Source organism: Mycobacterium sp. NGS22, from assembly GCF_059813095.1.
The window spans coordinates 112366-167977 of sequence record NZ_JCALDY010000013.1 but is presented as its reverse complement, the minus strand read 5'-3'; the positions used below and the strand labels follow the sequence as shown (position 1 = coordinate 167977).

At 67.5% G+C, this 55612-nt stretch carries 60 protein-coding genes and 2 pseudogenes (2 of these 62 running past the window's edge); 22 read left to right on the top strand and 40 right to left on the bottom strand.

Features of this window, described 5'->3' with window-relative positions:
- The 6 genes and pseudogenes from mce1N to AC5Y47_RS14875 all read right to left on the bottom strand — a co-directional run.
- A protein-coding gene (gene mce1N, locus AC5Y47_RS14900; RefSeq protein ID WP_499944767.1) for a transport-regulating membrane protein Mce1N crosses the window boundary here: on the bottom strand, window positions 1–60 show its start. 495 nt of this gene lie to the left of the window's left edge; the window shows 60 of its 555 coding nt (coding positions 1–60); its start codon is at window positions 58–60; its stop codon lies beyond the left edge, outside the window.
- Between the two features lie 15 nt (window positions 61–75).
- Window positions 76–1047: a porphobilinogen synthase gene (gene hemB, locus AC5Y47_RS14895; protein ID WP_499944766.1), complete on the bottom strand. Its 972-nt coding sequence runs from the start codon at window positions 1045–1047 to the stop codon at window positions 76–78.
- A gap of 91 nt (window positions 1048–1138) precedes the next feature.
- Window positions 1139–2794, bottom strand: a complete 1656-nt coding sequence (locus tag AC5Y47_RS14890) for a bifunctional uroporphyrinogen-III C-methyltransferase/uroporphyrinogen-III synthase (protein WP_499944765.1) — start codon at window positions 2792–2794, stop codon at window positions 1139–1141.
- A gap of 23 nt (window positions 2795–2817) precedes the next feature.
- The gene (gene hemC / locus AC5Y47_RS14885; protein WP_499944764.1) at window positions 2818–3765 is read right to left on the bottom strand and encodes a hydroxymethylbilane synthase; all 948 of its coding nucleotides are present in this window, start codon (window positions 3763–3765) and stop codon (window positions 2818–2820) included.
- Between the two features lie 13 nt (window positions 3766–3778).
- Window positions 3779–5137 (bottom strand): glutamyl-tRNA reductase, encoded by a 1359-nt coding sequence (locus AC5Y47_RS14880; protein ID WP_499944763.1) that lies wholly within the window; start codon window positions 5135–5137, stop codon window positions 3779–3781.
- 51 nt (window positions 5138–5188) lie between these two features.
- Window positions 5189–5520 (bottom strand): annotated as a pseudogene (locus tag AC5Y47_RS14875) (glutaredoxin family protein).
- Window positions 5521–5652: 132 nt separating this feature from the next.
- On the opposite strand from AC5Y47_RS14875, the gene AC5Y47_RS14870 reads away from it, so the two are divergent.
- Genes AC5Y47_RS14870 through AC5Y47_RS14860 form a run of 3 tightly spaced genes read left to right on the top strand, consistent with a single transcriptional unit; the run spans window position 5653 to window position 8043 of the window.
- Entirely contained in the window at window positions 5653–6561 is a 909-nt protein-coding gene (locus AC5Y47_RS14870; protein WP_499944762.1) for an HAD family hydrolase, read from the top strand.
- Between the two features lie 40 nt (window positions 6562–6601).
- A complete protein-coding gene (locus AC5Y47_RS14865) occupies window positions 6602–7102 on the top strand; it encodes an FAS1-like dehydratase domain-containing protein (RefSeq protein ID WP_499944761.1) in 501 nt (166 codons plus the stop codon).
- Between the two features lie 23 nt (window positions 7103–7125).
- The gene (locus AC5Y47_RS14860) at window positions 7126–8043 is read left to right on the top strand and encodes a cyclopropane mycolic acid synthase family methyltransferase (protein ID WP_499944760.1); all 918 of its coding nucleotides are present in this window, start codon (window positions 7126–7128) and stop codon (window positions 8041–8043) included.
- An 85-nt stretch (window positions 8044–8128) separates the two neighbouring features.
- Here the strand turns inward: AC5Y47_RS14860 and AC5Y47_RS14855 are convergent, their stop codons facing one another.
- From AC5Y47_RS14855 to AC5Y47_RS14815, 9 genes are all read right to left on the bottom strand, one after another.
- Window positions 8129–9199, bottom strand: coding sequence for a lysophospholipid acyltransferase family protein (locus AC5Y47_RS14855; RefSeq protein ID WP_499944759.1), 1071 nt, complete (start codon window positions 9197–9199; stop codon window positions 8129–8131).
- 16 nt (window positions 9200–9215) lie between these two features.
- Window positions 9216–10337, bottom strand: a complete 1122-nt coding sequence (locus AC5Y47_RS14850) for an SDR family oxidoreductase (RefSeq protein ID WP_499944758.1) — start codon at window positions 10335–10337, stop codon at window positions 9216–9218.
- A gap of 67 nt (window positions 10338–10404) precedes the next feature.
- Window positions 10405–10506 (bottom strand): 30S ribosomal protein bS22, encoded by a 102-nt coding sequence (locus AC5Y47_RS14845; protein ID WP_003402602.1) that lies wholly within the window; start codon window positions 10504–10506, stop codon window positions 10405–10407.
- A 382-nt stretch (window positions 10507–10888) separates the two neighbouring features.
- On the bottom strand, window positions 10889–11149 hold the full coding sequence (locus AC5Y47_RS14840; RefSeq protein WP_499944757.1) for a cell division/environmental response transcriptional regulator: 261 nt from the start codon (window positions 11147–11149) through the stop codon (window positions 10889–10891).
- 140 nt (window positions 11150–11289) lie between these two features.
- Window positions 11290–12168, bottom strand: coding sequence for a pyrroline-5-carboxylate reductase (proC, locus tag AC5Y47_RS14835; protein WP_499944756.1), 879 nt, complete (start codon window positions 12166–12168; stop codon window positions 11290–11292).
- 31 nt (window positions 12169–12199) lie between these two features.
- Window positions 12200–13048, bottom strand: a complete 849-nt coding sequence (locus AC5Y47_RS14830; protein WP_499944755.1) for a thioesterase family protein — start codon at window positions 13046–13048, stop codon at window positions 12200–12202.
- On the bottom strand, window positions 13048–13890 hold the full coding sequence (locus AC5Y47_RS14825) for a sugar phosphate isomerase/epimerase family protein (protein ID WP_499944754.1): 843 nt from the start codon (window positions 13888–13890) through the stop codon (window positions 13048–13050). Before AC5Y47_RS14825 ends, AC5Y47_RS14830 begins: the two co-directional genes overlap by 1 nt.
- 15 nt (window positions 13891–13905) lie before the next feature.
- On the bottom strand, window positions 13906–14922 hold the full coding sequence (locus AC5Y47_RS14820; protein WP_499944753.1) for an Rv0497 family membrane protein: 1017 nt from the start codon (window positions 14920–14922) through the stop codon (window positions 13906–13908).
- Complete coding sequence (locus AC5Y47_RS14815; RefSeq protein WP_499944751.1) at window positions 14919–15953, bottom strand: Ppx/GppA family phosphatase; 1035 nt, start codon at window positions 15951–15953, stop codon at window positions 14919–14921. Before AC5Y47_RS14815 ends, AC5Y47_RS14820 begins: the two co-directional genes overlap by 4 nt.
- A 106-nt stretch (window positions 15954–16059) precedes the next feature.
- Here AC5Y47_RS14815 and AC5Y47_RS14810 point away from each other — a divergent pair, with 106 nt between their 5' ends.
- Window positions 16060–16839 (top strand): DUF3109 family protein, encoded by a 780-nt coding sequence (locus AC5Y47_RS14810; RefSeq protein WP_499944750.1) that lies wholly within the window; start codon window positions 16060–16062, stop codon window positions 16837–16839.
- Here the strand turns inward: AC5Y47_RS14810 and AC5Y47_RS14805 are convergent, their stop codons facing one another.
- Window positions 16840–17556, bottom strand: coding sequence for a FadR/GntR family transcriptional regulator (locus tag AC5Y47_RS14805; RefSeq protein ID WP_499944749.1), 717 nt, complete (start codon window positions 17554–17556; stop codon window positions 16840–16842).
- A gap of 35 nt (window positions 17557–17591) precedes the next feature.
- Between AC5Y47_RS14805 and AC5Y47_RS14800 the strand changes: the two genes are divergently transcribed.
- The 3 genes from AC5Y47_RS14800 to AC5Y47_RS14790 are packed head-to-tail and all read left to right on the top strand — an operon-like array spanning window position 17592 to window position 20724.
- Window positions 17592–18542 carry a tocopherol cyclase family protein gene (locus AC5Y47_RS14800; RefSeq protein ID WP_499944748.1) on the top strand — a complete coding sequence of 317 codons (951 nt, stop codon included), beginning with the start codon at window positions 17592–17594 and terminating at the stop codon, window positions 18540–18542.
- Window positions 18539–18868: a hypothetical protein gene (locus AC5Y47_RS14795; protein ID WP_499944747.1), complete on the top strand. Its 330-nt coding sequence runs from the start codon at window positions 18539–18541 to the stop codon at window positions 18866–18868. Before AC5Y47_RS14800 ends, AC5Y47_RS14795 begins: the two co-directional genes overlap by 4 nt.
- Window positions 18865–20724 (top strand): GMC family oxidoreductase N-terminal domain-containing protein, encoded by a 1860-nt coding sequence (locus AC5Y47_RS14790; protein WP_499944746.1) that lies wholly within the window; start codon window positions 18865–18867, stop codon window positions 20722–20724. Before AC5Y47_RS14795 ends, AC5Y47_RS14790 begins: the two co-directional genes overlap by 4 nt.
- 36 nt (window positions 20725–20760) lie before the next feature.
- On the opposite strand, the gene regX is transcribed toward AC5Y47_RS14790, so the two are convergent.
- From regX to AC5Y47_RS14760, 6 genes are all read right to left on the bottom strand, one after another.
- Entirely contained in the window at window positions 20761–21444 is a 684-nt protein-coding gene (gene regX / locus AC5Y47_RS14785; RefSeq protein ID WP_499944745.1) for a two-component sensory transduction protein RegX, read from the bottom strand.
- On the bottom strand, window positions 21441–22685 hold the full coding sequence (locus AC5Y47_RS14780; RefSeq protein WP_499944744.1) for a sensor histidine kinase: 1245 nt from the start codon (window positions 22683–22685) through the stop codon (window positions 21441–21443). The genes regX and AC5Y47_RS14780 overlap by 4 nt, the downstream gene beginning before the upstream one ends.
- Window positions 22686–22820: 135 nt before the next feature.
- The gene (locus AC5Y47_RS14775) at window positions 22821–23576 is read right to left on the bottom strand and encodes a phosphoglyceromutase (protein ID WP_499944743.1); all 756 of its coding nucleotides are present in this window, start codon (window positions 23574–23576) and stop codon (window positions 22821–22823) included.
- A gap of 22 nt (window positions 23577–23598) precedes the next feature.
- Window positions 23599–24111 (bottom strand): type III secretion system chaperone family protein, encoded by a 513-nt coding sequence (locus AC5Y47_RS14770; protein ID WP_499944742.1) that lies wholly within the window; start codon window positions 24109–24111, stop codon window positions 23599–23601.
- The gene (gene mshA, locus AC5Y47_RS14765) at window positions 24108–25442 is read right to left on the bottom strand and encodes a D-inositol-3-phosphate glycosyltransferase (protein ID WP_499944741.1); all 1335 of its coding nucleotides are present in this window, start codon (window positions 25440–25442) and stop codon (window positions 24108–24110) included. Before mshA ends, AC5Y47_RS14770 begins: the two co-directional genes overlap by 4 nt.
- Window positions 25443–25484: 42 nt before the next feature.
- Window positions 25485–26810, bottom strand: coding sequence for an ROK family protein (locus AC5Y47_RS14760; protein WP_499944740.1), 1326 nt, complete (start codon window positions 26808–26810; stop codon window positions 25485–25487).
- 182 nt (window positions 26811–26992) lie between these two features.
- Here AC5Y47_RS14760 and AC5Y47_RS14755 point away from each other — a divergent pair, with 182 nt between their 5' ends.
- Window positions 26993–27748, top strand: a complete 756-nt coding sequence (locus tag AC5Y47_RS14755) for an SDR family NAD(P)-dependent oxidoreductase (RefSeq protein ID WP_499944739.1) — start codon at window positions 26993–26995, stop codon at window positions 27746–27748.
- On the opposite strand, the gene AC5Y47_RS14750 is transcribed toward AC5Y47_RS14755, so the two are convergent.
- Both AC5Y47_RS14750 and AC5Y47_RS14745 read right to left on the bottom strand, forming a co-directional pair.
- A complete protein-coding gene (locus tag AC5Y47_RS14750) occupies window positions 27729–29006 on the bottom strand; it encodes a L,D-transpeptidase (RefSeq protein ID WP_499944784.1) in 1278 nt (425 codons plus the stop codon). The genes AC5Y47_RS14755 and AC5Y47_RS14750 overlap by 20 nt on opposite strands.
- Window positions 29007–29126: 120 nt before the next feature.
- Window positions 29127–30251, bottom strand: coding sequence for a UDP-N-acetylmuramate dehydrogenase (locus AC5Y47_RS14745; RefSeq protein WP_499944738.1), 1125 nt, complete (start codon window positions 30249–30251; stop codon window positions 29127–29129).
- Here AC5Y47_RS14745 and AC5Y47_RS14740 point away from each other — a divergent pair.
- The 3 genes from AC5Y47_RS14740 to AC5Y47_RS14730 are packed head-to-tail and all read left to right on the top strand — an operon-like array spanning window position 30239 to window position 32634.
- Window positions 30239–30754 carry a DUF2505 domain-containing protein gene (locus tag AC5Y47_RS14740; RefSeq protein WP_499944737.1) on the top strand — a complete coding sequence of 172 codons (516 nt, stop codon included), beginning with the start codon at window positions 30239–30241 and terminating at the stop codon, window positions 30752–30754. The genes AC5Y47_RS14745 and AC5Y47_RS14740 overlap by 13 nt on opposite strands.
- Window positions 30755–30778: 24 nt before the next feature.
- Complete coding sequence (locus tag AC5Y47_RS14735; RefSeq protein WP_499944736.1) at window positions 30779–31597, top strand: carbon-nitrogen hydrolase family protein; 819 nt, start codon at window positions 30779–30781, stop codon at window positions 31595–31597.
- Entirely contained in the window at window positions 31594–32634 is a 1041-nt protein-coding gene (locus tag AC5Y47_RS14730; protein WP_499944735.1) for an LmeA family phospholipid-binding protein, read from the top strand. The genes AC5Y47_RS14735 and AC5Y47_RS14730 overlap by 4 nt, the downstream gene beginning before the upstream one ends.
- Window position 32635: 1 nt before the next feature.
- On the opposite strand, the gene deoC is transcribed toward AC5Y47_RS14730, so the two are convergent.
- The 6 genes from deoC to AC5Y47_RS14700 form a co-directional block, all read right to left on the bottom strand.
- A complete protein-coding gene (deoC, locus tag AC5Y47_RS14725) occupies window positions 32636–33310 on the bottom strand; it encodes a deoxyribose-phosphate aldolase (protein WP_499944734.1) in 675 nt (224 codons plus the stop codon).
- Window positions 33310–33705 (bottom strand): DUF2599 domain-containing protein, encoded by a 396-nt coding sequence (locus tag AC5Y47_RS14720; protein ID WP_499944733.1) that lies wholly within the window; start codon window positions 33703–33705, stop codon window positions 33310–33312. Before AC5Y47_RS14720 ends, deoC begins: the two co-directional genes overlap by 1 nt.
- A 3-nt stretch (window positions 33706–33708) precedes the next feature.
- Window positions 33709–33993 carry a DUF2516 family protein gene (locus AC5Y47_RS14715; RefSeq protein WP_499944732.1) on the bottom strand — a complete coding sequence of 95 codons (285 nt, stop codon included), beginning with the start codon at window positions 33991–33993 and terminating at the stop codon, window positions 33709–33711.
- Window positions 33994–34075: 82 nt separating this feature from the next.
- The gene (locus AC5Y47_RS14710; RefSeq protein WP_499944731.1) at window positions 34076–34732 is read right to left on the bottom strand and encodes a heparin-binding hemagglutinin; all 657 of its coding nucleotides are present in this window, start codon (window positions 34730–34732) and stop codon (window positions 34076–34078) included.
- Between the two features lie 302 nt (window positions 34733–35034).
- Window positions 35035–35454, bottom strand: coding sequence for a helix-turn-helix domain-containing protein (locus AC5Y47_RS14705; RefSeq protein ID WP_499944783.1), 420 nt, complete (start codon window positions 35452–35454; stop codon window positions 35035–35037).
- Between the two features lie 87 nt (window positions 35455–35541).
- Window positions 35542–36897, bottom strand: coding sequence for a DUF445 domain-containing protein (locus tag AC5Y47_RS14700; protein ID WP_499944782.1), 1356 nt, complete (start codon window positions 36895–36897; stop codon window positions 35542–35544).
- A 137-nt stretch (window positions 36898–37034) separates the two neighbouring features.
- Here AC5Y47_RS14700 and AC5Y47_RS14695 point away from each other — a divergent pair, with 137 nt between their 5' ends.
- Together AC5Y47_RS14695 and pcaA are read left to right on the top strand one after the other, a co-directional pair.
- On the top strand, window positions 37035–37760 hold the full coding sequence (locus AC5Y47_RS14695; RefSeq protein ID WP_499944730.1) for a TetR/AcrR family transcriptional regulator: 726 nt from the start codon (window positions 37035–37037) through the stop codon (window positions 37758–37760).
- Window positions 37761–37910: 150 nt separating this feature from the next.
- Window positions 37911–38774, top strand: a complete 864-nt coding sequence (pcaA, locus tag AC5Y47_RS14690) for a cyclopropane mycolic acid synthase PcaA (protein ID WP_499944729.1) — start codon at window positions 37911–37913, stop codon at window positions 38772–38774.
- 13 nt (window positions 38775–38787) lie between these two features.
- On the opposite strand, the gene AC5Y47_RS14685 is transcribed toward pcaA, so the two are convergent.
- The 3 genes from AC5Y47_RS14685 to AC5Y47_RS14675 all read right to left on the bottom strand — a co-directional run bounded on the left by AC5Y47_RS14685 (window position 38788) and on the right by AC5Y47_RS14675 (window position 42088).
- Window positions 38788–39639: a 3-hydroxybutyryl-CoA dehydrogenase gene (locus AC5Y47_RS14685; protein WP_499944728.1), complete on the bottom strand. Its 852-nt coding sequence runs from the start codon at window positions 39637–39639 to the stop codon at window positions 38788–38790.
- A gap of 96 nt (window positions 39640–39735) precedes the next feature.
- Window positions 39736–41022 (bottom strand): isocitrate lyase, encoded by a 1287-nt coding sequence (gene aceA, locus AC5Y47_RS14680; protein WP_499944727.1) that lies wholly within the window; start codon window positions 41020–41022, stop codon window positions 39736–39738.
- A 271-nt stretch (window positions 41023–41293) separates the two neighbouring features.
- Entirely contained in the window at window positions 41294–42088 is a 795-nt protein-coding gene (locus AC5Y47_RS14675) for an acyl-ACP thioesterase domain-containing protein (protein ID WP_499944726.1), read from the bottom strand.
- A 140-nt stretch (window positions 42089–42228) separates the two neighbouring features.
- Here AC5Y47_RS14675 and ramB point away from each other — a divergent pair, with 140 nt between their 5' ends.
- A complete protein-coding gene (gene ramB / locus AC5Y47_RS14670; RefSeq protein ID WP_499944725.1) occupies window positions 42229–43656 on the top strand; it encodes an acetate metabolism transcriptional regulator RamB in 1428 nt (475 codons plus the stop codon).
- Window positions 43653–44240, top strand: a complete 588-nt coding sequence (locus AC5Y47_RS14665) for a carboxymuconolactone decarboxylase family protein (RefSeq protein ID WP_499944724.1) — start codon at window positions 43653–43655, stop codon at window positions 44238–44240. Before ramB ends, AC5Y47_RS14665 begins: the two co-directional genes overlap by 4 nt.
- On the opposite strand, the gene AC5Y47_RS14660 is transcribed toward AC5Y47_RS14665, so the two are convergent.
- From AC5Y47_RS14660 to exaC, 5 genes are all read right to left on the bottom strand, one after another.
- Window positions 44231–44512 (bottom strand): hypothetical protein, encoded by a 282-nt coding sequence (locus AC5Y47_RS14660; RefSeq protein ID WP_499944723.1) that lies wholly within the window; start codon window positions 44510–44512, stop codon window positions 44231–44233. The two genes, AC5Y47_RS14665 and AC5Y47_RS14660, sit on opposite strands and share 10 nt — an antisense overlap.
- A 4-nt stretch (window positions 44513–44516) precedes the next feature.
- Window positions 44517–45926, bottom strand: a complete 1410-nt coding sequence (lpdA, locus tag AC5Y47_RS14655; protein WP_499944722.1) for a dihydrolipoyl dehydrogenase — start codon at window positions 45924–45926, stop codon at window positions 44517–44519.
- A gap of 23 nt (window positions 45927–45949) precedes the next feature.
- Window positions 45950–46522, bottom strand: a complete 573-nt coding sequence (locus tag AC5Y47_RS14650) for a hypothetical protein (RefSeq protein WP_499944721.1) — start codon at window positions 46520–46522, stop codon at window positions 45950–45952.
- A complete protein-coding gene (locus AC5Y47_RS14645; protein ID WP_499944720.1) occupies window positions 46515–46793 on the bottom strand; it encodes a putative holin in 279 nt (92 codons plus the stop codon). The genes AC5Y47_RS14650 and AC5Y47_RS14645 overlap by 8 nt, the downstream gene beginning before the upstream one ends.
- 85 nt (window positions 46794–46878) lie before the next feature.
- The gene (gene exaC, locus AC5Y47_RS14640; RefSeq protein WP_499944719.1) at window positions 46879–48402 is read right to left on the bottom strand and encodes an acetaldehyde dehydrogenase ExaC; all 1524 of its coding nucleotides are present in this window, start codon (window positions 48400–48402) and stop codon (window positions 46879–46881) included.
- 57 nt (window positions 48403–48459) lie between these two features.
- Here exaC and AC5Y47_RS14635 point away from each other — a divergent pair.
- Window positions 48460–50481, top strand: a pseudogene (locus AC5Y47_RS14635) (prolyl oligopeptidase family serine peptidase); the annotation flags it as partial.
- Window positions 50482–50483: 2 nt separating this feature from the next.
- On the opposite strand, the gene AC5Y47_RS14630 reads toward AC5Y47_RS14635, so the two are convergent.
- The gene (locus AC5Y47_RS14630; protein ID WP_499944717.1) at window positions 50484–51839 is read right to left on the bottom strand and encodes a DUF2254 family protein; all 1356 of its coding nucleotides are present in this window, start codon (window positions 51837–51839) and stop codon (window positions 50484–50486) included.
- A gap of 125 nt (window positions 51840–51964) precedes the next feature.
- Between AC5Y47_RS14630 and AC5Y47_RS14625 the strand changes: the two genes are divergently transcribed.
- The 6 genes from AC5Y47_RS14625 (at window position 51965) to AC5Y47_RS14600 (ending at window position 55058) form a co-directional block, all read left to right on the top strand.
- Window positions 51965–52597, top strand: a complete 633-nt coding sequence (locus tag AC5Y47_RS14625; protein WP_499944716.1) for a DedA family protein — start codon at window positions 51965–51967, stop codon at window positions 52595–52597.
- Window positions 52598–52644: 47 nt separating this feature from the next.
- Window positions 52645–53553 (top strand): crotonase/enoyl-CoA hydratase family protein, encoded by a 909-nt coding sequence (locus tag AC5Y47_RS14620; RefSeq protein WP_499944715.1) that lies wholly within the window; start codon window positions 52645–52647, stop codon window positions 53551–53553.
- Between the two features lie 65 nt (window positions 53554–53618).
- Window positions 53619–54068, top strand: a complete 450-nt coding sequence (locus AC5Y47_RS14615) for a DUF5078 domain-containing protein (protein WP_499944714.1) — start codon at window positions 53619–53621, stop codon at window positions 54066–54068.
- Between the two features lie 2 nt (window positions 54069–54070).
- Entirely contained in the window at window positions 54071–54307 is a 237-nt protein-coding gene (locus tag AC5Y47_RS14610) for a hypothetical protein (protein WP_499944713.1), read from the top strand.
- A 230-nt stretch (window positions 54308–54537) separates the two neighbouring features.
- The gene (locus tag AC5Y47_RS14605; RefSeq protein ID WP_499944712.1) at window positions 54538–54861 is read left to right on the top strand and encodes a hypothetical protein; all 324 of its coding nucleotides are present in this window, start codon (window positions 54538–54540) and stop codon (window positions 54859–54861) included.
- A gap of 14 nt (window positions 54862–54875) precedes the next feature.
- Window positions 54876–55058 (top strand): hypothetical protein, encoded by a 183-nt coding sequence (locus tag AC5Y47_RS14600; protein ID WP_499944711.1) that lies wholly within the window; start codon window positions 54876–54878, stop codon window positions 55056–55058.
- A 64-nt stretch (window positions 55059–55122) separates the two neighbouring features.
- Here AC5Y47_RS14600 and AC5Y47_RS14595 read toward each other — a convergent pair whose 3' ends face one another.
- Window positions 55123–55612, bottom strand: the final stretch of a protein-coding gene (locus tag AC5Y47_RS14595) for an MMPL/RND family transporter (protein WP_499944710.1). Its footprint extends 2441 nt past the window's final position; the window shows 490 of its 2931 coding nt (coding positions 2442–2931); the start codon falls outside the window, past its right edge; the stop codon is at window positions 55123–55125.

The window sequence follows — 55612 nt, the reverse complement described above, 5'->3', positions numbered from 1 at the left end:
GCTGGCGCCCGGTTCGTAGAACAAGGGCTGGTCTTCCGTGGGATCCCCCGCTGCTGTCATGTGCGCCTCACCGGTTCAAGAAAGCCATCCCGCCGCGTCCGCGGCCCAATAGGTGAGCACGATATCGGCCCCCGCCCGCCGGATGCTGGTCAACGACTCCAGTGCCGCGGTGTGTTCGTCGATCCAATTATTAGCTGCCGCCGCACAAATCATCGAATACTCCCCCGACACCTGGTACGCCGCCACCGGCACGTCCGATCGCGCCGCCGCTGCGGCTACCACATCCAGATATCCCAAAGCGGGTTTGACCATCACGATGTCGGCCCCCTCGGCCAGGTCCAAGTCCACTTCGCGCAACGCCTCCCGGATGTTGCCGGGCTCCTGCTGATAGGTGCGCCGGTCCCCGGACAGGCTGGAGGCGACCGCCTCGCGGAATGGACCGTAGAACGCCGAGGCGAACTTCGCGGCATACGCCAGGATCACCACGTCGGTGTGACCCGCTGCGTCCAGGCCGTCGCGGATAGCGGCCACCTGACCGTCCATCATGCCACTGGGCCCCACCACGTGTGCGCCCGACTCCGCTTGTGCCACAGCAAGTTTCACGTAGCTAGCGATGGTGGCGTCATTGTCGACGCGGCCGCGCGCATCCAGCACGCCGCAGTGTCCGTGGTCGGTGAACTCATCCAGGCAGGTGTCGGCCATCAGCACCGTCGCGTCGCCGAGGTCCTTGGCCAGGTCGCGCAGCGCCACGTTGAGGATGCCGTCGGGGTCGGTACCGGCTGAGCCGAGCGCGTCCTTGTCCTGCCCGCGCGGCACCCCGAACAGCATCAGTCCGCCCACCCCGGCGGCGACGGCGTCGGCGGCGGCACTGCGTAGCGAGTCCCGCGTGTGCTGCACCACCCCCGGCATCGACGCTATCGGGCGTGGTTCGTCGATGCCGTCGGCGACGAACATCGGCAGCACCAAATGTCTTGGCTCCAGCGAGGTTTGCGCCACCAGACGCCGCAGCGCGGGCGTGGCACGCAGCCGGCGCGGACGCTGTCGCACGGCTAGGGCCTCATCCGTGCGCTGACTCTGCGTTGAGGGCGGAAGTTACTCGAACTATTGCGCCCTGGACGCAGAGTCAACGCACGATACGTCATCGCCTGCGGCTCTTCTTGCGCGGCGGCGGCAGCGCACCCTCGGCCCGCAACCGGGCGGCGTGCTCGGCCAGCGCGTCCACCAGCGGACCCACCGCGGCGGTGTCGGGCTGCACGTCCACCCGCAACCCGAACTCGGCGGCGGTCTCGGCGGTCTTGGGGCCGATGCAGGCGATGATGGTCCGCGCGTGCGGCTTGCCGGCGATGCCGACCAGGTTGCGCACGGTGGAGCTGGAGGTGAAGCACACCGCGTCGAAGCCGCCGGTCTTGATCATCTCGCGGGTGGCCGCCGGCGGCGGCGCGGCCCGCACCGTCCGGTAGGCGGTGACGTCCTCGATCTCCCAGCCACGCTCGCGCAGGCCCTCGGCCAACGTCTCGGTCGCGATGTCCGCACGCGGCAGCAGCACCCGGTTCACCGGGTCGAAAATGCTGTCGTAGGGCGGGAATTCGTCCAGCAGGCCCATCGAGGACTGCTCACCGGACGGCACCAGCTCGGGGCTGATCCCGAACGCGCGGACCCGGTCGGCCGTCGACTCGCCGACGCAGGCGATCTTCACCCCGGAGAACGCGCGGGCGTCCAGACCGAACTCGCCGAACTTCTCCCACACCGCGCGCACCGCGTTGGTGGAGGTGAACACCACCCACTGGAACCGGCCGTCGACCAGTCCCTTGACGGCACGCTCCATCTGCGCGGGGCTGCGCGGCGGCTCGACGGCGATGGTTGGCACCTCGATCGGCAGCGCGCCGTAGGAGGTGAGCCGCTCGCTCATCTCACCGGCCTGGTCCTTGGTGCGCGGCACCAGCACGGTCCAGCCGTACAGCGCCCGGCTCTCCCACCAGTTCAGCTTGGCCCGGCTGGTCACCGTCTTGCCGATGGTCACCACCAGCGGCCCGGTCAAGGGGCCGGCCGGATCATTACCGCCGCCCAGGACGGCGGGGTCGGTGAGACCCTGCAGTGTGGTCTCGACCGAACGCTGCTGGCAGGTGGTGCCCTGCGCGGTCACCACGCACGGCGTGGAGTCCGCCAACTCGTGGTCGATCAGCGTGCGCGCGGCATCGGCCAGATGCGACGCGGTGGCCTGCAGGATCAGCGGACCGGGCGCGGCGGCCAGTGCGTCCCAATCCACGTGCGGGTCACGCACGTCGGCGACGGTGTGCGACGAACCCAGCGGCAACCCGGCATAGGTCGGCACGGCGCTGCTGGGCGACAACCCGGGCACGATCTCGACGTGCAGGTGGGTCCGTGCGACCGCGTTCACCTCGGTGATGACCGCGTCGACGGCCAGCGGGTCACCGGCCACCAGGCGCACCACGTCGACGCCCAACCGGGCTTCGTGGGTCAGCGTCTTGGCGACCTCGGCCGGATCACCCAGCGCCGGGCGGATGTCAGGACCGCTGGCCACCACCGCCGGCGGGGCCTCCGACCCGGTCGGCGCGTCGGTGCTGCCCGACGCGTCGGCGGGCGCCGGACCCGACACCGGCGGCAGGTCCTTGCCGATCAGCGCCAATACCGGCTCCGGCACGTCGGGGTCGGTGAACACCAGCGCCGCATTGGCCAGTACCGTCGCGGCCCGGGTGGTCAGCAGACCGGGGTCGCCAGGACCAGAGCCCACGAATGTGATGCGGCCCGGCCTCGGCTTACGCCCTCGCGTCATCGTTGTCGCTCCCACAGTCTCTTTCAATCTCCTTGCACGGGCTCTTCCCGTGCTCCCCTCATCAACTCTGCGGCGCCCAGCTCGAACAACTCCGCGGCGACCGAGAGACCCAGCTCCCGGGCCCGTTCGGAGGTGCCGATGCCGGACGCGCGGATCACGTCGGACCCGTCCAGCGCCGCCACGCAAGCACGCAGCGACAGCTCCTCGAAGATGCGCCCCTCCTCGTCGATGGACTCGACCACTTCGGCGATCGCCCCCACCGGCGCGGAGCAACCCGCCTCCAGTTCGGCGAGCAGAGCTCGCTCCGCGGTGACCGCCACCCGCGAGTCGGCGTCGTCCAGCTCCGCCAGCACCGCGACCAACCCGCTGTCGCCCGCCCGGCATTCGACGGCGAGCGCGCCCTGAGCAGGCGCTGGCAACATCTGCACCGGCTCCAATGTCTCGGTGACGTCGTCGAGACGACCCAGTCGAGCCAGACCGGCCCGGGCCACCACGATGGCGTCAAGATCACCACTGCTTACCCTGTTCAACCTGGTATCTAGGTTGCCTCTTAGGGGGCGGATTTCCAAACCGAGACCCAATGCTCTAAGCTGTGCGGCCCGTCGCGGCGAAGACGTCCCCACCAGCGAACCCGCCGGCAACTCTCCCAGCACCAACCCGTCGCGGGCGACGACGGCATCGCGGGCGTCCTCCCGTGGCGGGATGGCCGCGATGGTGAACCGAGAGTCGTCGGCGGTCGGCAGGTCCTTGTGCGAGTGCACCGCGGCGTCCACGCGGCCGTCCTGCATCGCTTCGCGCAACGCGGTGGTGAACACCCCCACTCCGAGCGTTTCGATCGGCGCCGACGACTTGTCGCCCACGGTGCTGATGGTCACCAGCTCCGCGGGATGGCCGTTGGCGATCAGTGCGTCCCTGACGGTCGCAGCCTGGGTGGTGGCCAGCAGGCTGCCACGAGTGCCTATCCGAATCACATGCGCCAATCGGTTAGTCGGCTGAGTGGTTGTCGAATCCGATTGGCAGGACCGGCAATTCGCCGGCGGCCACCGCATCGACAGCGGTCTGGTCGAGCTCGAAGAGTTCGCGCAGCGCCTCGGCGTAGCTGTCGCCGCCGGGAGAGCTGGCGAGCTGCTTGATCCGCACCGTAGGCGCGTGCAGCAGCTTGTCGACGACGCGGCGCACCGTGCGGGCCACCTCTTCGCGCTGGGCGCTCTCCAGCCCGGGCAACCGGTTGTCCAGGCGCAGCAACTCCGCCTCGACCACGTCGGCGGCGCGCTGGCGCAGCGCGGTGACCGTCGGGGTGACCTCGGCCATGCGCTGCCCCGCCAGGTAGGCGGCGACTTCGGCGGCGACGATGTGGCGAGCGGCGTCGACGTCGGCCGCCGCGGCGTGCGCCGACGGTTCGTGTTGCACCCGGTCCACGTCGACGACCAGGACACCGGGCAATCCGGCCACCGCCGGATCGACGTCGCGGGGCATCCCGAGATCGCAGACGACCAAAGGCCTGGTGGCTTCGTCGCGGGGGGCGCCGGCCAGCGCGTGGTGCACGTCGGCCAGCGACACCACCGGGCTCACCGCGCCGGTGCAACTGACCACGACGTCGGCGTCGGCCAAGGCATCGGCCAGCCCGTCCAAGCCCAGCGCCTCGGCCGGTACACCGGACTCGGTGAGCCGTGCCGCCAGTCGCTGCGCCCGGGCTACCGACCGATTCACGACGTAGACCCGCCCGATGCCGGCGCGCGCCAGATGCGACGCCGCCAGCCCACCCATGGCCCCCGCCCCGACCAGCGCGGCGGTCTTGCCGGCCAGGGTGCCCAGCTTGCGCTCGGCAATGCCCAGGGCCACCGACACCACCGAGGCACCGGCGGCGTCGATCGCGGTTTCCGAATGCACCCGCTTGCCCACCGACAAAGCCCGCTGGGCCAATTCGTGCAACACCCGGCCCACGGCACTGTTGGCCTCTGCGGACGCGTAGGCGCGGCGTACCTGGCCGAGCACCTGCTGCTCGCCGACGACCGCCGAATCCAGGCCGCTGGCCACCGCGAACAGGTGCTCGACGGCGGCCTCGCTGTAGCGCACGTAGGCGTGCTTGGTCAGGTCGCCCATCGACATGCCGGAGTACTCGGCCAGCACCTGCCCGATCACCGAGAGCCCACCGTGAAACGCCTCGACCACGGCGTAGACCTCGACACGGTTGCACGTCGAGAGCACCATGGCCTCGGTCACCAGCGGGGACTGCAGCACCTGGTCGACGATCTTGACCTGATCGGACTCGTCGATGCTGAGTTGTTCCAGGATGGAGACCGGCGCACTGCGGTGCGAAACTCCGAAGAGCAGGATGCTCACGGCAGCATCACCTGGCCCGCTCCCTTGCAGCGTCGGAAAGTGAACTGCTACCTACGGTAGTCGGTTCGCAGGTGGGCTACCAAATGCCGCGGGACGGATGCCGGTCACAGTCAGCGGGCCGCGAGGTCGGCGCGCAACCGGGGTTCGTCGACCTCCCAGTAGCTGTGCTCCCGGCCGTCGAGCAGCACCACCGGCAGCCGGTCGCCGAATTCGGCCCGCAGGCCGGGGTTTCCGGCGGCCGCCGCGGCGTCGACGTCGACGCTGGTCAGGTCGAAATCCAACTCGCCGGCCAACTCGGCCAACTGGGCGTGGACCCGCAGGCATATCGCACACCCGGCGCGGGTCAGCAACTCCACCCGGGGGCGGCGTGCGGTTGGCGTCATGGGCATCAGTGTGGCATTTCGCCGGGCGCGAGCCGCGGTTGAATCCGGTTCGACGGCGCGGCCGGATAGGGTTGACGTCGGCGGCTTGCAGGGACCGCGAACCGGGCTACACAGCGATCTGGGAGGTTTGAGATGGCTTCCTCCGACCCCGCGAAAAACGCCTTCCAGACCGGTAACCCCGAATTGGAGAACCTGGCCGCCAACGCCAGCGCCGAACGCGCCCTCGACGACCTGCACGCCGCCCCCGCAGAGGATCGTCCGCCGCCGCCGGTCGACCTGACCGCCGCCGCGTTCTTCGACGTCGACAACACGTTGGTACAGGGCTCCTCGGCGGTGCACTTCGGCCGCGGGCTGGCCGCCCGCGACTACTTCACCTACCGCGACGTACTCGGATTCGTCTACGCCCAGGCCAAGTTTCAGGTGCTGGGCAAGGAGAACGCCGAGGACGTCGCGGCCGGGCGGCGCAAGGCACTGGCCTTCATCGAGGGCCGGTCCGTCGACGAACTGGTGCGCCTGGGCGAAGAGATCTACGACGAGATCATCGCCGACAAGATCTGGTCGGGCACCCGCGAGCTCACTCAGATGCACCTGGACGCCGGCCAGCAGGTATGGCTGATCACCGCCACGCCGTACGAGCTCGCGGCGACGATCGCCCGTCGGCTCGGGCTGACCGGCGCCCTGGGCTCGGTGGCCGAATCGGTGGACGGGGTGTTCACCGGCCGGCTGGTGGGCGACATCCTGCACGGCGTCGGCAAGGCGCACGCGGTGCGCTCGCTGGCGATCCGGGAAGGCCTGAACCTCAAGCGCTGCACCGCCTATTCCGACAGCTACAACGACGTCCCGATGCTGTCGCTGGTGGGTACCGCCGTCGCTATCAATCCCGACGCCCGGTTGCGCAGCCTGGCCCGTGAACGGGGCTGGGAGATCCGCGACTTCCGGACCGCCCGCAAAGCCGCCCGCATCGGCGTTCCGTCGGCATTGGCGCTGGGAGCCGCCGGGGGCGCGTTGGCCGCGCTCGCCTCTCGACGGCAACCGCGCTGATAAGCTGCGCCGCTGAGCAACTATTCGAGAAAGCGGCGGCATGACTGTTCCTCAGGGAGCCGAAGGCATCATCGGTAAGCACTACCGGCAGGAAGACCACTTCGTGGTCGGGCGGGAGAAGATCCGGGAATTCGCCGCTTCGGTCAAGGACGACAACCCGATCCACTACGACGAAGCCGTCGCCGCCGAAGCCGGTTACGAAGTGCTGCCGGCCCCGCTGACCTTCCTGGCCATCGCCGGTCGGCGCGTGCAGCTGGAGATTTTCACCAAGTTCAGCATCCCGATCAACATCGCCCGGGTAATGCATCGTGACCAGAAGTTCCTGTTCCACCGGCCGATCTTGGTGGGCGACGAACTACACTTCGACACGTATTTGGATTCGGTGATCCAGTCCCACGGGACGGTGTTGGCCGAAATCCGAAGCGAAGTGACCGATGCCGACGGAAATCCGGTAGTGACCAGCATTGTCACTATGCTCGGTGAAGCGGCGAAGCACGACGATCAGGCCGAGGCGACCGTCGCGGCAATTGCATCCATCTAAACAGAGCAGGTAGCGTCGTTTTAATGACTTCAGAAGGCACCCAACTACAGCCCCCGGTTGAAGATGTGCAGTCGCACTACGACCGGTCGAACGAGTTCTTCAAGCTGTGGCTCGACCCGTCGATGACGTACAGCTGCGCCTACTTCGACGAGAAACCCAACATCGACGAGCCGCAGAGCAAGACGCTCGAGGAGGCGCAGTTCGCCAAGCGCAAGCTGGCGCTGGACAAGCTGAACCTCGAGCCGGGTATGACCCTGCTCGACATCGGCTCCGGCTGGGGTTCGACGATGCGGCACGCCGTCGAGCACTACGACGTCAACGTCATCGGCCTGACGCTCAGCGAGAACCAGCTCGCCCACTGCGAGCAGAAGTTCGCCGAGATGGACAGCCCGCGGCGCAAAGAGGTGCGTCTGCAGGGCTGGGAGGAATTCGACGACGAACCGATCGACCGGATCGTGTCGCTCGGGGCGTTCGAGCACTTCGCCGACGGGGCCGGTGACGCCGGCTACCAGCGCTACGCCACCTTCTTCAAGAAGTACTACAACCTGCTGCCCGACGACGGCCGTTTCCTGCTGCACTCCATCGTGGTGCCCACCGCCGAAGAGGGTAAGCAGATGGGCCTCAAGACCACGATGAGCCTGCTGCGTTTCATCAGCTTCATCCTCAAGGAGATCTACCCCGGCGGTAAGTTGCCCCAGGTCGAGCAGGTGGACCGGTACTCGACCGAGGCGGGTTTCAAGATCGAGCGTCACCACTTCATCGGCAAGAACTATGTGCCCACCCTGAACGCCTGGGCCGATGCGCTGGAAGCACACAAGGACAAGGCCATCGAGCTCAAGGGTGAGCAGGAGTACGACACCTTCATGAAGTACCTGCGCGGTTGCTCGGACCTGTTCCGCGACGGCTACACCAACGTGTGCCAGTTCACCCTGGTCAAGTAACTCCCGTCCCCTGCGCGAGCAGACGCAAAAGCCCCCATTTCGTGCCTAAATGAGGGGCTTTTGCGTCTGCTCAGCGGGGCGGTGCTCAGCCCAGGAAGATGTTGCGACGGCCGGCCAGCAGCCGGTACAGCGTCTGCTGGATGGTCTCACGCACCTGGTCGGTGAGCTCGAAGGTCACCATCGGGTCGTCGGCGTCGCTGGCGGCGTAGTCGGCGGTTGAAATCGGCTCGCCGAACGCGATACGCCACTTCGACGGCAGCGGCACCAGCCCCGCCGGCCCGGCCAGCGGGAACAACGGCGTCACCGGGAAATAGGGCAGACCGAACAGCCGCGCCAGCAGCTTCACGTCGGCCAGCATCGGGTAGATCTCTTCGGAGCCGACGATCGAGCACGGCACGATCGGGACCTTGGTGCGCAGTGCCGCCGAGACGAATCCGCCGCGGCCGAACCGTTGCAGCCGGTAGCGGTCCTCGAATTTCTTGCCCAGCCCTTTGTACCCCTCGGGGAACACCGCGGTGAGTTCGCCGGAGGCCAGCAGCCGGTGCGCGTCTGCCGTGCAGGCCATGGTGTGGCCGGCTTTGCGGGCGGTGGACCCGACGACCGGTAGGTCGAACACCATGTCGGCCGCCAGCAGCCGCAGATCGCGTTCGGCGGGATGCTCGTCGTGCACGGCCACCGACAGCATCAACCCGTCGAACGGCAACACCCCGGCGTGATTGGCCACTACGAGCGCGGCACCTTCGGCGGGGATGTTCTCGACCCCGCTGACTTCGACCCGGAACCACGATTGGAAGAAGAACCTCAGCAAAGGCCGCACGATCGCGTCGTTGAAGTGCGGATCGAACCCGAATTCGTCGACGCTGTAGTCGCCGGTCAGCCGCTGCCGGAAAAATCCGGCGACCGCGGCCACACGTTGCGCGACGTCGCTCAGTGGCGCCTCGCCGCCGGACGAACCCCCGCTAGCGCGGCGGTGCTCGTCGATTTCCCGGACGACGGCGGCGAGCTCTTCAGCGGACGCGCGATTACCGGGATCGGCAAGCAGCGAGGGATGTTGGTGCGAGGCGTCCGAGCGCTGATTGGCAACCCGGCGGCGTGCCGCTACCCGACCCCGATTGCTGTGCAGTGGAATAACATTCGCTCTGGATTCACCCGGCACGATTATCTATCCAAACCTATCTGACCCCGATGCGCGGAATTGGATTTCGGCTACCCCAGCGCTGCGCCACCGCTATGGCACGACCCTCCCAGGAGCGTACCCGATCCGGGTCGATTATGGGAGTCAAGCTGCGGCCGCGGACGTAGTCGTCGAACGCCTCCGCCGTCGACCATTTGGGCTGATAACCCAGCTCGGATCGCATCCGGGTGGTGTCCATCACGCGGCCGTAACTCAGGTAGGCGAATTGCTCACGATTGATCTCGGTATAACGGTTGGCCCGCCGCAACGAATCGAGTGCCCATACTCCAAAACTGGGCACTGGCAACGGAATTCGACCGGCGCGGCGAATGGCCTGAGACAGCATCATGATTCCCTCCGCACCGATGTTGAAGGTGCCGGCCTTGCCCGCCATCGCGGCGCGCTCGAGCGCACCCAGTGCGTCCTGCTCGTGCAGCAGCTGCAGCCGGGCGTCGCGGCCGAACATCGTCGGCACCAAAGGCCCTGCGAGATAACGCGACAGCGTGGTGTCCATCGCCGGGCCGATCATGTTTGCCAACCGCAGGATGGTCACCGCGATGTCGGGCCGGCGCCGCCCCAACCCGCGCGCGTAACCCTCGATGTCGAGGCTGTCCTTGGCAAACCCTTCGCGGAAGGGTCGCCGGCTGCTGCTGTCCTCGGTGAACATCACCGGGTCGTGCGGACTGGACCCGTACACCTCGGACGTCGACTTCAACACCACCCGCCGCACCGACGGCGCCTTCTGGCAGGCGGCGAACAGTTGCATCGCGCCCATCACGTTGAGTTCTTTGAGCGCCGCGCTGCCACCGGACCGCGGCGCGTATGACGCCGCCGCGGCATGCACCACCGTGTCAACGTCGCCGTTTCGGATCACCTTGGCGATGAAGGGATTTCGGATGTCGGCACGGACGAACTCGGCCCGGCCCATCCGGCGCAGCATGTCCTTGCTGGGCGCGATCGCGTCCACCGCGATGACCTGGTTGATCAACGGGTTCTGCACCAGGCGAGCCGTCAGGTAGCCGCCGAGAAACCGGCACGCACCGGTGACGAGTACGACCTTGGGGTAATGCACGGCCTCGCCGCCGGCTCCCCCGCCGTCCTTGCTCTTCGACGGATCCACCTCGACAGCCTAGCGACGCGCAGAGACGGGTGTGTTACGAACCAGTGACGGGCGGCGCGGGCAGAACTTACTTGCCAAGTTTTCTGCGCTGCACTCGGGTGCGACGTAGCAGCTTGCGGTGCTTCTTCTTCGACATACGCTTGCGCCGCTTCTTGATTACTGAACCCATGAACTCCGCTATCTGACCTGTACCGGCTTAATCAAATGACCGGGACACTTTACCCAACCGGACGCACGCAACGCCAAACGGTCGTCCAGGGACGCCGGGCTGCCGACCGGATTCGCGACGCGCGGGAATGTGTTGCGGTCGGATTCCGATCCCACGCCGGGCAGGGAGAGGCGCTCTGGCTGCTCGACGGCTTGGGTGTGAATCCTTGGCGTTGATTGTGAAACGAGGGCTTTCGGAGTGAGCCCAGGGCGGGAAAATCGGCGAGATCCCGCCCAGGCTTCACCCGCAAAGCCCAGACTTCACCCGCAAAGCCCAGGCTTCACCCGCAAAGCCCAGGATTCACGCTGAAAGCTCCGGCCGACCGGAACGCGACAAGCGGGGGTCAGCCCGCGTCGAAGTACGACGTCTCCAACATGTCGTGCACGGCTTTGGCATGCACGCGGAAGGAGCGTCCGACCCGAACCGCGGGCAACTCCCCGTTGTGCACCAACCGGTAGACCGTCATCTTCGACACCCGCATCAACGCCGCGACCTCGGCGACGGTGAGAAATTGCGTCCGGGACTGACCGGCGTCGGCCGAACCACCGTCCCGTGCCGCTTTACCTGCAGAATCCCGTGCCGACGGCCCGTTCGTAGACGTCATCGCAACCCAATCGTGTCAGGCCCGCGCAATGCCAGCGGCTTCCCCTCCGCTGGCACCCACACGCGCTTACAAAGAGGAGAATAGCGGGACTAGTGGGGTTACTGGTACTGGTGAGAGACAATCCGTTGAAAATTGCCGAATTATTCGGATGTAATTCGTAGCTGCTCAGAGCGGTTTTTGGCGGCCTGCACCGCGGCGTCGACGGCCACCCGGAATCCACCCCGTTCCAGTTCACGCAGGGCCGCGGCAGTGGTGCCGCCGGGTGAGGTGACCGAAGCCCGCAACTGTGCGGGTGCAGCGTTGATTCGTAGCCCGCCCGAGGCGCCGTCGGCCGGCCGGCGCTCCTCGTCCATCCGCTCCAACAACATCGCCGCCGCACCCGCCATCGTCTGCGTGGCGAGGTCGGTGGCCACCTGGCGGCTCAGACCGACTGCCACGCCCGCGTCCACCAGCGCTTCGACCAGCAGGAAGAAATAGGCCGGTCCCGATCCCGATACCGCCGTCACCGCATCCAGGTGCTGTTCGGGCACCGTGAGGACGCCGCCGACGGCGTCGAACAGCGTGGAAACGTCGTCGAGCTGTTGCGGCGTGACGAACCTGCCCTTGGCCAGCGCGGTGACCCCGGCACCGACGAGTGCGGCCGCGTTGGGCATGGCCCGGATCACCGGCGTACCGGCCGGCAGCTTGGACTCGAAGAAGGTGAGGCTGATGCCCGCGGCCACGGTGACGAACACCTGCTCGACGCTGTCGTTGTCGGCTGCGCCGACCGCCTCGGCCAGGGAGTCCACCACGGACTCGACATCGGCCGGCTTGACGGCGACCACCACGAACGAGGCGTTCTCCACCGCGTCGCTGACGGACGCCACCACCAGCACGCCGTAGTTCGTCGACAGATACTTGGCCCGCTCCGGCAAGCGTTCGGCCACCACCAGATCTTTGACCTGCCGGCCTGCCCGCAGCAGCCCGGACAGCAGTGCTTCGCCGATGTTGCCGCCGCCGATGATCGCGATTCTTGCCATGCCGCAAAGCATCGCAGACCGGCGGTCCGGATTACCCGGCAGGCACCATCGCAAGTTGCCGGGCCTGCACCACCAGGCGGCCCAACTCGTCGACGACGATGTGGTCCTCGTCGAACCAGTCGTGTCCGATCTCCACGCAGGTGGCGATGATCCGCAGCCATCCATTCACCGGCACCGACCGCAGCAGTGCGGTCAGCTGGACGGTCGGCGCCCAACCGGTGCGGTCCACGGCGAACGTCACCGGCGCCGACAGATCTCCGCACATCAGCGCGAACAGCGCGTCGGGAGCAAGGTCTCGCGGTCGCGCCCACATCTGGATCATCGGCGGCCGCCCGTCCGGCGGCCGGTTTTCCGGAGAAGGCATCGTGGACATCACCGGCCGGATGTCGCAGCCGGCGCCCAGATGCACCAGACCGGCCAGCGGGTGACCCGGGCCGATCGGCGCCAGGTCGTCGGGCGGCTGCGGAGCCATCAGGTCCACGACCGGGTTGGCCGACAACAACGGCGCGGTCTCCCCCGGCAGATGATGCTCCGGCTCACCCAGCGTGACGACAGCGTGCACGGCGGTACGGTCGCCCTGCATGAGTTCGACGTCGGCCACGGTGATCCGGCGTCCCCGCTTGCGCAGCGAGGTGACCAGCCGCATCGGCCCGGGGTCGGGCGCGGACAGGAAATTCGCCGACACGGCGACCGGTTGCTGGGCGCCGTCGCCGTAGGCAGTGCGTACGGCGTTGGCGCACAGCGCCACCATGACACCGCCGTGCACCTTGGGTCCGATGGTCCAGTGCTCGTTCAACACGCCGTCGAAGACCAGGCACGCCGGGTCGTCCGTGTCGACTGGGCGCAGCGCCATCGCACTGCTGAACAAGGCGTCCGTCATCAGCGCAGCAGGTGGGTTCGGGCGAACTGCAGCGACTCGATCAGCATGGCCTCGCGCTCGGCGGCCGAACGCGCGCTCGAGGTGGACACTTCCAGCACGACGTGGCCGGCGAAACTGCTCGCGGCCAGCATCTGGCACACCTCGGCGGTCGGCTGGGTGCCCCGGCCGGGCACCAGGTGCTCGTCGGCGGGCAATCCGCTGCCGTCACACAGGTGCAGGTGCACCAATCCGGTCCCCATCCGTCGGGCCATCTCCAGCGAGTCGGTGCCCGCGGTCGAGGTGTGCGAGAGGTCCAGCGTGTAGTGCGCGTGGTCGCCGTCCAGCGGGTCGTACGAGGGGGCGAACGCCGAGACCCCCAGGCCCGGCCCACCCCCGCGCCGGCGCATCCGTTCCCGGGTCTGGTCGAGCCCGAAGAAGCGGTCCGCGCGGAACGGGAACATGTTCTCCACTGCCACCAGCACGTCGCTGGCCTCCTCCAGGGCTTTGACCTGGTCACTGAAGCCTTCGGCGTAGCGACGTTGCCAACGGAACGGCGGGTGCACCACCACCGTCTGTGCGCCCAGCTGTTCGGCGGCCCGCACGCTGCGATCCAGTTTGACGATCGGGTTCGCGCCCCACACCCGCTGCGAGATGAGCAGACAGGGGGCGTGCACGGACAGCACCGGCATGTGGTAGCGCTTGGACAGCTTGCTGATGGCGTCGACGTCCTGGCTGACCGACTCGCTCCAGACCATCAGCTCGACCCCGTCGTAGCCGAGCCTGGCGGCATACTCGAACGCCGCCTCGGCCCGCAGCGGGTACACCGAGGCCGTCGACAAGCCGACTTTGATTGCTGGGCGCACAGTCTGTAGGGACGCCTAGCTCGTTTGCAGCAGGGCCATCGGTCCCAGGGTGATCAACGCACCCACGGCGACCGCGATCAGCGTGCTGGCAATGTCCTCGGTCTTGCGGACCACCCGGACGCCGACCACCAGACCGAGGATGACCAGCACCGAAAGCACCAGCGCGACGATGGGACTCCACCGCCACAGCTGGTCGAAAGCGATGAACAATCCCCCGCCGAATGCGACCGCCAGGATCGACTGCAGCACCGTGAGCAGGCCGCGGCCCAGTGCGGCCATCTTGCCGCCCGCGCGTCGCGGCGCCGCCTCCTCGTCGAGGTGGTCGAGGTCGCGTTCGTCGTCCAGTTCGACGGTGCGCTGCCCGCCGCGCCGGCGCGCGACCTCGTCGGCAATCGATTGGCCCCCGAACAGTGTCCCGTCCGACGCCTCGTCGGCGTCCGGGCCCTGCAGATACGAGCGCACGTACGCCGAGTCTTCGGCCACCGATTCGGCTTCCCGCACCTCGCTGTCCATCACGTCGACGGAAGCGTCGGTGTAATGCCCGACCGGGTCCGGGCTCATATGCTCCGCGCCCGAGTGCTGCTCGACGTCACTGGTGGCGGTATGACGCAACGGGCGGGGGTACTCGCTGCGCTGCGGGCCGGACTTGCGCCGCGTCACCGGGTCCGACTTGGGCCAGCGCGGCTCGGGCTCGGACCAGTAGGGCGCGGAAGGCCCGGGTTCTACGGTGGTTTCCGGTTCGGCCCGGACCTCGGGTTCGACGACGGGCTCGGCCCGGACCTCGGGTTCGACCACAGGCACGTCGCGGACTTCGGGTTCGGCGCGCACGGCCGGGGCGACGGGCGCGGTCTCCTCGCGGTGATCGTCCCGGATGACCGGAATCTCGCCGGTGAGCTCGGCGACGCTGATCGAATCGTCACCGCGACGGCGGCGACGCCGGCGGGTGGCCGTCGGATTGGCGGTACTTCCGTTCCGGGCCAGCAGCTCGGCCACCGATATCTGCTTGGCGTCCTCCATGTCGGGTCCAGTCATGCTTTGCTGCCTCTCGACCGGTTGGACGCACTCCGATCAGCCACCTGGCTCCCGGCATCCCGCACCGAAGTCTGCACGAACGACGTTTCCATGAAGGCGGTTCCGTCGGCTTCGCTGTCGAGTTTGCGCAGGATGAGACCTTCCCGCAGCGCCCACGGGCAGATGTCCACCGCTTCTATCGACAGGGCTCGCATGCTTGCCTCCGCCACCAGCGCACCCGCCACGATCTGCGGGGCACGCTCGGCGCTGACTCCTTCCAGTTCTGCTCGGTCGGCGGCTGTCATCCTAGAGATGAAAGATATGAGTTGTCTGAGGCCGTTGGCGGTGAGCGTGCGTTTCGCCCGCGGTCCGGCCGCCGACGGGGCCGCGCCGGTGAGGCGCGCCAACGACCGGAACGTCTTCGACGTCGCGACGGCGAGATCGGGCGCCCCGGCTTCGAGCAGGGTGGCGCTGGCGTCGGCGAGTTCGGCGTCCAGCCAGTCGCGCAGCATCGCCACCCGGCGCCGGCCCGGCGGATCGTCGGGCAACCACTCGCGGGTCAACCGTCCGGCGCCCAGCGGCAACGACAACGCGACCTCGGGTTCCTCGTCCACGCCGCTGGACACCTCCAGCGAGCCGCCGCCGATGTCGAGGTTGATGATGCGCCCGGCGCTCCAGCCGAACCAGCGGCGCACCGCCAGGAAGGTCAACCGCGACTCGTCCACCCCGCGCAGCACCTGCAACTCGACGCCGGCCTCTTTGCGCACCCGAGCCAGCACGTCGTCGGAATTCTCGGCGTCGCGAACCGCGGAGGTGGCGAAGGCCATCAACTCCGCGCAGCCGGAGCTGACCGCGATCTTGGCGAACTCGTCGACCGTGGAGATCAGCTTGTCGGCGCCGCGCTTGGTGATCTTGCCCGAACTGTCGGTGGCCTCGGCCAGGCGCAGGGTGGCCTTGGTCGAGCTCATCGGAGCCGGACACCCGCCCCGGTGAGCATCGACCACCAGTAGATGGACGGTGTTGCTCCCCACGTCCAGCACGCCCAATCGCACAGAACAAAACTAGCCGGACTCACCGGGCACGCGTCCCGCGACCCGTGATGCGCACCGCCGGGCCGAGCCGGCGCCCGTCGCGAAAACGTGGACTAACGTTGCACCCGTGGCCAACTCGCTGCCCGGACAAGAGGTCGAACAGGATTTCGCCCGTGAGTGGGTGGAGTTCTACGACCCCGACGACCCCGAGCACCTGATCGCGGCCGACCTGACCTGGTTGCTGTCGCGCTGGACGTGCGTGTTCGGCACGCCGGCCTGCCGGGGCACGGTAGCCGGCCGACCCGACGACGGGTGTTGCTCGCACGGCGCGTTCCTGTCCGACGACGACGACCGCGCCCGCCTGGACGACGCGGTCAAGTTGCTGACCGAGAAGGACTGGCAGTTCCGCGACAAGGGCCTGGGCCGCAAGGGGTACCTGGAACTCGACGAACACGAGGGCGAACCCCAATACCGCACCCGAAAGCACAAGGACGCGTGCGTGTTCTTGAACCGGCCCGGTTTCCCCGGCGGCGTGGGCTGCGCCCTGCACAGCAAGGCCCTGAAACTGGGTGTCCCGCCCCTGACGATGAAGCCCGACGTGTGCTGGCAGTTACCGATCCGGCGCAGCCAGGAGTGGGTGACCCGGCCCGACGGCACCGAGATCCTCAAGACGTTTCTCACCGAGTACGACCGGCGCGGCTGGGGCTCCGGCGGTGCGGACCTGCACTGGTACTGCACCGGCGATCCGGCCGCCCATGTCGGCGCCAAGCAGGTGTGGCAGAGCCTGGCCGACGAACTGACCGAACTTCTCGGCGCGAAGGCCTATGCGGAGTTGGCCGCAATGTGCAAGCGCCGCAGCCAATTAGGTCTGATCGCGGTGCATCCGGCGACGCGGGCCGCCGAGTAGCTAACGGCTCTTGGTGTAGGCCAGCACCATTCGCAGCGCGCTGGCGTTCAGATAGGCCTCCACGCTCACGGCCGCCGACTCCGCCTCGTGCGCCAGCACCGCCTCGGTGATCGCCCGCAGGTCGGCGACCACCGGCTCCGCGTCGTCGTAGGCGCCGGTGAGTTCGTGTTCACGGCCACCGAAAGCCTGTTCCACCCACCGATACAACAGGCCCAGGGCGCGGTTTCGGGTGCTGTGGATCAGCACGTGAAAGTAGGCGAGATCGGCGGTCTGGCGGGCTGCGGCGGTGTCCGCCTCCTGAACCGCGGCCAGCGCGCGCCGCAGTTCTTCGGTGTCCGCCGGCGTGCCGCGCTGTGCCGCCAGCGTGCCGATCAACGGACCCAACGCCGCCCGGATCTCGAGTAGCTCGACGAGGAACTCCGGGCCCAGCTTGCGCACCAGGGCCTCGACCACCGCCGGATGGGTCAGGCCTTCGGGGTCGCGAACCACGCTGCCGCTGCCGTGGCGAACTTCGATCAGACCCATCTGCTGCAGGCGAGCCAGTCCCTGACGCAGTGAGGTGCGATTCACACCGAGCTGATCAGCGAGTTCGCGCTCGGGCGGCAGCGTCGAGCCGGGCGGGAACGCGCCGTCGAGGATGGCGTCGGCGATCGACGCAGCGATCTGTTCGTCGACTCGCTGACGGTCTGGCGGAGGTATCGGACTTGACTGGTTCATTGGCTCAACCAATTATAGAGGAAGGAGGTGCTGAAGTGGACGACGAAACGCGGTTGGCCGCGACGCCGCGCTGGCGGGGGAAGCCGGGACGGTTGGAGGTCTGGTACGCCACCCTCTCCGACCCCGTCACCCGCGCCGGCCTGTGGGTGCACTGCGAGACCGTAGCCCCGACGGCGGGCGCGCCTTACGCGCACGGCTGGGCGACCTGGTTCCCGCCCGACGGTTCGCCACGCACCGAGCGCTTCGGCCCCGAACCGGTCGCACCCGCCGGCGGCGCCGCCTGGTTCCAAGCGGCCGGCGCGCTGGTCGGACCCGGGCAGATGACCGGACGCGCGGGCTCACTCGCCTGGGACCTGTCATGGAAGGACGCCGGCGCCCCGCTGTGGACCTTTCCGCGCGTCGCCTGGGAGCGCGAACTGCTGCCCGGCGCCCAGGTCGTGCTCGCTCCGACCGCCGATTTCGCCGGGACTGTCAGCATCGACGGCCACACCCGGTCCGTCGACCGCTGGCGCGGCAACGTGGCGCACATCTACGGGCACGGCAACGCCAGGCGCTGGGGCTGGATTCATGCCGACCTCGGCGACGGCGATGTGCTCGAGGCCGTCACCGCGGTGTCGCACAAGCCCGGGCTGCGCCGCCTGGCGCCGCTGGCCTTTGTCCGCTTCCGAATCGACGGAAAAGATTGGCCCGCAAGCGTTTTGCCGGCGCTGCGGATGCGCACCAGGCTCGGTCCGCGGCACTGGCAGCTGGAGGGCCGTATCGGCGGACGCGAGGTGTTGATCCGGGTCGACCAGCCCCCCGAGCGCTGCGTGAGCCTGCAATACACCGACCCCGACGGCGGCACCTGCGTGTGCACCAACACCGAACAAGCCGACATCCACGTCGAACTCGGCGACCGGCGGTGGTCGGTGCTCGGCACCGGACATGCCGAGGTCGGTTTGCGTGGCGATCAGGCTCCCCCGGTCAATGAAAGGACCCCGCAATGAGTTTCGCTCTCGACCCGCCGTTGCTGTTCGCCTCCGGAGTGCTGATCGAGCGCCGCTTCCCGCCCGAGCGACGCGACGTCCTGGAGGCCGCCGTGCTCGGCGTGTTCTTCGCCGGATCGTTCGGTCTGTACCACAACGTGCCCGGGCTGGGTTTCCTGTGGCGACCGTTCCGCGCGGCGAACGGACGCGACTTCATGTGGAACAGCGGGGCTTTCGACATGGACACCGAGAAACTGGACTGGCCGGCGCACGCCGCCGCCGGGGGTATCTTCGCGACCTACCCGTTCTTCCTGAAGCTGGGCCGCGCGCTCGGGCGCCGCAAGTGAGCCGGCTGGCCGATCGCGCTACCGCCTCGTTCGGCACCGCGCTGCTGCCCGAGGAACACGGCGGCCCGTCGTCCGCACAGTTCGCCGCACGCGTCGACCGGTACCTGTCACGGCTGCCGGCCACCTCCCGGCTGGCGGTGCGCGCCGGGTTGGTCTCGATGGCCGCGGCGAGCTACCTGACCACCGGACGGTCCCTGACGCGCCTCGGTCCCGCCGATCGCGAGCGGGTGTTGCGGCGCATCGCCGCGCTCAGCACCGAGGCCGGCGCGGCCGTCGAGGGCATGAAGGTGATCGGGTTGCTGGCCAACGGAGCGGATACCTTTGCCCACGAACTGTTTTCGCGCGCCCACGCTGACCAGGTGGTACGTCCGGACGCGGCCCTGGACGTCACCCGGTCGGCACACAGCGCGTCCGTCGTCACCGCCGACGTGGTCGTGGTCGGCTCCGGGGCGGGCGGCGCGATGGCGGCCCGCACCCTGGCCCGGGCCGGCCTGGAAGTCGTGGTACTCGAGGAGGGACGACGCTGGACGGTCGAGGAGTTCCGCACCAGCCACCCGATCGACCGGTATGCCGGCCTGTACCGCGGCGCCGGGGCCACCGTTGCGCTGGGACGGCCAACGGTGGTGCTGCCGATGGGCCGGGCGGTCGGCGGCACCACCGTGGTCAACTCCGGCACCTGCTTCCGGCCCCCGGATGCCGTGCAGCGACGCTGGCGTGACGAATTCGGCCTGAGCCTGGCCGATCCGGACCGGTTGAGCGGCTACCTCGACGACGTCGAACGCACCCTGCAGGTCGCGCCGGCGCCGCGTGACGTGATGGGCCGCAACGGCAACCTGTTGCTCCAGGCCGCCGATTCGCTGGGCTGGCAGGCGGCACCCATCGCGCGCAATGCGCCGGGTTGCGAGGGTTGCTGCCAGTGTGCCATCGGCTGCCCGCACAACGCGAAGTTCGGCGTGCACCTCAACGCGCTGCCGCAGACGTGCGCGGCCGGCGGGCGCATCATCTCCGAGGCGCGGGTCGAACGGGTGCTCCATGAGCACGGACGTGCCCGCGGCGTACGGGCCCGCCGGCCCGACGGCACCGCGATCGACGTACTGGCCGCCACCGTCGTCGTCGCGGCGGGTGCGACCGAGACGCCGATGTTGTTGCGGCGCAGCGCGCTTGGCAGACACCCGCGGCTGGGCCGCAACCTGGCGCTGCATCCGGCGACGTTGCTGGCCGGACGGTTCGAGGAGGATGTGTACGCCTGGCGCGGCGTGCTGCAGAGTGCGGCCGTGCACGAATTTCACGAGTCCCACGGCGTGTTGATCGAGGCCACCGCCACCCCGCCCGGCATGGGTTCGATCATCTTCCCGGGTTACGGCGCCGAGCTGCTGCACTGGTTGGACCGGGCCCCCCAGATCGCCACCTTCGGCGCGATGGTGGCCGACGAGGGCGTCGGCTCGGTGCTGTCGGTCAGGGATGAGACGGTGGTGCGCTACGACATCGCCCGGCACGATGTCGCGAAACTGCGGGTCGCGTTGGGAGCCATCGGCCGGCTGCTGTTCGCCGCCGGCGCGGTCGAAGTGCTCACCGGGTTGCCCGGCGCGATGACGGTGAAGTCCGAGACGGAACTGCGCGACGTGCTGGCCAGAACCGAGCCGAAAAGCCTGCACCTGTCCGCATTCCACCCGACCGGGACCGCGGCGGCCGGCGCCGACGAGCAGATCTGCCCCGTCGATCCGGCCGGCCGACTGCGTGGCATAGCCGGCGTCTGGGTTGCCGACGCCTCCATCCTGCCCAGCTGTCCCGAGGTCAACCCGCAGCTGTCCATCATGGCGATGGCGCTGGCGGTGGCCGATCAGATACTCGCCTGACGACACCAAATCCCGGCGCGCAGGAGTTCGCCCGGGCTACCCCTCCAGCTTGTAGCCCAGCCCCCGCACGGTCACCAGGTGCACCGGGTTGGCCGGGTCGGCCTCGATCTTGGACCGCAGCCGCTTGACGTGGACGTCGAGCGTCTTGGTGTCGCCGACATAGTCCGCACCCCAGACCCGGTCGATCAACTGTCCGCGGGTCAGCACCCGTCCGCTGTTGCGCATCAGGTATTCCAGCAGATCGAATTCCTTGAGCGGCAACGTGATTGCTTCGCCGTTCACCGAGACGACGTGCCGTTCGACGTCCATGCGGACCGGACCGGACTCCAGCACCCCGTCGCTGATCTCGGAGTCGTCGTCGCCGCCGCGGCGCAGTACCGCCCGGATCCGGGCGATCAACTCACGCGCGGAGTAGGGCTTGGTGACGTAGTCGTCGGCGCCGAGCTCGAGGCCGACCACCTTGTCGATCTCGCTGTCCCGCGCGGTCACCATGATCACCGGGACGCCGGAGCGGGCGCGCAGCTGCTTGCACACATCGGTACCCGACATACCCGGCAGCATCAGATCCAGCAGCACGATGTCGGCGCCGGACCGGTCGAACTCGGCCAGCGCGGAGGGACCGTCGTTGACCACCGTGGCCTCGAAGCCCTCTTTGCGCAACAGAAACGCCAGCGGATCGGCGAGCGATTCCTCGTCTTCGACGATCAAAACGCTTGTCATCGACTCAACTCTTCCTCTCGTTGTGACCTGCCGGGCCTCAAGTCCCGGCTGAGCGATTGCTCGGTTTGTGCCTCGTCCTGCGCCGGCGGGCCCTGCGCTGCCGCGGACCCGGAGGCCGGGATGGACAGCGTGAACGTCGATCCGGTCCCCGGCTTGCTCCAGACGCCGATGCTGCCGCCGTGGTTGGCCGCGACGTGCTTGACGATCGCCAACCCCAGTCCACTGCCGCCGGTGGCGCGCGAACGCGCTTTGTCGCCGCGGAAGAACCGCTCGAAGACGCGTTCCTGGTCTTCCAGGGCGATCCCGATGCCCCGGTCGGTGACCGCTATCTCGACGTAGTCGCCACGCCTGCGGCGGCTGATCGACACCAACGACCCGCGCGGCGAATAGGCGATCGCGTTGGACACCAGGTTGGCCAGCGCGGTCACCAGCAGCGTCTGGTCGCCCAGCACCTGCAGCCCGCTGGGCGCATCGGTGCGGACGTCGATGGCGGCGTTCTCGGCTGCCACCTTGTGCCGCGAAATCGCCTCGGAGACAACGGCGTCGATGTCGACGTCGGTCTCGTTCGTCAGGCGCTCGGCACCTTGCAGCCGGGAGAGTTCGATCAGTTCGGCGACCATGTCGCCAAGCCGGTTGGCCTCGATGAGCACCTTCTCGGCGAACCTGCGGACCGTTTCGGTGTCGTCGGCCGAAGCCAGCAACGCCTCGGCGAGCAGCGTCATGGCGCCGACCGGAGTCTTGAGCTCGTGGCTGACGTTGGCCACGAAGTCGCGCCGGGTCGCTTCCATCCGGGCGTAGTCGGACTGATCCAGCACGAACACCACCGCGAACCGGCGGTCCTGTTCGCTGAGCAGCCTGGCGTGTCCGTGTACGCACAGCCCGGACTTGCCGCCCGAGCGCTTGTCCGTGGACAGGTCGAACTCGACGTCGTCACCGGCCAGTGCCTGCTTGGCGGCCTTCCAGGCTTCGTCGTCGAGCTGGCGGTCACGCACCAGGCCCAGCTCCATGGCCCGGTCGTTGAGGTAGACGACGTCACGGTGGGTGTCGACCACCGCGGCGCCCATCGGCATCAACGCCACAATGCGTTGCAGCATCTGTGCGACGGTGATGCCGGTCCACTCGGTGGTTTGGCGGCGGGGTTGCCCCATACGCCGTGACAGCCGGACTCCCGCTGCCACACCTACGGCCAGCGCCAGCCCGGACAAGACCCCGGCCAGCAACAGTGCCGAGAACACAGTCACAGCTCAAATCCTACAAATTCCGGTGAACGCCGCCCTAGCGGAGCGCGGCGAAAATCGCACAAGTCACACGCCGCGTCACAGGTGTTCCGCTCGCGTTCACGCGACGTTCAGCAAGCGGCCCACGACCGGCCGAATTCAGCCTTTCGCGGCGCCCTGGCCGGCCACCGCCGCGGCCCCGGCCTCCGCGGCCTCGGGGTCCAGATAGGTGCCCCCCGCGACCGTCGGCCGCAGGTCGGCGTCCAGGTCGTAACGCAGCGGGATGCCGGTCGGGATGTTCAGTCCGACGACGTCCTCGTCGGACATGTCGTCCAGGTACTTGACCAGCGCCCGCAGCGAGTTGCCGTGCGCGGCGATCAGCACGGTCTTGCCGGTCCGCAGGTCGGGGACGATGACGTCGGTGAAGTACGGCAGGAACCGGGCCACCACATCGGCCAGGCATTCGGTCAGCGGGCCGCCGCCGATGTTGGCGTAACGCGGGTCGGCGTCCTGGCTGAACTCGCTGCCCTTCTCGATCTCCGGCGGTGGGGTGTCATAGCTGCGCCGCCAGGCCATGAACTGCTCTTCGCCGTACTTCTCTTTCGTCTTGGCCTTGTCCAGACCCTGCAGCGCGCCGTAATGGCGTTCGTTGAGCCGCCAGGTGCGGTGCACCGGGATCCAGAGCCGGTCCGCGGCGTCCAGCGCCAGGTTCGCGGTGTTGATGGCGCGCCGCAGCAGCGAGGTGTAGAGCACGTCGGGCAGCAGGTCTTGTTCGGCCAACAGTTCGCCGCCGCGCACTGCCTCGGCTTCGCCCTTCTCGGTCAGCCCGACGTCCACCCAGCCGGTGAAGAGGTTCTTGGCGTTCCATTCGCTCTCGCCGTGACGCAACAGCACCAGCGTGGCAGTGTCTCCCATGGAAGAAGAGTCTCTCACGCGCTCAGACCTGCGCGTCATCCTCGTCGTCTATCAGGTGCGCAAACGCCTCGAGGTTCTTCAGCGACTCCCCGCGCGACACCCGCCACTCCCATTCCTTCTGGATCGACGAGCGAAAACCCAACTCCAGCAACGTGTTGAAGTCCGAATCCACCGCCTCCAGCACCTGTCCGAGCACCCGGTCGATCTCGTCGGCGTCCACCGAAGCCAGCGCCATCCGGCCGACCAGATAGATGTCGCCGACGTTGTCCAGCGTGTAGGCCACCCCGTACAGGCGGCGGTTGCGTTTGAGCAGAAAGCGGTAGACGCCCTCGTGGTTCTCGTCGGGCTGGCGGCACACGAACGCCTCGACGCGCACCGAATGCTCGCCGATGCTCAGGATCGTGTTGGTCTTGAGCCTGCGCTCGCCGGGCAGTTCCACGATGATGCCCGGCAGCCCGCCGCGTGCACCGGCGTGTTTCGAATAGTTCAGGCCGCTGGCTTGCAGCGTGTCCTCGATCAGCCGCTCGACACTCACGCGCCCACCCCGCGCCGGGCCGTCCAGCGCCGCGGCCTGCGCTTGGCGACATCCCTGTTCATCAGGTCACGCACCCGCCGCTGGCGCTCCGCATCGAAGCCTTCGATGGCGCGCCGGTAACTGGCGAGCAGCGCGTCGGTGGTGTTCTCCCAGGAGAAGGTGGCCGCGTGCTGGGCCGCGGCGCGGCTCATCGCCCAACCCTGCGGTCCGGCACCGACCCGCAGCAGGTGGCCGATGGCCTCGGCCCACCGGCCGACCTCGTGACCGGAGACCAGGGTGCCGGTGATCCCGTCGCGCACCGCCACCGGCAACCCACCGACCGCGGCGGCCACCACCGGGGTGCCGCAGGCTTGCGCCTCTACCGCGACCAACCCGAACGATTCCGAATAACTCGGCACCGCAACAAGATCCGCGGCGTGGAACAACCCGGCCAGCTCCGAGCGGGACTGCGGCGGCAGGAACGTCACGCGGGCTGCGATGCCCAGATCCCGGGCCAGGTGCGCCAGCCCGTCCGGAGAGGCCAGGCCACTGCCCGACGGTCCGCCGGCGACGACGATGCGCACCCCGGGCAGCCGCGCCGCCGCACGCAACACGATGTCGGGCGCCTTGAGCGGCTGGATGCGTCCGACGAAGGCCACCACCGGCTCGTCCGGATCGAACCCGAGCGCGGCGCGGGCCGCCGCACGGTCCCCCGGCCGGAACACGTCCAGGTCGACACCGGGATGTACCACGTCGATCCGCGCGGGGTCGGCGTGGTGTAACGAAATCAGTTGGCGCGCTTCGTCATCGGTGTTGACGATGAGGCGGTCCGCCTCGTCGACGACCTGTTGTTCCCCGACCGTGCGCAGCGGCGGTTCGGCGGTGTCACCGTCGGCCAGCGCGGCGTTCTTGACCGCGGCCAGGGTGTGCGCGGTGTGCACCAGCGGCACCGCCCAGCGGTCCCGGGCCAGCCAGCCGACCTGACCGGACAACCAGTAGTGCGAATGCACGATGTCGTAGTAGCCGGGTTCGTGCGCGGCCTCGGCGCGCAGTACCCCGGCGGCGAACGCGCACAGCTGGGTGGGCAGGTCGTACTTGTCCAGGCCCTCGAACGGCCCGGCCACCACATTGCGCACCAGCACCCCGGGCTCCACCCGCACGGTCGGCGGGTCGGCGGACGCGGTGGCCCGAGTGAAGATCTCCACCTCGATGCCGCGACGGGCCAGGTGCAGGGCACTTTGCAGCACGTAGACGTTCATGCCGCCGGCGTCACCGGTACCGGGCTGCGCCAACGGCGAGGTGTGTACCGCTAACAGGGCAACTCGGCGCGGGTCTTCGCCTGCATAACGCACACTGTCATGTTTACAGGGCGCACGCAGACCGCGGGCCGGACCCTACTTGGCCAGGACTTCAGGTTCGGCGTCCGACAACCGCTCGGCCAGCGCCCCGGACCTGCGCATGGCCCCCAGCGGATCGGTGTAAAGCCCGTCCAGCGAGACGATGCCGGCCCCGGCCTCCTGCACCCGGTTGCCGAACGCCGTGACGCGCAGGTCGCGGGGCGTGAGCACCGAGCGCCCGGCAAAGGCCTGCTCCACCTGCTCCATCCCTTCCGGGTACTCGGTGAAGGCCTGGCCGCCGACCACCACTTCGTCGGGATTGAGCAGGTCGCGCAGCAGCGCGACGGCCTCGCCGAGCACCTTGGCCCGCTCCACCAGCAGCTCCCTGGCCTGCTGGTTTCCGGCGCGCGCCACCTTCAGCAGATCGGCCATCGCGGCGGTGGACGCGCCGGTGCGATTCGTCGGGGCCACCCCGGGCAGGATCCGCAGCCGGCGCGCGGCCGCCTGCACCGCCTCGTCGCTGACGGTGGACTCCAGCTGACCCGAGCCGCCCAGCAACTCCGACTGCACCGGCAGCGGCGCGATGGTGCCCGGACCGCTGGTCGGGCAGTGCACCCGGCCGCCGATCACCAGCGCATAGCCCACCGTCTCGCGCGCATACACGTACAGACTGGTCGAGGAGTTCGGGGCGAACCGTCGCATGCCCAACAGCAGTTCGGCGCCCGCCATCGCATCCACATGCGATGCCACCGAAACCGGCAGTCCCAGCGCATCGGCCAGCACCGGCCCCACCGGGGCCTGCCGCCAGCCCAGCCGCGGGTGGTCGACCAGGCCGCTGGCGTTGTCGACGGTGCCGCCGATCGCCACACCGACCCACAACGCCCGGCGGCGGTGCCAGCGCCGTAAGTAGCGACTTGCGCTGTGCGCCAACGACGTCAGCGCGGACCCCGCGGCGTTGAGCGGGGTGGGGGTCTCGACCGTGTCGAGCGTCCGGCCGAACAGGTCGGTAGCCACGATGCTGGTGGTCCGGGCGCCGATGTGGATGCCCAACGTGACGAACGGCTCGTGGTTGACCTCCACCGGCACCCGGGGACGCCCGATCGCCCCGGACACCGCGAGGTCGGCGCGCTCCCGCAGCAGACCCGCGTCCAGCAACGCGATGACCTGACGGTTCACCGTGGCGATGCTGAGCGAGGTGACGTTGGCGATGACGTCACGGCCGACCGGTCCGCGCAACCGCACGGCCCGGAAAACCGACGCCGCCGCGGAGTCGGACAGGTGCAGTGCCGGCGGCACCACCTGCCGGTAGGACCGAGGCGGTCCGCTCGCGCCCGGCAGACGACCGCGGCTACGGGAATGGTGGGTGAAAGTAGTCGAGTGCACTGGCAGTCCTTGTCCGAGTTCTGATGGCCGGGTCCCTGGCCACACCCGTGACTTGCGTCAGTTCAGGCGCGGCAAATTGCGCGACAACAACACGAGCCCGCGTAGAGACACGCGGTCGTCGTGTGGAACAAGGCGCTTTGGTGCACACCGGAAACCTAGCACTGTTTATTAAAGTTGTCGCAATGACGCTTCCGGACGCGCAGAAACGAATCGCGGTGATTACCGGCGCCAGTTCCGGGATCGGCGAGGCCACCACCAGAACGCTTGCGGCACAAGGGTTTCACGTGGTTCCGGTGGCGCGCCGGGCGGAACGGGTGCACGCGCTGGCAGCCGAACTCGGCGGTACCGCGGTTGTGGCAGACGTCACAGCCGAGCACGACGTCGCCGCGCTGGCCGGATCGTTGGACCGCGTCGACGTGCTGGTCAACAACGCCGGAGGGGCAAAAGGCCTGGCACCGGTCGCCGAGGCCGACCTGGAGCATTGGCGATGGATGTGGGAGACCAACGTGCTCGGCACGTTGCGGGTCACCCGCGCCCTGCTGCCCAAACTGATTGCGTCCGGCGACGGTCTGGTCGTCACCGTGACTTCCATTGCCGCACTTGAGATTTACGACGGTGGCGCCGGCTACACGGCCGCCAAGCACGCGCAGGGAGCGCTGCACCGCACGTTGCGCGGGGAGTTGCTGGGCAAGCCGGTGCGGCTCACCGAGATAGCTCCGGGAGCGGTCGAGACGGAGTTCTCGCTAGTGCGATTCGACGGCGATCAGCAGCGCGCCGAGGCCGTCTACGCCGGCATGACGCCGCTGACGGCAGCCGACGTCGCCGAGGTGATCGGGTTCGTGGCCTCGCGGCCCCCGCACGTCAACCTGGACCAGATCGTCATTCGGCCCCGCGACCAGGCCAGTGCGACCCGCCGGTTCAACCACCTGGCCCAGTAGTGGTGGTCGTCGGCGTGCCGGACAGGCTCGGCGCCGTGGACGGGGTGGCCGGGGCGGTGACCGGGATCTGCGTGCCCGGCGGACGCGCCGCCGGCGGCGGCAACGCCGACATACCCACCCAGGTGTCCCAGTCCACCGCCCAGTCCCAGATGTCGCCGTCGGCGTAGGACAGCTGGATCGAGCTGCCGGTCACCTCGACCGGGTCGCCGTACATCGCCGTCGGGAAGTATTCGGCGGCATCCGAGGTCGACAGGTTGATGCACCCGTTGGTGACGTTGCTGTTGCCCTGCGCGCCCGCGCTCATCGGGTTGGCGTGGATGAACTCGCCGTTGTTGGAGATCCGCACCGCCCAGCGCTCGTGCACATTGCTGTAGCCGGCGGCCGGGTTGGACATGTAGAAGTCGGCGTACTTCTCGGTGACCACGTGAATACCGTTGCGGGTGACGTTGCGCGCCTTGTCGGCTTCGCCGTAGCTGCACGGGAAGTCCATGATCACGCCCGCGTCGGTGACGACCTGGATGCGGTGCGAGGAGACCTCGGCCTTGACCACCTGGCGGCGCCCGATATTGATGTTCAACGAGAAGTCCTGCGCGCCGTAAGCGCCGTCACCGAACGGCACGCCGTACAACTTCGCCTCGACGTTCACCGTGGTGCCCGCCGGGTAGTACTCGCGCGGACGGTAGTGCACCCGGGCGCCCTTGGCCTCGTCGGGCAACCACGCCCAGCTGCCCTGCACCGGCGGGTTGGTGGTGACGGTGAGGGCCCGCTCGACGGCGGCCTTGTCGCTGATCGGCGCGTCGAATTGGATGATGACCGGCGCCGCGATGCCGACGGTCTGTCCGTCGGCCAGCTGGAATCCGCCGTCGATCTTCTTCTTCGGCGTCACCGTGGTGAACTTGCCCGTCACCGGGACCGCTTTGCCGTCGTGGCCGACCGCCGACCCGTTCCAGGTGTACGTGCTGTCGTAGCCCAGCGGCTCGGTGGTCATGAAGACGGTGCGGTCGGAGTTGAACGTGCCGGCCACCGGCTTGCCGGCCGAATTCGTCAGCGCGACCCGCTGGAACCATCCGTCGCTGACCGCGACGCTGATCGGCGCGACCGGCACCACGTCCTGGGCGGATTGCCCGTCCAGGACGGGTTGGAAGTTCAGCCGAGGGGCCGGCGGCGGCTTGCTCTCGGACTGCTGGGCGACTTTGCCGCCGCACGCGGCCAGTACGCTGGGCGCCAGCACGCCGAGCCCGAGGGCCGTCAAAGCCATGCGCCGGTTGATCGGCGGAGGCGCGCTGGGGTTGCTCACGACAACTAAAGATACCGGGCGAAACACGTTCGGCCCCCATCGCAAAGACGCGCGCCAGGGGCTTGCGGATGAAACTAGCAGCTACAAAACGCAACCGACCAGGACAGGTTCGGGTTTCAGTGTGATACTAAACACATCACGAACCCCATCTCTCACAGCGCGGGCAACTACCATCACGTCCTCGACAGTGGCGGTGCCCCGGTTGGTCAGAGCCAGCGCGTGCTTGGTCGAGAGCCGGCACGGGGCGTCCTCGTCCGGATAGCCCTTGCCGAACCCGGCTCGTTCCACCAGCCAGCCGGCTGCCAGTTTGACGCCGTCCGGCGCCGGATAGTGCGGCACCGGTACGCCGGCCGCGGCGGCCAGTCGCTCGTAGTCGGCCGGGCTCACCACCGGGTTGGTGAAGAACGATCCCACACTCCAGGTGTCGTGGTCGGCCGCGTCGAGCACCATTCCCTTCCGCGCCCGCAATGCCAGCACCGCCGCCCGGACGGTCTCGGGGTCTCCGCACTCACCGCTCTGGGCTCCCAGCGCGGCGGTCAGCTCCCCGTAGCGCAGCGGCGCACTGCGCCCCAACGGATCCAACGCGAATTCCACTTCCAGCACCACGGCCGGCAGGTCCAGCCCGTCCGCCCGTTTCAGGATGCTGGTGCGGTAACCGAACCGCAGCTCCTCGGCGGGCGCCCAGCGCACCTCGCCGCTGCGCCGATCCAGCAACCGGACCCGGGTGAGGGTGTCGGAGACTTCTACGCCGTAGGCCCCGACGTTCTGCACCGGAGTGGCTCCCGCCGAACCCGGAATGCCCGACAGGCATTCCAAACCGCCCAAGCCGGCCTCGATGGACCGGCGCACCACGTCGTCCCACACCGCGCCTGCTTCCGCGCGCACCAGGTTGCCGTCGACGACCACGCCGTCGTTGGCCAGGCGCACCACCGTCAGGTCCGCAACGGAGTCCCCGAGCACCAGGTTGGACCCGCCAGCAAACACCAACACCGGAGCGTTCTTCGCGTTGTGGTCGTCGGAGTCCAGTTTGCGCAACACAGCGATCACCTGATCGCTGCTCTCACAAGTAATTACGCGCCGCGCTACCGGCCCCACCCGCAATGTGGTGTACGGCGCCAACGGCACCGATTCGGTGACGCGCGCACCGGCAAATAGCGAACCCACCACGGGCGGTAACGGTAGCGTGAACAAATATGCCGCGCTCATTCGACATGTCGGCTGTCTACCAGGGCAGCGTCGAGGAAGTTCACCGGGCGTTCCACGAGGAGCAGTACTGGCTGGCGCGGCTGGACGAGACCCCGGTCGACGTCGCCACGCTGGAAGAGATGCGCCTGGGTGAGGCCGAGGACAGCATCTCGGTGGTGACCCTGCAGCGGGTCTATCGGCAGAATCTTCCGGCCCTGGTCACCCAGCTGCACCGCGGCGATCTGTGCGTCCGGCGGGAGGAGAGCTGGGGACCGGTCGAGGACGGCATCGCGACCGCGTCCATCCGCAGTTCGCTGGTGGATGCGCCGGTCAGCCTGTGGGGTACCGCTGTGCTCTCGCCCGACGCCGAGACCGGCGGTTCCCGGATGGCCGCGAACGTCACCATCCAGGTGCGTGTCCCGTTGATCGGCGGCAAGCTGGAGCATCTGATCGGCACGCAGTTGCGCGAGCTGATGATCCTGGAACAACGCTTCACCACCGAGTGGATCGCCAACAACGTCTGAGCCCACCTCCCTAAGCTGAAACTCATGCGGATCGCACTGGCCCAGATTCTCAGCGGCACCGACCCGACGCAGAACTTGGAGCTGGTGCACGACTACACCGGCCGGGCGGCCGCGGCGGGCGCGAAGCTGGTGGTGTTCCCGGAGGCGACCATGTGCCGATTCGGCGTCTCGCTCAAACCCGTCGCGCAGGACCTGGACGGGCCGTGGGCCGAGGGCGTCCGGCGAATCGCGGCCGAGGCAGGCATCACCGTCGTCGCGGGCATGTTCGCTCCGTCCGGTGACGGCAGGGTGACCAACACGCTGATCGCCGCCGGACCGGACACCGACGCCCGCTACGACAAGATCCACCTCTACGACGCGTTCGGTTTCACCGAATCCCGTACCGTCGCACCGGGATCCGACCCGGTGGTGGTTACCGTCGACGGCGTCGGGGTCGGTTTGACGACCTGCTACGATGTCCGGTTCCCCGCGCTCTACACCGAACTCGCCGACCGCGGTGCCCAGCTGATCGTGGTGTGCGCGTCCTGGGGTTCGGGTCCGGGCAAACTCGAGCAGTGGACGCTGCTGTCCCGGGCGCGGGCCGTGGACTCGACGTGTTTCATCGCCGCGGCCGGCCAGGCGGACCCGGGTGATGCGGTGGACGGGTCGGGGGCACCCACCGGAGTAGGGGGCAGCCTGGTGGCGTCCCCGTTCGGCGAGGTGATCGCCTCGGCCGGAGCCGACCCGCAACTGGTGGTCGCCGACATCGACCTCGACCTGGTGGCCGCGGCCCGGGACAAGATCGCTGTCCTGCGAAACCGGGCAACATTTCAGCAGCCCGATAGGGCAGAATCACGGGGGTGACGACTCCGCAGGGACCACGGAAAGACGGCCCATCGGGTTGGGCGCGACCTGGCGATCAGGGTCCGCTCGGCCGCCCCCCGGCATCCGACCCCTACGGCGCCAGACCGAACCCGGGCGACCCCCGCGGCGGACGGGGACAGCAACCGCAGCCGCCCCCCTCGTCACAACCGACCGAGAATTTCGCGTTGGGCAACGCGAACACCCGCCGGCCCAACCAGCCGCCGCCGCCAGGCCCGGCTGCAAGCAAAACGACTCCGCTGGCCACGCCCGCCGACACGCAGGGCGAGGTCAAGAAAAAGAAGCGCTCATTTCGCGACCCGCTGTCGATCGTGCTGGTCCTGATCATCGTCCTGGCGATCGTCATCGCCGGGCTGATCGGCGTCGAGCTGTTCATCCGGAACAAGGCCAACAACAAAATCGCGGCCGCGACGGCGTGCAAGGTCAAGGACGAGGCGACGGCGTCGTTCGGGGTGACGCCGCTGGTGACGTGGCAGGTGATCACCGACCACTACACCAACATCAATATCGAGACGGCCGGCAACCAGATCAAAGACGCCAAGGGCATGAAGCTGCAGCTCAGCATCAAAGACGTCAAACTCAACAACACGGCCGACTCCAAAGGCACGATCGGCGCGATCGACGCGACGATCACCTGGACGGCCGACGGCATCAAGCAGACCGTGCAGAACGCGATTCCCGTGGTGGGCGAATTCGTCACCCGAAGTGTGACCACGCATCCGGCCGACAAGACCGTCGAACTCAAAGGCACCCTCAACGACATCGTCGCCAAGCCGACGGTGTCCAACGGGGGACTGAAGCTGGAGATCATCAGCTTCAACGCGCTGGGCTTCAAGTTGCCCAAGGAGTCGGTGCAGTCCTCGCTCGACGAATACACGTCGGACCTGACCACGAAGCTCCCGCTGGGTATCAAAGCGGACAGTGTCGACGTCACCGACAGCGACGTGGTGGTTCACTTCTCCTCACGCAACGCCACGATTCCCGCCGGCGAGACCGATCCCTGCTTCGCCGATCTGTGAGTTAGCGCAGACCGTCCAGCACCGCCCGGGTACCGGACAGCCCCAGCCGGGTGGCGCCGGCGTCGAGCATCGCGATCGCGTCGCCGGTGGTGCGGATGCCGCCGCTGGCCTTGACGCCCAGCCGGCCGCCGACCGTCGCGGCCATCACCTCCACCGCACGCACCGTCGCGCCGCCCGCCGGGTGAAACCCGGTGGACGTCTTGACGAAGTCGGCGCCGGCCTGGCGCGCGGCGCGGCAGACCTCGCTCAACGTCTGCTCGCCTGCCCGGTCGAGCAGCACGGCCGACTCCACGATCACCTTGAGCACCGCACCATCCGTCGCGGCGCGCACCGTCGCGATGTCCGAGCGCACCGCGTCGAAGTCACCGGTCAGCGCGGCGCCGACGTCGATGACCATGTCGATCTCGGTGGCGCCGGCGGCGACGGCCGCGGCTGCTTCCTGCGCCTTGACCTCGGGCAGATGCTTGCCCGACGGAAAGCCGGCGACGGCGGCGACCCGCACCCCGCCGGCGGCCAGGGCGGTCGGCACCATCGGCGGTGACACGCAGACCGCGTAGACGCCGAGTTCGGCGCCCTCGGCGACCAGCGCGGTCACCTCGGCGGGGGTGGCTTCCGGTTTGAGCAGCGTGTGGTCGACGAGTGCGGCCAGCTGGCGGCGAGTGAGTTGGTCGGGCACTAGAACGGCTCCTCCCGGCCGCCCGGGTTGCAGGCGGACGCGACCATTCCGGCGTCGTCTACGACGGGCCGCCACGGTTCCAGGTTCCAGCTGGTCTTGCCGGGTTGGGCGAGTTCGGCGAATTGCCAGTGGCAGACGAATTGTGCCCGCATGCCGGGGGTGTCAGCCTCCGGCGACCGGGCCAGCACCTCCGCCCAGGCCGCGTCGGCCGCCGCCGCGGTCCCCTGTTCCCGGGCGACGGCGCGGGCCGTCGGGGTCGGGTAGACCCGCAAGCTCGGCCCTGCGCCCCAGAAAACCCATTCGGTGTGGTCGACGTACGCCGGGTCGGCAGCCGCGGGCACCGCCCCCAGCAGCGACAGCAGCGCCGCCGCCAGCGCACAGATCAGCGGCTTCATTCGCTAGCGGGACTTGCCCTGCACCTCAAGCAACCTGGGCCGCACGTCGACCAGGTACACGCCGGTTGCCACTGCCGTGATCGCAAGTGCCATCACGCCCAGCACGCCGTACAGAAGTACCGAGAGCGCCAGCGCGCCCGCCAAGATTGCCAGCCAAACAGGCTTGGTTTGCTTGTCTGCTGCCATGTACGCGTCCGACCGTTGGAGCGAAGCGTTGACCAATGCGTAGACCGTCGTCACGACGACGGCGATCCACAAGACCCACATGACCGTACCGACAACTTGCACGCCCACCACCCTATGCGGGACGCCGCAGAAACGTCGACTCCGAGCCGCTGACGGACAGCGACTCGGAGTCGAGTTGGTGAGGCTACTTCTGGGTGACCTTCTTGGCCGGAGCCTTCTTGGCGGGCGCCTTCTTGGCCGCAGCGGCCTTCTTGGCGGGAGCCTTCTTGGCAGCCGGAGCCGGCGCGGCCTTCTTGGCCGGAGCGGCAGCGGCGTCGGCCTTCTTGGGCAGCTCGATGCCGACCAGCTTGGCGGCGCGCTCGCCGACCGCGCGGGTCTGCGAGGCAACGGTGCCCAGGGCTTCCTGAGTCAGCTCGACGGCCTGGTCCACGTAGCCCTCGGCGCGAGCGGAGGCGTCCTCGAACGCCGACTGGCTGCGCAGCCGCTGCAGGGCGGACTCGCCGCGCTCCACCAGCTCGTTGTAGCGGGAGGTGGCGGCCTCGAGGTAGCCCTCGGCGGCCTTGCGCAGCTCCTCGGTGGTGAAGCGCTCGCGCAGCTCACCGATCTGCTCGGGCAGGTCCTCGCGCAGGTTGGTCAGGCGAGCGCGGCTCTCCTCGACCCGGCTGCGGGTGTCGGTGCGGGTCTCCTCGGCGCGCTCACGCAGGTTGCTGCGGGTCTCCTCGGCGCGGTCGCGCAGGTTGGCGAGCAGGTCGTTGACCGTGGCGAGGGCCAGGTCGGCAGCACCGAGCGCGGCAAGCAGCGGGGCCCGGAGATCTTCGATGTTGTTGGTGTTCTCAGCCATTGGTTGTTCCTTTCATTGATTTCGATATAGGGGTTATTTCTCACGGTGTGGAAGTAGGCGCAAGAGGCGGCTCCTGGGGGGCGGAGTTGTCAAGACCCGCGGATTGACGTCGGTCACGCGACTTGCCGGAAACCTCCTGGATAGTCGGGTCGGTGGGAACCGGGTTCAGTTGCCCGGCGTGGCCAGCAAACTTGAAACGACGGTTTCCCCTTCGTTTTGGTTACCCGAACGGCCGTTGATTTACAACTGTCGCGGACGTCACTGCCGAGGCGACAAGCCGGGGAGTCGGCCCTACGGGCTGGTCAGTCTTCTCTGTCGGGTTCGATCGGACACTCCTCACGGTTAGCCTCGTTCTGCTGAAGGAAGGACGCGTAGACGTCCAACAGAACCTGCTTCTGACGCTCGGTTATCGCCGTGTCGGCGATGATCGTGTCCCGTACCTGGCTGGTCTCGCTCGCGTCGAGCATGCCGGCGCGTTCGTAGAGCACCCAGGCGGAAACGCGCAGCGCCTTGGCAATCTGGGCCAGGACGTCGGCGGACGGCTTGCGCAATCCCCGTTCGACCTGGCTCAGGTAGGGGTTGCTGACACCCGAACGCTCGGCGAGCTGGCGCATCGAGAACTGCGCCGTCTCGCGCTGCGACCTGATGAAGCTACCGATATCCGAGGCCACATCGGAGGCTTTGGTGGACACCTTGCTGCCCAACTTCTCCTCCGGCGGCACCACTTCACTCCTTGCGTCGGTTTGATCGCTTACCCCTGCCAGGCTACGGAGAAGTGCTTGCAATTGCAAGCGCTTGCTAGCACCCGGTCAGAACAGCAACTGCGCCGCGGTGTAGATCACCAGGCCCGCCAGAGCACCGACCACCGTCCCGTTGATCCGGATAAACTGCAGGTCACGCCCCACATGCAGCTCGATGCGCCGGCTCGCCTCCTCGGCGTCCCAACGCTCGATCGTCTCGGTAATGATCGCTGTGATCTCTACCCCATATTGAGAAACCAGATGCTGGGCGGCACGCACCATCCAGTTGTCGACCTTGTCGCGCAGCTCCGCATCGTCGCGCAGCGACTCCCCGATGCGGATTACCGCGTCGGCGACGCGGCCACGCAATGCGCTGGACGGGTCGTCGACGCCCTCGAGCACCAGTCGTTTGAGGGTCCGCCAGGCCGATGCCGCCGCATTGGCGACCTCTTCACGGGCCATCAGTTGCTCTTTGACGGCGTCGGCCCGCGCGATGGTGTCCGGATCGTTCTGCAGGTCGTCGGCGAACTCGAACAGGAAGCGGGTGGCCGACCGGCGCAGCTCGTGGTCGGGGCTGCGGCGCACCTTGTCGGTGAAGTCCATCAACTCGCGGTGGATACGGTCGCCGACCAGATGGTCGACGAACCGCGGCGACCAGGTCGGCGAATCGCGCTCGACCACCCGCTGGATCACCACCCCGGCGTTCAGCGACCACTGGAACGCCCGGTCGGCCAACAACTGGATCAGCGCTTCCTGACGGTTCTCGGCCAGCAGCGTCTGCAGCACCCGGCCCACCGGTGGACCCCACTGCGGTTCGGCGATACGGCGCACGATCATCCGGTCGATCACCTGCTGCACGTCGTCGTCACGCAGCAGTTCCACCAGCACCCGCAGCACGGTCGCCGTCTCGGCCGCCACCCGCTGCGCGTGCGCGGGTTCGGCCAGCCATTTGCCGAGCCGGCTCGGCACCTGCGCGTCGCGCAGCTTGTTCTCCACGACCTCCGCCGACAGGAAGTTCTCCCGCACGAAGGTGCCCAGACCCTCCCCGAGCTGGTCTTTTTTGCGCTTGATGATCGCGGTGTGCGGAATGGGGATGCCCAGCGGGTGCTTGAACAAGGCCGTCACCGCGAACCAGTCCGCGAGCGCGCCCACCATGCCCGCCTCGGCTGCCGCCCCGACGTAGCCGACCCACTGCGGCGCGGTCCCGTGCGCATTGGCCCACCGGCAGAGCAGGAACACCACCGTGGCGCCGAGCAGGAAGCCCAACGCGACGGCCTTCATCCGGCGCAGCGCGGTGCGTCGTTCGGCGTCGGCCTGCGCATCGGCCCCGGCGAACGACTCGGCGAACGACGTGCGGTTCGGCCGGCCCTCGGTCGGCCGCGCGTTCCCGCCTGCGCCCGGACCGTCAACTCTGTGTGCCACCACACCATCATCTGTCATCGCGACCACCGGTTAGTGTTACCCACACTGGTCGGAAGCACTCACGCACTCCGGCACGTCCACCAGACCGACCCCACCAAGCCGTAGTATCGATGCGACTAGACGAATGGGATCCGGCGACAGTGGCACAGCATATTCCGGCTCGCACCGCAAAGACCGACGGTCGCAAGCGGCGGTGGCACCAGCACAAGGTGGAGCGCCGCAATGAGCTCGTCGACGGGACGATCGAGGCGATTCGCCGACAGAGCCGCTTTCTGAGCATGGACGAGATCGCCGCCGAAATCGGGGTCTCCAAGACGGTGCTGTACCGCTACTTCGTCGACAAGAACGACCTGACGACGGCCGTGATGATGCGCTTTGCGCAGACCACCCTGATTCCGAACATGGCCGCGGCGCTGTCGTCGAATCTGGACGGCTATGAGCTGACGCGCGAGGTGATCCGCGTGTACGTCGAGACCATGGCCGCCGAACCCGAGCCGTACGGGTTCGTGATGGCCAACAGCTCGGGCAGCAAGAGCAAGGTGATCGCCGACTCCGAGCGGATCATCGCCCGCATGATCGCGGTGATGCTGCGCCGGCGCATGCGCGAGGCAGGCATGGACACCGGCGGGGTGGAGCCGTGGGCGTATCTGATCGTCGGAGGGGTGCAACTGGCGACCCACTCCTGGATGTCGGACCCGCGGATGAGCAGCGACGAGCTGATCGACTACCTGACGATGTTGAGCTGGAGCGCGCTGTGCGGGATCGTGGAGGCGGGCGGATCGCTCGACAAGTTCCGCGAACAGGCGCATCCGTCGCCGATCGTGCCCGCCTGGGAGCAGCTCAAACAGAGCTCGAACCCGGGTTAGGTACGCGCCTGGGGGGACTTTGCGACCCCCGCGTCGCCCCGTCGGCTCAAGGATGAGGGCGACTGGGGGTGTCGACAGCGGCTAACATGCAGGGAATACATCGGGAAGTCGTGCCTGGCACCGCCCCGATAACAGAAAGGCACTTCGTTTATGGCCGTGCAGCTCACGCCGCATTTCGGCAACGTGCAAGCGCACTACGACCTCTCCGACGACTTCTTCCGGCTTTTCCTGGACCCCACCCAGACGTACAGCTGCGCCTATTTCGAGCGGGACGACATGACGCTGGAAGAGGCTCAGTACGCCAAGATCGACCTCGCCCTGGGCAAGCTGAACCTCGAGCCCGGTATGACGCTGCTGGACATCGGTTGCGGCTGGGGCGCCACCATGCGACGGGCGATCGAGAAATACGACGTCAACGTCGTCGGCTTGACGTTGTCGGAGAACCAGGCCATCCACGTCCAGAAGAAGTTCGACGAGCTGGACACGCCCCGCACCAGGCGGGTGCTGCTCGAGGGGTGGGAGAAGTTCCACGAGCCCGTCGACAGGATCGTCTCGATCGGCGCGTTCGAGCACTTCGGGCGCCAGCGCTACCCGCGGTTCTTCAAGATGGCAAACGAGGTGCTGCCCAGCGACGGCATCATGCTGCTGCACACCATCGTGCGGCCGACGATGCGCGAGGCCCGGGCCAAGGGGCTGCCGTTGACCCACGAAATCGTGCACTTCAGCCAGTTCATCCTGGCCGAGATCTTCCCCGGCGGTGATCTGCCCACGGTTCCGGTGGTCGAGGAACATGCCGGCGCCGCGGGGTTCACCACGACACGGATCCAGTCGCTGCAGCTGCACTACGCGCGGACCCTGGAGACGTGGGCGACGGCACTGGAAGCCCAGCGGGAGAAGGCGATCGCGATCCAGTCGGAGAAGGTCTACAACCGCTACATGAAGTACCTGACGGGTTGCGCGAAGCTCTTCCGGCAGGGCTACACCGACGTCGACCAGTTCACCCTGCAGAAGTAAACCCTGGGTTGTCTCAGTACTTGTAGAAACCCTGCCCGGACTTCTTACCCAGCAAACCCGCTTCCACCATCCGCAGCAACAGCGGCGGCGGCCCGTAGTGCGGCTCCTTGAACTCCTCGTAGAGCTTGTCCGCGATCAGCTTGAGGGTGTCCAAGCCGACGAGATCGGACAGCTTCAGCGGGCCCATCGGGTGCGAAAGCCCGGCCACCACGGCTTTGTCGACGTCTTCGACCGTCGCGAATCCCGCCTCCACCATCCGGATCGCGGACAGCAGGTAAGGCACCAGCAGCGCGTTCACCACGAAACCGGAACGGTCCGAGCAGCGCACCACCTGCTTGCCCAGCACGCCGCTGGCAAACTCCTCGACGCGCTCGGCGGCGGCCTGGTCGGTGACCAGCGTGCTCACCAACTCGACCAGCGGCAGCACCGGGACCGGGTTGAAGAAGTGCAACCCGAGCACCCGTTGCGGGTTCTGGGTGGCCGCGGCGATCTTCATGATCGGAATGCTCGAGGTGTTGGAGGCCAGCACGGCGTCGGGATCGGTGATCACCCGGTCCAGCTCGGCGAAGATCTGGCCCTTCACTTTCTCGTCCTCGACGACGGCTTCGATCACCAACTGCCGGTCGGCCAGGTCGGCGAGGTCGGTGGTGAAGCTCAACAGACCCAGCGCGCGGTCGCGCTCGCGCTCGGTGATCTTGCCCGCACTGACGCCGCGCTCGAGCGACTTGACGATGCGGTTGCGGCCCGCGGTGACCAGCGCCTCGGTGGTCTCGAACACCGTCACACCCACACCGGCGCGCAACGACACCTCGGCAATCCCGGAACCCATTTGGCCGGCCCCGACAACCCCGACTCGCTCGATCACAGTGCCTCCTTCTAACCGCGAACAGACGCAAAAGCACCACTTTTGCGCCGCAAAAGGGTGCTTTTGCGTCTGCTCGGCAGACTAACTCAACCTAACTCAGTGGAACTGACCCTCTTCGGTCGAGCCCGCGAGCGCGGTGGTCGACGAGGTCGGGTCCACCGTGGTGGCGATGCGGTCGAAGTAACCCGCACCCACCTCGCGCTGGTGCTTGGTGGCGGTGTAGCCACGGCTCTCGGCGGCGAACTCACGCTCCTGCAGCTCCACGTAGGCGCTCATCTGGTTGCGGGCGTAGCCGTGGGCCAGATCGAACATCGAGTAGTTCAAGGCGTGGAAGCCGGCCAGCGTGATGAACTGGAACTTGAAGCCCATCGCACCGAGCTCCTTCTGGAACTTGGCGATCGTGTCGTCGTCGAGGTGCTTGCGCCAGTTGAACGACGGCGAGCAGTTGTAGGCCAGCATCTGGTCGGGGAACTCGCTCTTGACGCCCTCGGCGAACTTCTTGGCCAGCTCGAGGTCCGGCGTGCCGGTCTCCATCCAGATCAGGTCGGAGTACGGCGCGTAGGCCTTGGCGCGGGCGATGCACGGCTCCAGGCCGTTCTTGACCCGGTAAAAGCCCTCGTTGGTGCGCTCACCGGTGATGAACGGACGGTCCCGCTCGTCGACGTCGGAGGTGATCAGCGTGGCGGCCTCGGCGTCGGTACGCGCGATGACCACGGTCGGCACACCGGCGACGTCGGCAGCCAGCCGGGCCGAGGTCAGGGTGCGGATGTGCTGCTGGGTGGGGATGAGCACCTTGCCGCCGAGGTGGCCGCACTTCTTCTCCGAGGCCAGCTGGTCTTCCCAGTGCGAACCGGCGACACCGGCGGCGATCATCGCCTTCTGCAGCTCGTAGACGTTGAGCGCACCACCGAAGCCGGCTTCACCGTCGGCGACGATCGGCGCCAGCCAGTTCTGCACGGAGCGGTCGCCCTCGACCTTGGCGATCTCGTCGGCGCGCAGCAGCGCGTTGTTGATGCGACGCACCACCTGCGGCACCGAGTTGGCCGGGTACAGGCTCTGGTCGGGGTAGGTGTGGCCGGACAGGTTGGCGTCGCCGGCGACCTGCCAACCGGACAGGTAGATCGCCTTCAGCCCGGCGCGGACCTGCTGGACGGCCATGTTGCCGGTCAGCGCGCCCAGCGCGTTGACGAAGTCCATCTCGTGCAGCTGCTCCCACAACACCTCCGCGCCGCGGCGGGCCAGGGTGTGTTCCTCGACGACGTGGCCCTGGAGCGCGACGACGTCCTGGGGGGTGTAGGTGCGCTCGACGCCCTTCCAGCGGGGGTTGTGGTCCCAGTCGTGCTGGATTGCTTCAGCGCTCTTGGGGGTGCCAACTTCAGACATTGGACAGCTCCTTACCGGTGTTACTACTGATTGCTGATGGCCCACCGCTCCGTCCGACCGGACGCCCGGGACCCAACTTCACTTGTGTGCTAACACGACCTTGACACAGCGAATTCCTGCAGGTCCACCCATTTCACTTGCAAATTTCGGCTATGACTTCCGGTCATTTTGTGAAGTCTGCGAAGCCGCAAATCTACTGAACCGGTTCAGAAGCTACCGGGCAGTAACAAGAACTGCAGGTCAACGGTAATTTAACAGAACGCTCGTACTGTTAGAGAGCGAACAGCGCGGCGACGGCTTTCGTCTCGTCACCGACGGCATATGTGAGCGTTGTAACAGTGCGGTCGGACAGGCCGGGACCGAATTTCTCGGTGGATCCGGCCGGATGCACGTGCGAGATGATCTCCAGCTTGTCGCCCAGCGCGACCGGGGCCTCGTGTTCGATGGTCACCCGCAGCGGGCCGTTCAGGAGCTCGGAGTGGGTGAACAGGTAGTCCTCGACCACGCTCCAGTAGACCGAGTTGTTCATGTGGTCGAACAGGTCGATGTCGGTGACCCGGACCGGGAATTCGTGGATCTCGACGGCGTCGTCGCGGCTGCCCGGCTTGAGGTAACCCTTCCAGCGGAGTCGGTCCACCGACGTGGTCTTGTGCAGACCGGCCAGGAAGTCGTCGGAGATCCGGGCCGGCATCTCGGTTTCCTTGTTCACGTGGATCCAGAACGCCTCGGACTCGATCAGCCCGCCCCTGCGGCCGTCGACCCGGACCCGCATCTCACACCAGCGGTTGGAGGACCCCGAGCACCAGCGCCGGCAGCGCAGCATGTCCTGGAACTCGATGGGCCGGATCAGGTCGACCATGGTGCGCCGTACGATCCACAGCGGATGGGTTTCCTCGAAGCCCATCTCCCGTAGCTGGTCCTGACCGATGTCCTGGATGTGCCGGCAGGCGGCATCCAGCCGCAGCCGACCGGTGCGGTCGATGTCACCCACCCGCAGCGGCCATTCGCGGTCGAAGACGTCGGGGTGGCCGTCCGGCACCGGCATCAACTGTTTGTCCAAACTCACGGCGGCAACTCCCCTAATCCGTCGGCGCCTTCCGGGTTTACCCGGCAAGGCCGAAGCGAATCATGCCAATGGCCTCGCGCAAACACCAACCTGCAAACTTTGCCAAGCCCCTCTTCGCAACCAGGCGTAGGCTCCCGTGGGTGTCCAAGACGTTTGTCGGCGCCCGGGTCCGGCAGCTGCGCAACGAGCGTGGATTCAGCCAGGCCGCGCTGGCCCAGATGCTGGACATCTCGCCGAGCTATCTCAACCAGATCGAACACGACGTGCGTCCGCTCACGGTGGCGGTGCTGCTGCGGATCACCGAGATGTTCGGGGTGGACGCGACGTTCTTCGCCTCGCAGGACGCCACCCGCCTGGTCGCCGAACTGCGGGAGGTGACACTGGACCGCGACCTGGACATCGACGTCGACCCCACCGAGGTCGCCGAGATGGTCAACGCGCACCCGGGCCTGGCCCGCGCGATCGTCAACCTGCATCAGCGCTACCGACTCACCACCGCCCAACTGGCCGCCGCCACCGAGGAGCGTTACTTCGACGGCAGCAGCGGCAGCGGATCCATCACCATGCCGCACGAAGAGGTGCGCGACTACTTCTACCAACGCCAGAACTATCTGCACGAACTCGACACCGCGGCCGAGGACCTGACCGCCAAGATGCGGATGCACCAGGCCGATCTGGCCCGCGAGCTGACCCGTCGGCTCACCGAGGTGCACGGCGTGCACATCACCCGGCGTATCGATCTGGGTGAGAACGTGCTGCACCGCTACGACCCCGCCACCAAGACGCTGGAGTTCAGCAACCATCTGGCGGCGGGCCAGCAGGTGTTCAAGATGGCCGCCGAGTTGGCCTACCTCGAGTTCGGGGACCTGATCGACAGCCTGGTCGAAGCGGGCAAGTTCACCAGCGACGAGTCACGCACCCTGGCCCGGCTCGGGCTGGCCAACTACTTCGCCGCGGCGACGGTGCTGCCCTACCGCCAATTTCACGACGTCGCCGAGAATTTCCGGTACGACGTCGAACGGTTGTCAGCGTTCTATTCGGTGAGTTACGAGACCATCGCGCACCGGCTCTCCACGCTGCAGCGGCCCTCGATGCGGGGCGTGCCGCTCTCGTTCGTCCGGGTGGATCGCGCCGGCAACATGTCAAAACGTCAGTCCGCCACGGGTTTTCACTTCTCCTCGACCGGCGGCACCTGCCCGTTGTGGAACGTCTACGAGACCTTCGCCAACCCGGGCAAGATCCTGGTCCAGATCGCCCAGATGCCCGACGGCCGCAACTATCTCTGGGTGGCCCGCACCGTGGAGCGGCGCGCGGCCCGGTATGGTCAGCCCGGCAAAACCTTCGCGATCGGCCTGGGTTGCGAGCTTCGCCACGCGCACCGACTCGTCTATTCGGAAGGACTCGATTTGTCCGGGGACCCGAAGAGCACCGCGACGCCGATCGGCGCGGGTTGCCGAGTCTGCGAACGCGACGACTGCCCGCAGCGGGCGTTCCCCGCCCTGGGACGCGCGCTGGATCTCGACGAGCACCGCAGCACGGTGTCGCCCTACCTGGTGCGGCACGCATGACCGGCAACCAGAGCGGGGGTGCGGTCGTGCGGATCCCGCCCGGCCGGTTCCGGCAACTGGGCCCGGTCAACTGGGTGCTGGCCAAACTGGGCGCGCGTACTGTCCGCGCACCGGAGATGCATCTGTTCACCACCCTGGGCTACCGGCAGTCGCTGTTCTGGACGTGGCTGCTCTACGGCGCCCGGATCCTGCGGGGACGGCTGCCCACGATCGACACCGAACTGGTGATCCTGCGGGTCGCGCATCTGCGGTCCTGCGAATACGAGCTACAGCACCATCGCAGACTGGCCCGCCAGGCCGGACTGGACGCCCAGACGCAGGCCGCGATCTTCGCCTGGCCGGACCCGCCGGCCAGCGACGGGCCGCGCAGGGTGCTCAGTGCGCGTCAGCAGGCGCTGTTGAACGCGACCGACGAGTTGATCAAGGACCGGACCATCGGCGCCGAGACGTGGCAGCAGCTCGCGGCGCACCTGAACCGGCCGCGGCTGATCGAATTCTGCATGCTGGCAACGCATTACGACGGACTGGCCGCGACGATCACCGCGCTCGGAATCCCGTTGGACAACCCGGCCGATCACAGATAGATGTTGGCCAGCACGGCCAGCGACAGCACCAGCGGGAGAATCGGCAGCCCGAACGCGAACGCCGCCCAACCGTGCTTGCGACGCCAGCGCATCGCCAGTCCGCCGAGCACCCCGCCGGCCACCAGCGCGCCGGACCCCAGCAGCACCAAGACGCTCCACCTGCTCACCGTCGTGAAATCATCTCCGACGGCGATGGCGGCCAGCCACAGGATGTAGCCCGCCAGCACACCACCGACGGCGCCGACGATCGTCTCGGAGGTCCGGGTCGCCATGCCGTCAGAAGTTGATCATGTGACCGACCAGCCCGTGGAAGCACTCCTGCAGCGCTTCGGACATGGTCGGGTGGGTGTGGACGTTGCGGGCCAGCTCGTTGGCGGTCAGGTCCCACTTCTGCGCCAGGGTCAGTTCGGGCAGCAACTCGGACACGTCGTGACCGACCAGGTGCCCGCCGATGAGTTCGCCGTACCTGGCGTCGGCGATCAGCTTGACGAACCCGCTGGGGTCGCCCACGCCGTGCGCCTTGGCGTTGGCGGTGAACGGGAACTTGGCCACCACCACGTCGTAGCCCTCGTCGCGGGCCTGTTCCTCGGTGAGGCCGAAGCTGGCGACGTTGGGCTGGCAGAACGTGGCGCGCGGCATCATCCGGTAGTCGCCCAGCGCCAAAGTCTCTGCGCCGCCGATAGTTTCGGCTGCCACGACGCCCTGGGCCTCGGCGACGTGCGCCAGTTGCAGTTTGCCGGTGACGTCGCCGATGGCGTAGATGTGCGGGGTGGATGTCTGCATGTAGTCGGTGATGCCGATGGCTTTGCGGTCGGTGAGTTCGACGCCGGCCTTGTCCAGGCCGTAGCCTTCGACGTTGGGCGCAAACCCGATGGCCTGCAACACTTTTTCGGCCTTGAGTTCGTCGGACTTGCCGTCCTTGCTGACGGTGACGGTGACGCCACCTTCGCTGGACCCGCTGTCATCTATGGATTCGACCTTGGTGCCGGTGAGGATCTTGACGCCCAGTTTCTTGAACGCCTTCTCGATCTCCTTGGAGGCGTCGGCGTCCTCGTTGGGCAGCGCGCGCGGCAGGAACTCCACGATGGTGACGTCCACACCGTAGTTCTTCAGCACGTAGCCGAACTCCATGCCGATGGCACCGGCGCCGGCGATGATGATCGAGGACGGCAGTTCGCGGGTCAGGATCAGCTTCTCGTAGGTGACGACGTTCTCCGACAGCGACGTACCGGGCACCAGTCGGGTGCTGGCGCCGGTGGCGATGATGGCGTTGTCGAAGGTGACCTCTTGGGTGCCCCCGTCGTCGTTGAGTTCGACCTGCAGCGTGTTGGCGTCGGTGAACTTTCCGTAGCCGTGGATCTCGGTGATCTTGTTCTTCTTCATCAGGTAGTGCACGCCGGCGACCCGGCCCTCGGCGACCTTGCGGCTGCGGTCATAGGCGACGCCGAAGTCGAAGGTGGCTTCACCGCTGATGCCGAACACCTTGGCTTCCTTGGTGAAGATGTGGGCCAGTTCGGCGTTGCGCAGCAACGCCTTCGACGGGATGCAGCCGACGTTGAGGCAGACACCGCCCCAGTACTTCGGCTCGACGATGGCGGTTTTCAGACCGAGCTGCGCGGCACGGATGGCTGCTACGTACCCGCCGGGACCTGCTCCGAGAACGACGACGTCATAGTGGGAAGTCACCAGTTCACCCTAACGGTGGCAGGTTATTCGGGCACCACGCCCATCAGACACGGGGTCGCCACCTGCTCGCAGTAGAAGTAGCCGTAGAGCGGGGCTACCGCGGTGACCGAGGCGAACGGCGCCGACAGCACCGCGATCGACAGCGCGGCGATCAACGGTTTGGACTCCACCATCGCCAGGATCAGGCCGGCGACCGTGCACACCACCACGTAACCGAACACCACGAACATCGACGGCGTCTTGTCCAGGTCGTGATACCACCAGTAGTACAAGCTGAGGCCGAACACCGCGGCGATCGACCACACTCCGGACAGCACCAGGACCAGCTTCCACCACTTCAGGTAGACATAGCGGCCGGGGACGGCAACCGGTCCCGGCGAGACGTCGGGCTCGTCTTCGGGGTCGTCTGGTGCCTCCGGCTCCGCCTCCGGTTCCGGCTCCGCCTCGTCGAGGCCCGCCAATGCCACGAATGCCTGGGAGTCGGTGTCGAAGTCCGGCACGAACGGCACCGAGGGCTCGCCGTCGTCGAAGTCCGGCACGAAAGCCTCGGTCCCCGGGCCGGATTCGAGCTCCTGCTCGACCTTCGAGCTAGCCACTGGACACCACCTGCAGAGCGACGAGCATCCCGAACCAGCCGGGCGCCAACGCCAGGATCGCCGCCCCGGCCATGGTCACCCAGCGCCGTCCGGAGAACAGGATCACCGACAGCCCGATCACGCTGGGAATCCCGACCACCAGCGCGATCGCGACGTCCGGTCGGATCCGGACGTCGATCAGCACGCGGGATGCCACGGCAAGCAGTTGCCCGACCGCAATCCCGGCGAGCATGCCGCCGGCCAACAACCACGCCCGCGGAAGGGGAATCACGGTGTACGACCTTACTGACTCACCGCCGCGCGACCGGGTACCTTCCCGGCGCGTCACCGATCACAAGATGGCCTCGAACTGTCCGTCAGAAGAAGCCCATCGCCTGGTCGGAGTAGGACACCAACAGGTTCTTGGTCTGCTGGTAGTGCTCGAGCGCCATCTTGTGTCCTTCGCGGCCGAAGCCGGACTGCTTGTAGCCGCCGAACGCCGAGTGCGGCGGATACACGTGATAGCAGTTGACCCACACCCGGCCGGCCTTGATCTCGCGCCCGGCGCGGTAGGCGGTGTTGCCGTCGCGGCTCCACACTCCCGCGCCCAACCCGTACAACGTGTCGTTGGCGATGCCCATCGCGTCCTCGTAGGTGTCGAACGGCGTCACGGCGACGACAGGCCCGAAGATCTCCTCCTGGAAGACCCGCATCTTGTTGTTGCCGCTGAAGATCGTCGGCTGCACGTAGAAGCCACCGGACAGGTCCCCGCCCAGCTCCGCGCGCTCACCGCCGGTGACCACGCGGGCGCCCTCGTCCTTGCCGATGTCGATGTAGGACAGGATCTTTTCCAGCTGATCGTTGGAGGCCTGCGAACCCAGCATGGTCTCGGTGTCCAGCGGATCGCCCTGCCGGACGGCCTTGGTGCGGATCGCCGCGAGTTCCAGGAACTCGTCGTGGATGTCGGACTGGATCAGGCTGCGCGACGGGCAGGTGCACACCTCGCCCTGGTTGAGCGCGAACATCGTGAACCCTTCCAGCGCCTTGTCCTGGAAGTCGTCGTTGGCGGCCATCACGTCGGAGAAGAAGATGTTGGGACTCTTGCCGCCGAGTTCCAGGGTGACCGGGATCAGGTTCTGGCTGGCGTACTGCATGATCAGCCGCCCGGTGCTGGTCTCACCGGTGAACGCGACCTTGGCGATCCGGTTGCTGGAGGCCAGCGGCTTGCCGGCCTCGGTGCCGAAGCCGTTGACGATGTTGACCACCCCGGGCGGCAACAGGTCACCGATCAGCGACATCAGGTACAGGATCGAGGCCGGGGTCTGTTCGGCGGGCTTGAGCACGATCGCGTTGCCGGCCGCCAGCGCCGGAGCCAGCTTCCAGGCGCCCATCAGGATGGGGAAGTTCCACGGGATGATCTGGCCGACGACGCCGAGCGGTTCGTGGAAGTGGTAGGCGACCGTGTCCTCGTCGATCTGGGACAGCGCGCCCTCCTGGGCGCGGATGGCCGCGGCGAAATACCGGAAGTGGTCCCCGGCCAACGGAATGTCGGCTCCCAGCGTCTCGCGGATGGGTTTGCCGTTGTCCCACACCTCGGCCACCGCCAGCGCCTCGGTGTTCTCGTCGATGCGGTCGGCGATCTTGTTCAGGATCGCGGCCCGCTCGGCGGGGGCAGTCTTTCCCCAGGCGGGCGCCGCGGCGTGCGCGGCGTCCAGCGCCTTCTCGACGTCGGTCTCGTCGGACCGCGGGATCTCACAGAACGCCTGGCCGGTGACCGGCGTCGGGTTCTCGAAGTACCGGCCGGCGGCCGGCGCAACCCATTCGCCGCCGATGAAGTTCCCGTACCTCGATTCGAATGACATCAGCGCATCGGCAGCACCCGGACGTGCGAAGACAGTCATCTGTTCGGCTCCTCTTTTGGTTCATGTAATACGGCTCACACTACCGCTGGGGACACAATGGCCGTCATGGCAGCTGAAGCTTCTGAGGACCCGTACCTGTGGCTGGAGGACGTCACCGGCGAGACGGCGCTGGACTGGGTGCGGGCGCGCAACGAGCCCACCACGGCGCAGTTCTGCACCGGCGACTTCGAGGCGATGCGCGCCGAGGCGCTGGAGGTGCTCGACACCGACGCCCGCATCCCGTATGTGCGTCGCCGCGGTGAGTTCCTCTACGACTTCTGGCGCGACGCGACCAATCCGCGCGGTTTGTGGCGACGCACCACGCTGGAGAGTTACCGCAGCGATTCCCCGGACTGGGACGTGCTCATCGACGTCGACGCCCTCGGCCGCGCCGACGGCCGGAACTGGGTGTGGGCCGGCGCCAACGTGATCGAACCCGAGCTCACCCGCGCCCTGGTCAGCCTCTCCCCGGGAGGTTCGGACGCGGTCGTGGTGCGGGAATTCGACATGCTGACCCGCGAATTCGTGCCCGACGGGTTCGAACTGCCGGAGGCGAAGTCGCAGATCGACTGGGACGACCCGGACACCGTGCTGGTGGGCACCGACTTCGGCCCCGATTCGATGACCGAGTCCGGCTATCCGCGCATCGTCAAGCGCTGGCGCCGTGGCACCCCGTTGACCGACGCCGAAACCGTCTACGAAGGAGCCCGCAGCGACGTCAGCGTCGGCGGCTCCACCGATCGCACCCCGGGTTTCGTGCGCACCTTCGTCGGCCGCTCCCTGGACTTCTGGAATCGGCAGCGTTATGAGCTGCGGGGCACCGAGCTGATCCCGATCGAGGTGCCCAGCGACGCCAGCAGCATGTCGGTGCACCGCGAGTGGTTGCTGATCGAGCTGCGTTCCGACTGGACGATCGGTGACTCCACCTATCGCGCCGGCTCGCTGCTGGCCGCCAACTATGACGAATTCTTAAGCGGCGCAAGGGAATTGGCTGTCGTTTTCGAGCCCGACGAACACACCTGCCTGTACCACTACGCCTGGACGCGGGACCGGCTGCTGATCGTCTCGCTGGCCGACGTGGCCAGCCGCGTCGAGATCGTCACGCCGGCTAGCTGGCAGCGCGAATCGATCGCCGGCATCCCGGCGTCGACCAACACCGTGATCGTCGCGGCCGACGACACCGGCGACGAATTCTTCCTCGACTCCAGCGGTTTCGACACGCCGTCCCGGCTACTTCGCGGCACCGGCCCGGCCGGCCTCGAACCGATCAAGTCCGCGCCGTCCTTCTTCGACGCCGAAAACCTCTCAGTATCACAGCATTTCGCGACATCCGAGGATGGGACGCCGATCCCCTACTTCCTGGTGCGACCCGCCGAAGCCGACGGTCCGGGCCCCACCCTGCTGTACGGCTACGGAGGCTTCGAGACCGCGAACACCCCGGGCTACAGCGGCGTCCTGGGCCGGCTGTGGCTGGCCCGCGGCGGCACCTACGTGCTGGCGAACATCCGCGGCGGCGGCGAATACGGGCCGGGCTGGCACACCCAGGCGATGCGCGAGGGCCGGCACAAGGTGGCCGAGGATTTCGCCGCGGTCGCCGACGATCTGGTGGCACGCGGCGTCACCACCGTCGGGCAACTCGGCGCCCAGGGCGGCAGCAACGGCGGTCTGCTGATGGGGATCATGCTGACCAAGTACCCGCAGAAGGTCGGGGCGCTGGTGTGCAGCGTGCCGTTGCTGGACATGAAGCGGTATCACCTGCTGCTGGCCGGCGCCTCCTGGGTAGCCGAATACGGCGACCCGGACAACCCCGACGACTGGGCGTTCATCTCCGAATACTCGCCGTACCAGAACATTTCGGCCGACCGCGAGTACCCGCCGATCCTGATGACCACCTCGACGCGCGATGACCGGGTCCACCCCGGACATGCCCGCAAGATGACCGCCGCCCTGGAAGCCGCCGGTCACCGGGTCTGGTACTACGAGAACATCGAGGGCGGCCACGGCGGCGCCGCCGACAACGAGCAGCTCGCCTTCAAGCAGGCGCTGACGTACTCGTTCCTGTGGCGAACCCTGGGCGCGCCTCAGCGCTTCGACAGTGGGCGGTCCAGTTCGGCGGCGACGCGATCGAGTTCGGCGGCCAGCTCGCAATGACCGTTGTCCCCCAACGCCTGTCGTAGCTCGGTCATCGCATGTTCGAGTTCGGCGGTGCGCGGGTGCTGGGCAGCCGTCATCAACGTGTTGCGTACGTGTCGTGTCGCCGTGCGCTGGTGATCGGCGGACAACGTCGGGATGGCCATCGCGAACACGTTCAGCACCTGGGCGCAGGTCTGGTGTTGGCCGCCCTCGATGGCGCCGACGGCGATGCTCGACAACGCCTTGAGCACCTCGCAGATCGTGTCGTAGGTGTACACCACCGGCACCTGGTCGTCGACCGGCGGGTCGGACTCCTGCGCCCAGTGGGCCAGCAGGGCGTGCAGTCCGTCGACGGTCACCAAAGCCGCCTCGGAGTCCCGCTGGGTGGCGGCGCCCCAGCCCATGCTGGACAGCTGGTGCACCCCGTAGGACGGTTCGCGGTCGAGTTGCCGCTCCCGGCCACAGCACATCGCGTCCAGCACGGCGCGTGCCAAGCGTTCCCGTTCGGCCGCGTCTTCGCCGCGCACCGTCGCCAACAGGGTGCCGGCCACCATGTGCGTGCCCAGCTTGGCGTTGAGTTCGATCTCCGCCTCGCCCGGGACATCACGCAGCGCGCGGTCGAGCAGTTTCAGGTCGATGTCCACCAGGTACCCGGTGCACTGCGAACGGACGGTGGTAGCCGGTAGATGCGCGAGCTGTGGCTTGTCCCGTACCCGCCGCAGCCACTCGAGCTGGCGGTCGCGGGTGGCGATGGTGATCTGCACGATGCGCTCCACCACTGACGGCGGACGCAGCTGGTCGAGCACCAGGTAGCCGAACACGACCAGCCCGGCCAACGCCAGCACGCTGAGCACCAGCGCGGTCACCGTGCTGAACACCGCTTGATCGGGGTCGACGAGCGCCAGGACGACGACGTAGAACGCCGACAGTCCGGCGAAATAGCCGAAGAAGGTCTGGTTGACGCGCCGGCTCAGGAACTGCTCGACCACCACCCAGGTGAACACGTCGGACATGCGCTGGACCAAGGTGAGCAACAGGACGAACGTGATGGTCATCAACGTGAGCATCCCCGGTGCCACGGTGCGCAGCATCGACTGGTTCTCCTGCGGCGGCGCCAGCTTCGACAGCAGGTGCTTGACGGGTTGCAACCAGGTGGTGTCGTCGCCGTCGAGCACGCTGGTGGCGATGGCGATCGCGATGAACGCGGCGATTATGGCCAGCGGGACGCCGAGAAACTCGTGCAGTGCCCGGCGCAGTCCGCTCTCGCGCCTGGGACGCTTTGTCTGAGAATTTCGGCGTATCAACGCTCATCACCCCTGTCCGCGCAGGACACGCTGATCTGGCAGATACCCGGTTGCGAGTGCCCCGAACCGTGCGGCGTGATCTGCACGACGTCTAGCGCCGGGTCAGTTTGGGCACCCTGGGACTCATGTCCGCGCAGCTCCCGGGAGCCCTCCAGTCGCTTGCCCCAACGCTGGACAAGTTCGGGTACGCCGCCGTGATCGTCCTGGTCGGGTTGGAAGGCGTCGGCATTCCGCTGCCGGGACAGATCATCCTGGTGGTGGCGGGTATGTACGCCGGTGTCGGTCATTTGAACCTGGCTCTGGTACTGCTCGCGGGATTCCTGGCCGCCGTCGTCGGCGACAACGCCGGCTACGCGATCGGCCGCTACGGGGGTCGCGAACTGGTGCTGCGCTTCGGTCGCTATGTGTTCCTCACCAAGGATCGGCTGGCCAAGACCGAACGCTTCTTCGAGCGGCGGGGCCAGATCGTGGTGCCGCTCGGCCGATTCGTCGACGGCCTGCGCCAGGCCAGTGGGATCGCCGCCGGCCTCGCGCGGATGCGGTGGCAGCGCTATCTGGCCTACAACGCCCTGGGGTCCGCGGTGTGGGTCGTGGTCTGGGTGCTGGCCGGATACCTGGCCGGCAACCACATCGGCGCGCTGTACGCGGGATTCCAGCGTTACGAGAAATACCTGCTGGCAGCCGGTGCCCTGGTCGGTGTCGCGGTGCTGGTCGGGTGGTTGGTCCGGCGCCGGTCCCGGGCGGCCGCCGAGTGCTGACCGGCGGCGCTTGACACCCGAGTCGGGCACCGGCTTCGCTTCGCGCTATGACTCCCGAGTTCGAAACGCTCTTGTACGACACGGCCGGGCCGGTGGCCACGATCACGCTGAATCGCCCCGAGCAACTCAACACCATCGTCCCGCCCATGCCCGACGAGATCGAGGCGGCAATCCGGCGGGCCGAACACGACCACGACGTCAAGGTCGTCGTGTTGCGCGGCGCCGGCCGGGCGTTCTGTGCCGGGTACGACTTCGGCGGCGGTTTCCGGCACTGGGCGGACCACATGGACAGCGACGGCCGGTGGGATCCGGGCAAGGATTTCGCGATGGTGACCGCGGCGACGGGCCCGCACCAGAAGTTCATGTCGATCTGGCGGGCCACCAAACCGGTGATCGCGCAGGTCCACGGCTGGTGCGTGGGCGGGGGCAGTGACTACGCGTTGTGCGCCGACATCGTGATCGCCAGTGAGGACGCCGTGATCGGCACCCCCTACAGCCGGATCTGGGGGGCCTATCTGACCGGCATGTGGATGTACCGGCTGGGCTTGGCCAGGGCGAAATGGCACGCGTTGACCGGCCGGCCGCTGACCGGCGTGCAGGCCGCCGAGGTCGAGTTGATCAACGAGGCGGTGCCGTTCGAGCGACTCGAAGCCCGGGTCGCCGAGATCGCCGCCGAACTGGCCCGGATCCCGTTGTCGCAGCTGCGGGCGCAGAAGCTGATGGTCAACCAGGCCTACGAGAACATGGGCCTGGCGTCCACCCAACTGCTCGGCGGGATACTCGACGGGCTGATGCGCAACACCCCGGACGCGCTGGAGTTCATCCGCATCGCCCAAACCGAGGGGCCACGGGCCGCGGTGGAGCGCCGGGACGGTCCGTTCGGCGACTACAGCCAGGCTCCGCCGGAGCTGCGGCCGGATCCGTTGCACGTGATAATTCCTGATCGCAACGGGTAGTGAGATGGGCTACAGATTTTCGGCCGATCGTTCTCGGAAGCCCGGAAAGTGCTACGGTTATCAATATGTCTCGGCTCCATAACAGCCTGCGCACAGGCGCTCTCGCTCTGCTTCTCGGCCTGGCCGGCGCGATGTTCCCCGCGACCGCCGCCGCCGACTCCACCGAAGACTTCCCGATCCCGCGCAGACAGATCGCGACCACCTGCGACGCCGAGCAGTACCTCGCGGCCGTCCGCGACACCAGCCCGGTGTACTACCAGCGGTACATGATCGACTTCAACAATCACGCGAACCTTCAGGAAGCGACCATCAACAAGGCGCACTGGTTCTACTCGCTGTCGCCGGCAGAGCGCAGGGACTACTCGGAGAACTTCTACAACGGCGACCCGTTGACCTTCGCCTGGGTCAACCACATGAAGATCTTCTTCAACAACAAGGGTGTGGTTGCCAAGGGCACCGAGGTGTGCGACCAATACCCGCGCGGTGACATGTCGGTCTGGAACTGGGCGGGATAGTCGTGCGCCGTTACGTCGGATTGGCCATGGCGGCGGCGATAGCCCCGATGATCCTCTTCTTCGGTAGTGGGGCGGCGCACGCCGACAGCGACCTGGGAAAAACCTGCTCGCCGGAAGGCGCGAAGGTCTGGGGTAAACCGGGCCCGATCTACTGCGAGCGACAGCCGGACGGGCAACTGCAGTGGGTGTCCATCCCCGTCTCGGCGATGTGCGTGGCGTTCTGCGTGAATCAGCCCTGAGAATTCCAAACTCGGCAAGTTTGAAACCTCTTCCCCACGGGAACCCTTGAAATCGTCATAAAAGTACGGTTTCCTTGAGGTGGAAAACTAAGGGAACGCGGAGAAATACCGTCGGCCTACCCTTGCCGCGACGGGCCAAAGGTACCCATAATGGACACTCCGGCCCAGCCAAAATCCGCCGACGTGCGAGTGACGGATGTGACTGCGGTCCGGAAGCTGGAGGTCATCGCATGAGCCAAACTACTGGCAACGAGATCCCTGGCACGCTTGCGTCCCTCGACTGGCAGACCATCACCTGCCAGGCGGAGTCCGGATGCACCAACCGAGCCGCCTACATCGTTCACCGCCACGCGGTAGACCAATGTAACCACCCGCAGGTCGATCCGTTTGGCAATATCGTCGAAATTCTTTGCATCGCTTGCCTTTGGCGTGCCGAGGCCGAAGTCCTGGTCCAGGTTGGCCAACTTGCGCGCCAGGCAGACACCTACTGCCTGACCTGCGGAGCGCCGGTGTCCGAACTGCGCGACATCATGCGCGACGTCGCCGCCTTGTAGCCCACCGTCCACCGATGGCACTCATCGCGCTCGCCGTTCTGGGTGCAGCGATGTTCATCGGTATCGTCTGGCTGATGCTGCACCTGGACCGGCGCTACCAGCGAAAGGTTCAGCGCCTGCGGGACGACTGGGAGGCGTCGGGACGGTCGGAACCCTGGAAGCACGGGTGGTACGGCTGCGGCGGCGGCGGCGGTTAGCCGGCGTCGGTGACGTCCTCAGATCCCACTTGACCGCGCCGGGCCTGATTGCCGAGCACGGCGATCAGCGCCGTTCCACCAGCCCCCCCGGTGGATGTTCGTCAACGTCCTCGAGGAGCAGCTCCCGCACGGCCCGACGCGGTCCGTACGGTCGCAGCATGGTGCTGGCCGGGCGTGGACGCACGTGCTGCGGCCACCAGAACCAGCGCCCGAGCAAGGTGGCCAGCGACGGTGTCATGAACGACCGCACGATCAAGGTGTCGAACAACAGACCCAGCGCGATCGTCGTACCCACCTGAGCCATCACCCGCAGTGGACTGAACATGAACGTGGCCATGGTGGCGGCGAACACCAGCCCCGCGGCGGTCACCACCGAGCCCGAACCGGCCATCGCGCGGATCGTCCCCGTCTTGAGTCCGGCGTGGATTTCCTCCTTGAACCGCGATATCAGCAATAGGTTGTAGTCCGAGCCGACCGCCAGCAGCAGGATGATGGCCATCGCCAGCACCATCCAGTGCAACTTGATGCCGAGGATGTACTGCCAGAGCAGCACG

Bases quoted from the DNA above. Each gene is read 5' to 3' on its own strand.
- AC5Y47_RS14890 (WP_499944765.1), bottom strand. From the start codon at position 2,794: ATGACGCGAGGGCGTAAGCCGAGGCCGGGCCGCATCACATTCGTGGGC.
- AC5Y47_RS14870 (WP_499944762.1), top strand. From the start codon at position 5,653: ATGGCTTCCTCCGACCCCGCGAAAAACGCCTTCCAGACCGGTAACCCC.
- AC5Y47_RS14865 (WP_499944761.1), top strand. From the start codon at position 6,602: ATGACTGTTCCTCAGGGAGCCGAAGGCATCATCGGTAAGCACTACCGG.
- AC5Y47_RS14860 (WP_499944760.1), top strand. From the start codon at position 7,126: ATGACTTCAGAAGGCACCCAACTACAGCCCCCGGTTGAAGATGTGCAG.
- AC5Y47_RS14845 (WP_003402602.1), bottom strand. From the start codon at position 10,506: ATGGGTTCAGTAATCAAGAAGCGGCGCAAGCGTATGTCGAAGAAGAAG.
- AC5Y47_RS14840 (WP_499944757.1), bottom strand. From the start codon at position 11,149: ATGACGTCTACGAACGGGCCGTCGGCACGGGATTCTGCAGGTAAAGCG.
- proC (WP_499944756.1), bottom strand. From the start codon at position 12,168: ATGGCAAGAATCGCGATCATCGGCGGCGGCAACATCGGCGAAGCACTG.
- AC5Y47_RS14830 (WP_499944755.1), bottom strand. From the start codon at position 13,048: ATGACGGACGCCTTGTTCAGCAGTGCGATGGCGCTGCGCCCAGTCGAC.
- AC5Y47_RS14820 (WP_499944753.1), bottom strand. From the start codon at position 14,922: ATGACTGGACCCGACATGGAGGACGCCAAGCAGATATCGGTGGCCGAG.
- AC5Y47_RS14805 (WP_499944749.1), bottom strand. From the start codon at position 17,556: ATGAACCAGTCAAGTCCGATACCTCCGCCAGACCGTCAGCGAGTCGAC.
- AC5Y47_RS14795 (WP_499944747.1), top strand. From the start codon at position 18,539: ATGAGTTTCGCTCTCGACCCGCCGTTGCTGTTCGCCTCCGGAGTGCTG.
- regX (WP_499944745.1), bottom strand. From the start codon at position 21,444: ATGACAAGCGTTTTGATCGTCGAAGACGAGGAATCGCTCGCCGATCCG.
- AC5Y47_RS14775 (WP_499944743.1), bottom strand. From the start codon at position 23,576: ATGGGAGACACTGCCACGCTGGTGCTGTTGCGTCACGGCGAGAGCGAA.
- AC5Y47_RS14755 (WP_499944739.1), top strand. From the start codon at position 26,993: ATGACGCTTCCGGACGCGCAGAAACGAATCGCGGTGATTACCGGCGCC.
- AC5Y47_RS14750 (WP_499944784.1), bottom strand. From the start codon at position 29,006: ATGGCTTTGACGGCCCTCGGGCTCGGCGTGCTGGCGCCCAGCGTACTG.
- AC5Y47_RS14740 (WP_499944737.1), top strand. From the start codon at position 30,239: ATGCCGCGCTCATTCGACATGTCGGCTGTCTACCAGGGCAGCGTCGAG.
- AC5Y47_RS14745 (WP_499944738.1), bottom strand. From the start codon at position 30,251: ATGAGCGCGGCATATTTGTTCACGCTACCGTTACCGCCCGTGGTGGGT.
- AC5Y47_RS14735 (WP_499944736.1), top strand. From the start codon at position 30,779: ATGCGGATCGCACTGGCCCAGATTCTCAGCGGCACCGACCCGACGCAG.
- AC5Y47_RS14720 (WP_499944733.1), bottom strand. From the start codon at position 33,705: ATGAAGCCGCTGATCTGTGCGCTGGCGGCGGCGCTGCTGTCGCTGCTG.
- AC5Y47_RS14710 (WP_499944731.1), bottom strand. From the start codon at position 34,732: ATGGCTGAGAACACCAACAACATCGAAGATCTCCGGGCCCCGCTGCTT.
- pcaA (WP_499944729.1), top strand. From the start codon at position 37,911: ATGGCCGTGCAGCTCACGCCGCATTTCGGCAACGTGCAAGCGCACTAC.
- aceA (WP_499944727.1), bottom strand. From the start codon at position 41,022: ATGTCTGAAGTTGGCACCCCCAAGAGCGCTGAAGCAATCCAGCACGAC.
- AC5Y47_RS14665 (WP_499944724.1), top strand. From the start codon at position 43,653: ATGACCGGCAACCAGAGCGGGGGTGCGGTCGTGCGGATCCCGCCCGGC.
- AC5Y47_RS14660 (WP_499944723.1), bottom strand. From the start codon at position 44,512: ATGGCGACCCGGACCTCCGAGACGATCGTCGGCGCCGTCGGTGGTGTG.
- exaC (WP_499944719.1), bottom strand. From the start codon at position 48,402: ATGACTGTCTTCGCACGTCCGGGTGCTGCCGATGCGCTGATGTCATTC.
- AC5Y47_RS14625 (WP_499944716.1), top strand. From the start codon at position 51,965: ATGTCCGCGCAGCTCCCGGGAGCCCTCCAGTCGCTTGCCCCAACGCTG.
- AC5Y47_RS14620 (WP_499944715.1), top strand. From the start codon at position 52,645: ATGACTCCCGAGTTCGAAACGCTCTTGTACGACACGGCCGGGCCGGTG.
- AC5Y47_RS14615 (WP_499944714.1), top strand. From the start codon at position 53,619: ATGTCTCGGCTCCATAACAGCCTGCGCACAGGCGCTCTCGCTCTGCTT.
- AC5Y47_RS14605 (WP_499944712.1), top strand. From the start codon at position 54,538: ATGAGCCAAACTACTGGCAACGAGATCCCTGGCACGCTTGCGTCCCTC.
- AC5Y47_RS14600 (WP_499944711.1), top strand. From the start codon at position 54,876: ATGGCACTCATCGCGCTCGCCGTTCTGGGTGCAGCGATGTTCATCGGT.